Origin of the sequence: Actinomyces gerencseriae DSM 6844, assembly GCF_000429265.1 — a bacterium.
In the GTDB taxonomy this organism is placed as follows: Bacteria; Actinomycetota; Actinomycetes; order Actinomycetales; family Actinomycetaceae; genus Actinomyces; species Actinomyces gerencseriae.
Genome location: NZ_AUBN01000011.1, coordinates 57,672 through 115,342, shown reverse-complemented (window position 1 = coordinate 115,342; position 57,671 = coordinate 57,672). Strand labels below are relative to the sequence as shown.

The following is a 57,671-nucleotide window of genomic DNA, read 5'->3' as shown; positions in this document are numbered from 1 at the left end:
GGCCTCCCATGAGACGATCAGCTGTCCCTCGCCGATCTGCTCGCCCATGCGCGCGCCGATGGCGTGGAAGCCGACGACGGGCCCGTCCTTGAGCGAGACGAGCTTGACGAATCCCTGCGCGCCCAGGATCTGGCTCCTGGCATTGCCCGCCACATTGAACTCGGCCGTTGTGACGTTCTCGGCCCCATGGGTCTCGATGGCCTCGGCCTCGCTGAGCCCCACGGAGGCGATCTCGGGCTCGCAGAAGGTCACCCTCGGGACCCGGGCGTCGTCGACTGGTCGAGGGTCGAGACCGGCGATCCTCTCGGCCACCACGATGCCCTGGGCGAATCCGCGATGCGCGAGCTGGAGGCCCGGGACGATGTCTCCCACCGCCCAGACGCCCCGGACACTGGTGCGACCGTACTCGTCGGTCAGGACGAAACCGCGATCCATTGCGACTCCGGCCTCCTCGTAGCCGAGATTCGCGGTGGCCGGGCCGCGCCCCACGGCGATGAGGAGGACCTCGGCGTCGAAGGCCCTGCCATCAGTGGTGCGAACGGATACTCCGGCGGCGGTGCGCTCGACCGACTCGAACATGGTGCCGGTCCTGACAACGATCCTGCGCTTGCGGAAGGCCCGCTCGAGTTGCTTGGAGATGGCCTCGTCCTCATTCGGAACCAGGCGGGGCAGCCCCTCGATGACGGTGACCTGCGAACCCAGGGAGGCCCAGGCGGAGGCGAACTCGACTCCGATGACCCCGCCGCCCAGAATGATGGCCGAGGCCGGCACGTGGTCGAGCTCGAGAGCCTGATCGCTGGTCATGACCGGCCCGGAGATCCTCTGTCCCATGGTCTTGGACGACGAGCCGGAGGCGAGGACGACGTTCCTGCCCCTGTACCGCCTGCCATCCACCTCGACTGTATCCTCGGCGATCAACCGGCCCCAGCCCCTGACGGCCTCGATGCCCCGGGAGGAGACAAGACCCTGCAGGCCCTTGTGCATCCTCGAGATCACGCCGTCCTTGTACTTCTGGACTGCGGGCATGTCGATGCCCTGGAACACCGCCCTGACCCCGACGGCGGCGGCCTCGCGCACGGCCTCGGCTGTCTCTGCCGAGTGCAGAATCGCCTTAGTGGGCACGCAACCGCGATGGAGGCAGGTGCCGCCGATCTTGTCCGCCTCGATGAGGGCGACGCTCAGGCCCAGCTGAGCGCCGCGCAGCGCGGCGGCGTAGCCGCCCGAGCCGGCGCCCAGGATGACCAGGTCGTACACGGTGTCTGTCACGAAAACTCCTCGCTGATGTTGTCCGCATGCGCGGAGCGGCTCGGCACGTTGGTCATTGTTGCACCTGGTCGCGATCCGTAGGTGCTGAAATCGCATGCGTGGGGGACTTGAGTCCTGTAGGGCCGGTGAGTCCCATCACCCGACGGGGCATCCGGACTACGGCCCCGCGTGCATCGGCACGGCGGGCGTCGCGCCCCGGGACGGGTCGTCGCTATCGGCCCTCCGACGGCGCGGGGCGTCGCTCGTCGGCTATGCGACGACCGCCCGACGGTCGGGGACGCGACCGCGGTTGCGGAGAAGGCCCAGAATTGTGGCGAGGCCGACTCCGGTGCCGCCGGTGGGCGTCGCGCCCCAGGGCGAGTTCTCGTTGTAGGCCGGGCCGGCGATGTCGAGATGGGCCCATGGCACATCCCCCACGAACTCGCGCAGGAAGAGCCCGGCCACGAGCATGCCCCCGGCACGGCTGCCGACGGCGGCGTTCCGAAGCGCGGCGACGGGCGTCTCCAGGGCGCTGCGCAGGTGCTCGGGCAGCGGCATGGGCCAGAACGCCTCGCCGACTCCGGCGGCGCAGGCGACGACCTCATCGCGCACCGGGGGAGTGCCCATGACCCCTGCCACCCGGTCGCCCAGTGCGGTGATCTGCGCCCCGGTGAGGGTGGCGACGTCGATCACGCAGTCGGGCCCGTCCTCGATGGCGCGTGCCAGGGCGTCGGCCATCACCAGGCGCCCCTCCGCGTCGGTGTTGGTGATCTCCACGGTGGTGCCGTCGTACATCGTCACGATGTCGCCGGGGCGCTGGGCGTCGGCCATGGGCATGTTCTCGGCCAGGGCCAGCCAGGCGTCCACCCGGACTCCCAGCTGCAGGCGCGCCGCCGCCACGACCGCGCCGAGCACAGTGGCGGCGCCGGCCATGTCCGACTTCATCTCCGGCATGGAGGTCGCCGGCTTGAGGGACAGGCCTCCGGAGTCGAAGGTGATGCCCTTGCCGATCAGCGCGATGCGCTGCGCCGACCGGTCCGGCACCCAGGAGACGCGCACGAGGGAGGGCGGGTGCACGGAGCCTTGACCGACGCCGATGATGCCGCCGAAGCCGCGCTCGCGCAGGAGCGCCTCCTGAAGGACTTCGACCTCCAGCCCCGCCTCGTCGGCGATGGCCCGCGCTCGCTCGGCGAAGACCCCGGGGGTCAACCGATTGGGCGGCTCATTGACGAGATCGCGCACGAGCGTCGTCGCCTCGGACAGGACGCTCGCGCGCGTCATGGCGGCATCCCCCTCCTCGGATCCCGCCAGGGTGGTGGCCACGACGATGCGCTCCAGCGGTGGCGTCGGGGCGGGTACGCGCCCCGACCAGGCGTAGGCGCCGACGAGCGCGCCCTCGGCCACCGCGACCAGGTCGTCGGGCCGGTCGGCCGGAAGGAGGAACGCGGCCGAGCCCGACCCGGACAGCGTGCGCGCAGCGCATCCGGCGGCCCGCTTGAGGGTCCCTGCTCGGGTGGCCCCGAGCGCGGTGGCATCCCCCGGCCCGGGGTCGGTGCCGGTTCCGACGACCAGGACGCAGTCGGCGGTCATGCCCGGGCCCAGGGCGCCGGAGGGCACCCGCGCGACCTCGTCGAGCTCTCCGGTGAAGCCGACGGCGGACAGGGCCGTGGCGAGGGCCCCGACGTCGAGGTCCTCGGTGATGATGCCGTCCGTCAGAAGCGAGGGGGCCCCGTCGATGCGCGCGGCCGCCAGCACGAGCACCTCGACATTCGCGCGGGCGGGGCGGGAGGACATCAGCTCAAGAGTGGTCACAGCCTCCGATGGTAATGTGCCGGAAGTTGTTCGGTGTTGTTCTGCCCGGGCCGTCCGTCATGGCTGCGGCCCCGTGAGGAGTTTCCGCGATGTCTGCACCAGCGGACGACCGCCCCCCGGTCCGCGGCGTTGAGGACCGGCGTCGTCCCGCCCACGGGTGGGGGCGCCTCCTCGTGGTCGTCTTCGCCGCCTTCGGGCTGGTCGTGCTGGTTCCGTCCACGGTCTCATTGGTGCGTCAGCCGACTGCCGCTCCGGTCGTCGGGTCGATCAATGTCGTCGCCGGCCTGCTGTTCGTCCTCCTGGCCGTGTGCGTGGCGCACAACGGGCGCCGCATGCGGATCATCGGCTGGATGAGCCTGTCAGCTCTGCTGACCGGTGCGGTGCTCATCGGCGTACTGACGTGGACTGATGCCGCGGAGGGGCTGGAGTCCAGTGTATGGGCCGGTGGCGGCTGCCGTCTCGGCTACCTGCCGCTCCTGCTCCCGATCGTGGCGGCGGGTTGGATGTGGATGAGCAACCCGCGTCGCATCGTGGTCAACGCCGAGCGGATGGATGAGCTGGGCGCCACGCTCGCCGAACGGGCCAGGACGGCGCAACCGGGGCGCGAATCACGTCGTGGTGGGAGCAGCGGGAACCACGGCGGTGGACACGGCCATGGTCGTGAACGGGTCGTGAACGGGTATGGAGGCCACAACGAGGAGTCGTAGGAGGACGGCGGCGGGATGACGGACGGCGAGGAGCCGAAGAGCCGGTGAACGGCGCACCTCATCGGTATCGGTGCCGTCGCCGTCGTCGTCATCCCTTGTCGCCCTCCGGGCGTCGCTCCAGTCGTCGTCCGTCATCTCCGCCATGACCGCCCCTGCGGTTCGCGGAATGGTGGGACCGCCTCCAGCGCTCCTGGACGCGGGCACCGACGGACGTGGGCGCCTGAGGGTCCTCGATGCTCATGCCGCGGCGGCGCAGCTCCTCGGTGTAGATGGTCGAGCGAGTGAGGAACCGTCCCGTCACGGTGGACAGCGCGACCGCGAGCATGAGGGGAGTCAGCAGGTTGTACTGCCCGGTCATCTCGATGATGAGGATGACGCCGGTGAGCGGCGCGCGGGCGGCGCCCGAGAACACGGCGCCCATCCCCAGTACTCCGAAGACGGCGGCGGCCTCCGGACGCTCGGGAGTGATGAGCGTGCCGAAGCACGCCCCGAGCGTGCCCCCGATGAACAGAGAGGGGGCGAAGACGCCTCCGGGCATGCCCACTGCCAGGGTCGCCGATGTCGCGATGATCTTGGCCAGAACCAGGCCGGCCAGCGCCGCGGCGGTGTAGCGCCCGTCCAGGGCGCGACCGAGTATCGCCGAGGACTCGCCGTACATCTCGGGCACCACCAGCAGGATGCCTCCGACCAGCAGGCCTCCCGCGGCCGGTCGCGCCCAGTCGGGGATGCGAAGCCGGTCGGCCCCGGTGGTGGCGGCGTCGGCGCTCAGGTACCGGGCGCGCGAGAAGCCGACGCCGATCAGTCCACCCAGCACGCCGAGAACGGAGACCCACCCGAGCTGGGCGTCGCCGGTGAGGTTCAGAGTGGGCAGGGACAGCGACAGCGAGGTGCCCAGCACATGGTGCGAGAGCACCGTTGAGGATACGCAGGCGAGCACCACGAAGGTGAAGGCATCGACGGTGAAGTCGACCAGGACCACCTCCATCGCGAAGAAGGCTCCCGCGAGCGGGGCGTTGAAGGCCGCGGCGATGCCCGCGGCCGTTCCGGCGGCCGCCAGCAGCCGCACCGCCCGTCGGGGGAGACCCAGGCGACGGCCGAACAGGCTCGCAGTGCTCGCCCCGAGCTCGGCGATCGGGCCCTCGGGACCCACCGAGCCGCCGCCGCCGATCGTCAGCGCCGCCGAGACCACCGCGGCCGCGGCCGGGCCCGGGGCCATGGCGCCATCGGAGCGCCGGGACGACCACAGGACGCCCGCCACTCCGTGTCCCGTCGGCGTGCCTCCCAACCTCGTCATGAGAGGGCCGATCATGAGTCCCGAGAGCACGGGGGCGACCAGGAGGAACCATCTGCCCAACGCGGACAGCGCGCCGGTGCCGGCCCCCAGGGAGAGCGTGTAGTCCTGGGCACCGGTCAGAGCACCGGTCCACGCGTCGATGGCCATGCGGAACAGGATGGCGCCCGCTCCCGACACGAGACCGACCCCGACCGCCAGCGTGAACAGGCCGCTGCGGTGGTGGCGCAGCAGCTCCAGGAGAGCGTCGCGAAGTCGCTCGCGCGCGGATCGCATCGTCATGGGAGTGTCATGGGGGAGGGGTGCGTCGCCGCGGTCGGGCCTTTCCGCGGCGAAGGAGAGCAGCGAGTGAGGATCAGCGGGTCAGGTTCTCCACGTGCACCACGACCGGGTCCTCCTCCGGGGACTCCAGGCCCCACACCTGGGTGTAGAAGCTCAGCTCCGCGCGGAGTGCCCGGTGGATGTTCGATGCCAGGCGCAGCCCGTGGCCCTCGCCGTGGAAGACCTCGAGCGCCACTGGCAGGCCCTTGGCCCTGACGGCCTCGTACATGGCGGTCGCCTGGTCCGCGGGCACGATCGGGTCCTCGCTGCCCTGCAGGAGCAGCAGGGGGGCGTGGATGTCGTCGATGTGGTGCAGCGGCGAGCGGTCGGCGAGCACCGGAGCGTCGGCGTCGTCGGCGCCCACGAGCGTGCCGATGTAACGGGACTCGAACTTGTGGGTGGTGCGGGTCAGTCGGGCCAGGTCCGCCACGCCGTACAGGGAGGTTCCGGCGCTGAAGACGGTCGAGCGGGTGAGTGCCGCCAGGACGGTGAAGCCTCCGGCGGAGGCGCCGCGCACCGCGACGCGAGCGGGGTCGACCTTGCCGGAGGCGGCGAGGAACTCGGCTCCGGCGATGACGTCATCGGCGTCGTAGACGCCCCAGTGGCCGTTGAGCGTGTGCCGGTAACTGGTGCCGTAGCCGGTTGAGCCCCGGTAGTTGACGTCCAGGTATGCGAAGCCCCGGCTCGTCCAGTACTGGATGTTCAGGTCGTAGCCGGGGCGGGCCGCCGCAGTCGGACCGCCATGAACGTTGACGATGAGCGGGGGCAGCTCGTCGTCGGGGCCGGTGTGCGACGCGGATGACGGCGGGTAGAAGAAGCCGTGCGCGGTGGCGTCCGCGGTGGTCGGCCACGCCAAGGGCGTGGGCAGGGAGATCCCGATGGCCTCGGCCGCGAACTCGCCCGAGTCGCGCAGGACCTCGACATCGCCGTCGCGCACCTCGATGATCGCGGGCAGCTCCATCTCGTTGTTCGCCAGCATGACGACCCGCCCCGCGGACGAGGCGACGTTGCCCAACGGCTGCCAGCCGATGTTCCACTCCTCCAGCTCCCCGTTGGACAGCCTGATCGTGCCGAGGTGCCATACGCCGTCGCGCGCCCAGGAGGCGATGAGGTGCTCGCCGTCGAGGACATCGTAGTGGTGCGGGCCCAGCATCCAGGCCGGCGAGGTGAAGGTCGCCTCGACGGGATGCAGCGGGCGGGTGCGCAGCCCGGTCGACCAGCCCTCGCGGTTGGTGCCGCGGCGCGGGAACCCCTCGGTGCGGTACAGGTTGGAGAATCCCGAGGCGTTGGAGATGTGCACCAGCTCGCACTCCTCCGTCCACCGGGGCTCGGACGCGGCGTTGCCATCGCCGTCGATGATCGCCTGCTCGCCGATGCCGCCGTCGGGCAGGAGATCCCCCACGTGCAGGGTCGTGCTCTCCCACGGCATGCTCGGGTGGTTCCAGGTGATCCAGGCCAGGCGCTCGCCATCGGGGGACAGGGTCGGCGAGGTCACGAAGTCCGTCCCGGCGACGATCGTGGTCACCGGAGTGTCCTCGCGCGCGGCGGAGCCGTCCAGCGGGATGGCCACCAGCGAGTTGACGGCCTCGCCGTCGCCCCGGTGATCCTCGCGCACCGCGTAGACCAGGCCTCGCGCGGTGTCGATCTCGAGGTCCCCGTGGCGCACGTCGCCGTAGATCGTCAGCGGTACCAGACCGCGCATCCGATGGGCGACGTCATAGCGGTACAGGCGCCCGTCCCCGGCGTGGGAGACGACGATGATCCCGGAGTCGACCGCGTAGGCGCGCCCGCCGTACTCGTGCACACGGGTGTGCACGTCGACGAGCTCGTCGGAGGGCGTCAGGGGGAGGATCTCCCCGACCGAGCCATCCCCGCCGCGGCGCAGCAGGACGTTGCGGCCGGCCTGCGAGGCGCGCTGCTCCACCCAGTAGGTGTCCGCGCCGTCCACGCGCACTTGCGACAGCCGCACCGTCCGCGTGGTGATGGTGCCGGGCGTGATGGTAGAGGGCCAGGTCCCGAACGGAGCCGTGGTGCTCATGGTTCCTCCTGAGTGCGGTACGGCTGGGCGCGGCGCGGGGCGCCGCGCCCCCAACCCTACGTGCTCGCCCCGGTCCGCAGCGACACGGTCGAGTCGGGCGCTCAGCGCCTATGCTGAGACGCCATCGGATATCACCATGCACGTGTACGTGCACGCACGCGCGCATCGTGCACGGCCGGCCCGCGGCATCGCCTGGGCGCGGACCGGGGCGCGGGCGCACGGCGGAATGCACGGGACGCGGCAGGACCAGGACGAGGAGCGGGAGGAACGCGCTGATGAGTAGAGAGACAGTGCCGTCAGTGCCGTCAGTGCCGTCAGTGCCGTCATCAGTGCGGGCCGCGCCGGTAGCGTCCGCGGACGCCGGTGCGGCCGGTGCGGCGCCGCCCCGCACGCCGCTGCTGTCCTCGATCGCGCGGCCCGGCGACCTGGGCCGGCTCACCAGCGAGGAGCTCGTGGCGCTCGCGGCGGAGATCCGGCGCTACCTCGTCGCCTCGGTCGCCCGCACCGGAGGCCACCTGGGACCCAACCTCGGCGTCGTCGAGCTGACGATCGCCCTGCACCGGACCTTCTGGTCGCCGCGGGACGCCATCGTCTTCGACACCGGCCACCAGGCCTATGTTCACAAGCTGCTCACCGGTCGTCAGGACTTCACCCACCTGCGTGAGCGAGGCGGGCTGTCGGGCTACCCGTCACGGACCGAGTCCGTCCACGACGTCGTGGAGAACTCCCACGCCTCCACCTCGCTCTCCTGGGCGGACGGCATCGCCCGCGCCAACCACCTTCAGGGCCACGACGAGCGTCACGTCGTCGCCGTGATCGGCGACGGCGCCATGACCGGGGGCATGGCCTGGGAGGCGCTGAACAACATCGCCGACTCCGCCGACAAGCACCTGGTCATCGTCGTCAACGACAACGGCCGCTCCTACGCCCCCACCATCGGCGGGCTGGCCCACCACCTCGACGCGCTGCGCACCAACCCCGGCTACGAGCGCGTCCTGTCCGGGGTCAAGCGGACCCTGCTGTCCCAGGGGGCGCCCGGTCGGGCCGCCTTCGACGCCCTGCACGGTCTCAAGCGGGGGCTCAAGGACGTCCTGGTCCCCTCGGCGTTCTTCGAGGACCTGGGGGTCAAGTACACCGGTCCGGTCGACGGCCACGACATCACCGCCATCGAGTTCGCCCTCACCCGGGCCCGCGAGTACGCCGAGCCGGTCATCGTCCACGTCATCACCGAGAAGGGGCGGGGGTACACCCCTGCCGAGGAGGACAACGCAGACCGCTTCCACGCCGTCGGGCGCATCCACCCCGAGACGGGCCTGCCGGTGGTGCCCTCGCGGTTCGGCTGGACGGCCGTCGTCGCCGAGGAGCTGGTGGAGCTGGCCCGCGGTGATGAGCGGATCGTCGGCATCACCGCGGCCATGCAGCAGCCGGTCGGCCTGCAGCCGCTCGCCGATGCCCTGCCCGAGCGCGTCATCGACGTCGGCATCGCCGAGCAGCACGCGCTCACCTTCTCCGCCGGGCTCGCCTTCGCCGGGATGCACCCGGTGATCGCCCTGTACGCCACCTTCCTCAACCGCGCCTTCGACCAGGTCCTCATGGACGTCGGCCTGCACCGGGCCGGTGTCACGATCCTGCTGGACCGTGCCGGCATCACCGGCACGGACGGAGCCAGCCACAATGGCATGTGGGACATGGCGCTGTTGGCTCACGTCCCGGGCCTGCACCTGGCGGCGCCCCGGGACGAGGCGACGCTGCGCCAGGCACTGGACGTGGCGATCGGCGCCGACGACGTCTCGACCGTGGTGCGCTACCCCAAGGGGTCCCTGCCCGCCCCCCTGCCCGCCGCGCGTACCGTGGGGGAGGAGGACGGGGCGTTCTGCGCGGTGGACGTCCTGCTGGACACGGCCGACGTCCCCGTCGGGACCGCGGGCACCGGGGAGGGGGCCGGAGCGCTGCTGCTGGTCGGAGTGGGCGCCATGGCCGCCGCGACTCTCGACGCCGGCCGGTGCCTGGCGGCCGAGGGGCTGGCGGTGCGGGTGGTCTCCCCGCGCTGGCCGGTGCCCGTGCCCGCGGCGCTGGTCGAGATGGTGCGCGAGAGCCGGGGGGCGCTCGTGGTGGAGGACGGGCTCGTCGAGGGCGGGGTCGGCTCCCAGCTGCGCGACGCCGCCGAGGACGCGGCACTGGCCGACGGTACCGGGGCCGTTCCACGGGTGATGCGCCTGGGCGTGCCGCGCCGTTTCCCGCCCACGGCGGACCGCGAGGAGCTGCTGGCCGAGTTCGGCATGGACCCGGAGGGGATCTCCGCGGCGGCACGGCGACTTGCGGGAGGGCCGAGGGGCTGAACCGTTCGGGCCGGTGGGGCCGCCGGCACCGGAAGGCGGGGAGACCAATAGGACTCGGGGCGGTCAAGGTCCTGAACGGCCCGGCTCGTCGGCCACATCCTCACCACCAGGATCGTGATCGACGGTGAAGCGGGCCCGGTGAACCCGCTGGAGGCCGCGCCGTCGCGCGTCGCCTTGGGCCACCAGATCATCTCATCCGCCGGGGTGCGGCGCTCGTGAAAGGGGCGGGCCGCCCCCCTCCCGAGCCGGCCCGATGGGTCCCGCAATCGTGGGACGCCTGTCCTATTGCTGTGATGGCCGACATTTATGCAGGAGTTGAAAAGTGTGTGAGCAAGCCACTAATGCTGGCACACAACGCAAGGAATCACCTGACATTGCATTGGGACTTTAGTCCCTGTTTGATGGCGCGTGACCGACGCTTGTGAGTGATCCCACCGGCCTTGTGGGTGGGCGGCTCCCGCTGTCGTCGGGGACCGGCCTACTCTGGGAGCGACGGCGCAACGATGTACCGCCACGCCTCACAAGGGCGCACTCGATCGGGTGGCCTCCCGCCACCCACCTACAGGAGGGTACGGATGACCACTGAGGTCACAGCATCCGCCACAGCGGAGGACAGCACCAGCCGCGACGCGTGGGAGGGCTTCGCCACGGGCCCGTGGACCGAGGACGTTGATGTCCGAGACTTCATCCAGCGCAACTACACCCCCTACGACGGGGACGCCTCGTTCCTCGCCGGGGCCACCGACAAGACGCTGAGCCTGTGGGAGACTCTCGAGGAGAAGTACCTCAAGGAGGAGCGCAAGGTCCGCATCCTCGACGTCGATACCGATACTCCCTCGGACATCGACGCCTTCGAGCCCGGCTATATTTCCGAGGTCGACGACGTCATCGTCGGTCTCCAGACCGACTCGCCGCTCAAGCGCGCCATGATGCCCAATGGCGGATGGCGCATGGTCGCTCAGGCGATCAAGGAGGCCGGCAAGGAGGTCAACCCCGACGTCCAGAAGATCTTCACCAGGTACCGCAAGACCCACAACGACGCGGTCTTCGACATCTACACCCCGCGCATCCGCGCCGCCCGTTCGAGCCACATCATCACCGGCCTGCCCGATGCCTACGGCCGCGGCCGCATCATCGGCGACTACCGGCGCGTCGCCCTCTACGGCGTCGACCGCCTCGTCGAGGAGAAGCAGAAGGCCAAGGACTCCGTTGCGGACAGGCCCTTCTCCGAGCACTGGGCGCGCTTCCGCGAGGAGCACTCCGAGCAGATCAAGGCTCTCAAGAAGCTCAAGAACATGGCCGCGTCCTACGGCTTCGACATCTCCGGCCCCGCGCGCAACGCCCACGAGGCGGTCCAGTGGACGTACTTCGCCTACCTGGCCTCGGTGAAGTCCCAGGACGGCGCCGCGATGAGCATCGGCCGTCTCTCGGCCTTCCTCGACATCTACTTCGAGCGCGACCTGCGCGAGGGCGTCATCAACGAGTCCCGTGCTCAGGAGCTCATCGACAACATCGTCATGAAGCTGCGCATCACCCGCTTCCTGCGCACCACCGACTACGACCAGATCTTCTCCGGCGACCCGTACTGGGCCACCTGGTCGGACGCCGGCTTCGGTGAGGACGGCCGGTCCCTCGTCACGAAGACGTCCTTCCGTCTTCTCCAGACGCTGCGCAATCTCGGCCCCGCTCCCGAGCCGAACATCACGATCTTCTGGAGCGAGGACCTGCCGAAGGGCTACAAGGACTTCTGCGCCCTGATCTCGATCACGACCTCCTCCATCCAGTACGAGGCCGACGAGCAGATCCGCGAGCACTGGGGGGACGACGCCGCCATCGCCTGCTGCGTGTCCCCGATGCGCGTGGGCAAGCAGATGCAGTTCTTCGGCGCTCGCGTCAACGCTGCCAAGGGTCTGCTCTACGCCATCAACGGCGGCCGCGATGAGATGACTGGCAAGCAGGTTGTCACCGGTCTGCCCGGTGTCGAGGGCGATGGCCCGCTCGATTTCGACGACGTCTGGGACAGGTACGAGAAGATGCTCGACTGGGTCGTCGCCACCTACGTCGAGGCTCTCAACATCATTCACTACTGCCATGACCGTTACGCCTACGAGGCGATCGAGATGGCGCTGCACGACTCCGAGATTGTGCGCACCATGGGCTGCGGCATCGCGGGGCTGTCCATCGTCGCCGACTCCCTGAGCGCCATCAAGTACGCGAAGGTCACCCCGGTGCGCGATGAGACCGGTCTCGTCGTCGATTACATCACCGAGGGCGACTTCCCGATCTACGGCAACGACGACGATCGCGCCGACGACATCGCCGCCACTGTGGTCCACACGATCATGTCGAAGATCAAGGAGCAGCCCTTCTACCGCGACGCGATTCCGACGCAGTCCGTCCTGACGATCACCTCGAACGTCGTCTACGGCAAGGCCACGGGCTCCTTCCCCTCGGGCCACGAGAAGGGCACACCCTTCTCCCCGGGCGCCAACCCGGAGAACGGCATGGACACGCACGGCATGGTCGCCTCCATGCTCTCCGTCGGCAAGCTCGACTACAACGACGCCCTCGACGGCATCTCGCTGACCAACACGATCACCCCGCAGGGGCTGGGGCGCACGCTCGACGAGCGCGTGGCCAACCTCGTGGGCGTTCTCGACGCCGGCTTCGTGCCGGACGACTGCGCCGAGATCTGACGATCGGCGGTCCTCCACCGACTCTCTGTCGAACACATCTCTCATCACCAGAAAGGGGCCGATCATGGCCACATACGAAGAGCGCCTCGCGTCGATGAAGGCGCAGCGTCAGGACAACGGCGGCGTCAAGGGCCTGTACCACGCCAACATCAACGTCCTGGACCGCAACACCCTTGAGGATGCGATGGAGCACCCGGAGAACTACCCGAACCTCACGGTTCGCGTGTCCGGCTACGCCGTCAACTTCGTCAAGCTCACGCGCGAGCAGCAGCTGGACGTCCTCAACCGCACCTTCCACGCCGGCGCCTGACCGGGATGGTGCTGGACTCAGATGACTGAGACCATCACCCCTGTGGCGTCGGGCGGCCGGGACCAGGACTTCCTGGCCCCGGCCGCCCGCCTGCGAGGGGCCGGGATCGGTGGGCTCGAGGAGCTGACCGACGTACAGCGCTCGGAGCGTCTCGCCCGAATGCGCGATGGATCGCTCGGCTCCATTCACTCCTGGGAGCTCGTCACCGCGGTGGACGGGCCGGGCACGCGGATGACCATCTTCCTCAACGGTTGCCCGTTGAGGTGCCTGTACTGCCACAATCCCGATACCTTCCTCATGAAGGACGGGGAGCCCGTGACGGCGGATGAGCTGCTGCGCCGCATGAAGCGCTACCGCAGTGTGTTCCGGGCCTCGGGCGGGGGCATCACCCTGTCCGGCGGCGAGGTCCTCATGCAACCGGCCTTCGCCGCTCGGCTGCTGGCGGGTGCCAAGGCCATGGGCATTCATACCTGCATCGATACCTCGGGCTACCTGGGCGTCAAGTGCACCGACGAGATGATGGACAATATCGACCTGGTCCTTCTCGACGTCAAGAGCGGTAATGAGGAGACGTACAAGAGGACCACGGGTCGCGAGCTCGCGCCCACGATCGCCTTCGGGGATCGGCTGGCGGCCAGGGGCGTCGAGATGTGGGTGCGTTTCGTCCTCGTCCCGGACCTGACGGACGATCCCGCCAACGTGGAGGATGTCGCCCGCATTGTCGAGCGCTGGCGCAGCGCGGTCACCCGCGTGGAGGTCCTGCCCTTCCATCAGATGGGTGCCGACAAGTGGAGCGCTCTGGGCCTCACCTACCATCTGCGCGACACCCTGCCCCCTGACCCCGAGCTCGTCGAGTCGACGAGGGAGATCTTCCGCTCCCACGGGTTCACCGTCCACTAGGCCAGAGCGGCCGTGAGCGCCTCGCTGAGAGCCGCACTCACCTGGTCGATCTGCCAGGGGCGCGCCTCCAGCGCCGCCAGCCGCTCGGCCATCGCCCCGGTCGCGGTGTCGATCGGAGCACCGGACTCATGGACCCGACCGAGGTCCCAGGCGAGGTGGCGCTGGGAGTCCGGAGCCAGAAGCAGTTCCTGAGGCAGGCGCAGCTCGTTGGCGCGCGAGCGGACCGTTGCGCGCACGACTTCGAGCGTCCGCGCCGCCTCGGCGTGGTGACGCCCCCACGAGCGCGGCTGGGGAAGCTCGCCGTCGGGCAGAGGGGCGTGGAGAGGCGGGAGCTGACTGTCCGGCAGACTCATCGCGCGATCGACCGCCTTCCACCACCGCTCCTGGTGCTGGCGCGCCTGACGGGAGGAGAACTCCTTGAGCGCGGTGAGCTTGCGGCGCGACGTCGGCCGGGCCACCGCAGCCGCTATCAACGCGCGGTGCGACAGGACCTTGGACGGCGTGCGGTCCAGGTCGGCGGCCAGTTCCTCGCGCGCGATCCACAGTTCGCGGAGCACGGCCAGCGACCGTCGACTCCGTACCGCCCGGCCGGCCCGCGGTGTCCTCCTCCATGGATCGACCTTGGCGGGCCGCGGCGGCCGGGTTCGCTCGAACTCGAACTCCTGGGCCGCCCACTCGGACTTTCCCGCCGCCATGAGCTCGGTGCTCAGGGCCTCACGCAGATCGGCGAGCAGCTCGACGTCGAGCGCTGCATAGATCAGCCAGGAGACGGGCAGGGGGCGGATCGACCAGTCCGCGGCGGCGTGGTCCTTGGCGAGCCTCAGCCCCAGGGTCTCCTCCGTGACGGCGCCGAGGCCGATGCGATCCCGACCGAGGAGCCTGGCGGCCAGCTCGGTATCGAACAGCGCACTCGGTACCAGTCCGAGGTCGGCGAGGCACGGCAGATCCTGGTCGGCGGCGTGCAGGATCCACTCCGGGCCGTCGAGCGCACGCGCCAACGGATCCAGGTCTCCTGTTGCGAGGGGGTCGATGAGGATGGTGCCGCTGCCCGCGCGACGCAACTGGATGAGGTAAGCACTCTGCCCGTAGCGGAAGCCCGAGGCCCGCTCGGCGTCGATGGAGACAGGACCCTTGCCGGAGGCCAGAGCCCGTGCGGCGTCCTGAAGCGCCTCGGGCGAGTCGGTCACAGGGGGCAGGCCGTCCCGCGGCGACGTATAGGCCACGACGTCGGCGGGTGCGACCGGGGAGTCGGTGGTCCCGGGCACGGGGACCGGACGAGGGGGGCGACGGCTCACCGTCACCGCACCACACTCGCCAGCTCTATGGGCGTGGCGATCTCGGGCTCGTGGCCGGCGGCGACGTGGATCAGCTCGTACCACGCCTCCAGGTGCGGTGTGAGGTCCGGGGAGGCCGGACTCCAGGAGGCGCGGATCTCTGCATGCGCGCAGGCGTCGTTGAGCTCGAGTCCGCCGAAGGTCTCGGAGAGGACTCGGGTCACCGTTCCGACGAGCGCCCGGTATCCCGCGCCGGCGCCGTCCAGAGCATCGGTGAGCCAGGACCATGCTGCGGATCCGAGCAGGGGATCGGTACCGACCTCCTCGTCGAGGCGGGAGCGCACCATGACGACGAGTCGGAAGTCCCCGTCCCAGGCCTCCTGCCCGGCGGGATCGTGCAGGACGACGAACTTTCCGGAGGCTATGGGGACGTCGGAGTGCGTCTCGACCGTCTCGGCGGACAGCGCCGCCGAGTAGGGGGCCAGTCGTCGTGGCGCGGGCACCTCCTCCAGGACGAGGCCTCGTGGTCTGGACGCGTGGCGCATGGATAGCAGCGCCTCGGCAAAACGGTCGGGAACAGCGGACTTGGGGTCGTGCGGGGAACCCGTAGGGGAAGATTCGGTCACCTCGCCAGGCTACCGGCGCGGACCGGTGATATCCGCTGCCACGCCGACAAGGTGATTATCCATGCTGCAGACACGATTCGGACGCGCTCCGATGATTCGTGACCGATGGTTTATCGTTGCCGGGTCTCGGATGCGCTCGCTCGGGGCGTCGGAAGGAGAGCAGCATGCGCCGGACCGCGCCGATGATCGACTCCCGCGGCACGATGCGTCGCATCACATGGGAGGCATTCGCTCGGATCGCACGACGGGCGGCGCTGACCCTTCCCATCGAGCAGACCGCTGCGTGGGACTTCTTCGATGCGGCGATGGGCGGGCGCGAGCCGTGGGGGCGCGTCGTCTACGAGGGTCCCGATGGCGCTCCTCGGGCACTGCTTTCCCTCACGCGGATGAGCGTGCGCGGAATCCCCTACTTATGGGCTCGGCACGCTCCGGTCTGGCTCGGCGGCGCTCCCACTCGGCGCGAGGAGGCGGATCTGCGCAGTCTTCTCCTTGACGGAGTGCGGTTCCACGACCCGTCAGTGGTCTTCGTGCGCGTCCACTTCCGTCACGAGGCCGACGGGCTTCACGAGCTGCTGCAGACCATGACCTACGACCGTACGATCGTCCTGGACCTGGATCGCGACGACGATGAGGCGGTGCTGGCCTCCTTCAAGTCGCGCGGGCGACGCGATGTCCGCAAGGCGCTGCGCAATGAGGACCTCACCTACCACGACGAGACCCCGAGGGCCCAGGAGGTCTTCGCCGAGCTCTACGAGATCCTGGAGGAGACCGGCGACCGCGACGGCTTCCGCGCGGCGCCCGAGGACCTCTACCGCACCATGCTGCGCACTCTCGGGCCCGAGCACGCGCGACTGTACGTCGCACGTGCTCGTGGTCAGCAGGCTCTCGTATGGTCCCTGGTCACCGTCTGGGGCGACCGCGCGCTGCGTTACTACGCCGGCTCCTCGGCCGAGGGGCGTCGCATGCGGGCCGCCGATGCCCTGGTGTACAAGGAGGCCTGTTGGCTGAGGGCCGAGGGCGTGCGGGCCTACGACCTCATGGGCATCGACTCCGCGCGCGTCCCCGAGCTCGCCGGTGTCCGGGAGTTCAAGAGCAAGTTCGACGCTCGCGGTCCCGTCGAGGTGCCGGGCGCATGGGATCTGCCCGTCCGCCCGCACGCGTACGCGGTCCTCGCGCGGGTCCTCGGCCTCAAGCACGACACGGGTCGGGTGCTCGCGGCTGCGCGCGATCGCATCGATCGATGATCGGCGGCTGAGCGGTCGATGACCGGCCGGCGCCGGAGTCGAGGGGCGAAGGGGCCCGGAAGGGATGAGTACGGCCCGGTGGTCCGTGGTGTTACACGGGCCGTATGAGGGCGATGGTGTCCGCCGAGCGCAGGAGCTCGCCCCCGGCGGGCCTCCCCAACCAGCTCAGGGCGAGATCCAGCTCATCGGTGTTCGGCACCAGGCCCGCGAGATCGGTGCGACGACGACCGTCGGCCCGTGTGAGATCGATCGCGACGATCAGTTCGGGGTCGTCACGACCGGGCCTCGCGGGAACGGTGAGGATGATGACGTCCCCGGTGTCCCGCAACTCGGGCCACAGGGCCCGTTCGCCGAGGCGGAGTCTGCGCCGCAGGGCGATAAGATCGCGGTACCAGGCGAGCATGCGGGCGCGGGCCGGCTGCAGAGGCTCGGCCCAGTCCAGGACCGAGGCCTCCACGGTGGAGGGGTCCTGCGGATCGGGCACCTCCTCCGCACTCCAGCCGAAGGAGGCGAACTCGTCACGGCGCCCCTGCGTGACGGCCTGCGCCAGGTCGGCCTCCGCGTGATCGGTGAAGAACTGGAACGGGCGGCGGGTGCCCCACTCCTCACCCATGAACAGCATCGGAGTGAACGGCGACAGAAGGATGAGCGCGGCCTCCGCCGCCACGAGATCGTCGGTCAGCGAGGCGCTCGGGCGGTCGCCGGCGGCGCGGTTGCCGATCTGATCGTGGTCTGAGTCGAAGACGACGAAGCGCCTCGGATCCGTTCCGGCCGGGACGGGCGCGCCCCAGGTGCGATTGCGGAACGAGGACCAGCCCCCGTCGTGGAGGAAGGCGCGCTCGTAGACGTGCTTCAGAGCCTCCGGCGCTGCGAAGTCCGCGTAGTAGCCCTGGGTCTCCCCGGTGATCCGCGCGTGCAGCGCGTGATGGACGTCGTCCGTCCACTGAGCGGTCATGCCGAGGCTGGGAATGCGGAACGGGGGCTCGGCGCGCGTGGGCGTGACCACCCCGGGGTCGTTGAGATCCGATTCCGCCACGAGCGACAGGGGGCGGCCGAGCCGCTCCGAGAGGACCCCGACGGCGTCGGAGAGCTCGGCCAGCAGGTGCCGATGAGGGGCGGCGGCGTGGCCGGCGTCGTCACGGATCTCGTGGATGGCGTCCAGGCGCAGTGCATCGACGTGGAAGTCCGTCAGCCAGCGCAGGGCGGAGTCGATGACGAAGGCGCGCACCTGCTCGCAGCCGGGCTGGTCGTAGTTGACTGCGGATCCCCACGGTGTCTCGTGTGCCTCGGTGAAGTACGGGCCGAAGCGCCCCAGGTAGTTCCCGGAGGGTCCCAGATGGTTGTAGACGACGTCGAGGCACACGCCGATGCCCGCGGCGTGCGCGGCATCGACGAAGCGGGCCAGCGCCTCGGGGCCGCCGTAGGGCTCGTGGACGGCCCACAGATCGACGCCGTCGTAGCCCCAGCCCGCCCGGCCGGGGAAGCCCGCGACCGGCATGAGCTCGACGATGTCCACCCCGAGCCCGGCGAGGTGGCGGAGGCGCTGCGCAGCGGCGTCAAGGGTTCCCTCCGACGTGAAGGTGCCGATGTGGAGCTCGTAGATCACCGCGCCGAGGAGATCGCGTCCCCGCCAGTCGTCGTCCGTCCAGCGCAGGGCCGATGCGTCGAAGACGCGCGAGGGTCCGTGGACGCCGTGCGGCTGCCGGGCGCTGCGCGGGTCGGGCAGGTCATCGAGGCCGTCGTCCAGCCGGTAGGCGTAGTCGGTTCCAGCCGGCAGGGGACGGGGACTCTCCCACCAGCCGTCGTCCCGCGCCTTCATGGGGATCACCTCGTGGTCGGCGGGCAGATGAAGGGAGACTGCGGAGGCCTGCGGCGCCCATACCGGCACGAGTGGGCCGACCGGCAGGGCGGGGGACCTCCAGTCCCGGCGAGTACTCATGAGGCGTCTCCTCGGTCGGTGTCTTCCCGGTCGCGGGCCAGCACCACGACGGGAAGGTCTGCGAGCACGTCGGCCAGGCGCTGAGCTCCACCGTCGATGGGGCGCCCCGTCAGGATATCGGTCCAGGGGCAGTCGGGAAGGACCACGCTCTCCTCGCGCCAGCCGCCCAGCCGCCGCAGTCGGCGACCCAGCCGGCGCACGATCACGATGACATCGGGCTCCTCGTCGAGCAGTCGGGCGTAGGCGAAGGCGTGGGACGTCGTCACCGGCACCGTGCGGTAGCCGGAGCGCGGGCCGACGAACGTCTCCGGTCGCTCGGAGCGCAAATGGGCGAGTCGGTGGGTCAGCCGCAGCTTCTCCTGGTCCAGCGTGCGCGTCGATCCGCCTGCGGAGACCTGGGAGAGCAGCTCGCGCAGGCCCCCCTCGCCCTCATAGGCCACAGGTCTGCGGTTGTCGGGGTCGACCAGGCTCGTGCGCGTGAGCTCGGTGCCCTGGTACACGTCCGCCACGCCGAGCCAGGTCAGCGACATGGCCTTGTTCGCCAGAATGATGGCCGACACGTCTCGGGACGTCAGCGCGGCGAAGGCGTTCAACTCGTCGACCGAGGTCGGGTCGGTGAGCAGGTGCGTCGCATAGTCGATCAGGGCCTGCTCGCGATCGGCGTCGGGAGCGGCCCACGTGGTCCAGCCCTTCTGCTCGCGCGAGGCCTTGATGAGGTAGGCGGCCAGGCGCTCGCCCGTCATCGGATCGTCGGAGTCCGGAGCCCATGTGCCCCACAGGGTCTGCCACAGGAGGTTCTCGGAGCGTCCGTCGAGATCGGTGGGGCGCGCGTCCTCGGTGGCGGCCCGCAGCCGGTGGACCAGATCGCTCCACTCCTCCGCGTAGGAGGCCAGCACGTCGAGACGGGCGCGCACGTCCTCCCCGCGCTTGGTGTCGTGGGTGGTGGTGGTCACCATGGTGCACGGCCACACGTCCTGGACCCGGTCGGCCCAGGCATGGGCCTCGTCCGCTCCCAGGGCGAATCCGCTCGGGTTGCCGCCCACCTCGGTCAGGCTGGTCAGATGGGTCCACCGGTAGAAGGCCGTGTCCTCGACGCCCTTGGCGGTCACCGCCCCGCAGACCTGCTGGAAGCGGATGACGGCCTCGGCGCGCAGCGGCGATGCCGTCAGCCCCTCCGAGCCGACCGGCTCGCCGAGCAGGAGCGCGACGACCATGTCGAGGGTCTCGCCCTGATCGGCCTCGAGGCGGTAGCGGGCGCGCTCGGCGTCGGCGTGCAGCACCGCCGCCTGGTCGGGGTCGGCGGTCTGCCCGGGACGGACGTAGGCGCGGTAGCGCTGCGCGGCGACGAGCAGCTCGACGAGGCAGGCGCGCAGGTCGTGCAGGGTGTGGTCGCGCAGACGCACGTCCTGGACGGTGAGCTCGTCCAGCACTCGCGCCAGGCGGTTGACCTCCGCTGCCAGCGAGCCGTTGATGACCTCGCGCTTGGCCTGCTCGACCACGCCCTCGTAGTCGATGGGTCCCTGTCCCGTCAGCTCGTGCATGAGGGCGCCGAGGCGCGCGGCGCCTCCCGGGTCGACCTGCAGCTGGTCGATGCGCCAGGAGGCGTCGTACCCCGTGGTGCCGGCGACGTGCCAGCCCACCGGCAGGGGCTCGTCGGGGGCGAGGATCTTCTCGGCGGCGATCCAGGCCCCGCCGGTGGCCTCGCTGAGGTGGTTGAGATAGCCGGCGGGATCCGCCAGGCCGTCGGGGTGATCGACTCGCAGGGCATCGACCGCTCCCGTGCGCAGCAGATCGAGGACGAGCTCGTGGGAGCCGGCGAACACCTCGGGATCCTCCACGCGGATCGCGGCGAGGGTTCCGACGTCGAAGAAGCGCCGGTAGTTCGTCTCCGCGTCGCCGATCTTCCAGTAGGCGAGCCGATAGTGCTGGCGGTCGATGAGCACGTGCATCGGCAGGGACTGGGTTCCCTCGGCGACGGGGAAGACATGGTTGAAGTAGCGCAGCACCCACTGCTCGCCGCGCTCGGGCTCGGTGGGCACGACCATGCGGTCCAGCACGAGCTGCTCGTCGGCGAGCACCTTGCCGATGCGCGCGCCGAGTACCGGCATGAGGATGGGCGCATCGACGGGCACGTCGAACCAGGAGGCGTAGGGGGAGTCCGGGCCGTCGCGCAGGACGGACCACAGAGGCAGGTTGTGCCACGCGGGTGCGGGCACGGCCATGTGATTGGGCACGATGTCCAGGACCAGGCCCATGCCCGCCGCATGGACGTCGGCGGCGAGGCGCTCGAGCCCCGGGCGCCCGCCTATGACTTCACTGATACGTGTGTGGTCGACGACGTCGTAGCCGTGCGTCGATCCCGGGGCGGCGGCGAGCACGGGGGACAGGTAGATATCGGTGACGCCCAGGTCCTGCAGGTAGGGCACCAGATCGCGGGCGTCGTCGAAGGTGAGGGCGCTCCCCATCTGGAGCCGGTAGGTCGTTACGGGGGTCCGGCGCCCGTCCGCGGGCACGTGCCCGGACCATGGGGCGTATCCCTCGGGGGCGGGCGTCGTCTCGGGGGCCGTCGTGCTGTCCTGCTGATGCGATTCGGTCATCGTGTCCTTTCCCTTCCCTCGGCAGGTGCCGGTCAGGCTGCGGCCGTGTCCGCGGCCGACGTCAGGAACAGCATGGAGCGGGCCTCGACGACGACCTGGTCACCGGCGCTGAGTGAGTCGTGGGACTCGCTGTCCACGGCCGGGGCGGTATCGAGGGCCACCGCCCAGCGCTCGCTGTGACCGAGGTCCGGCAGCGTGAAGGTGATGTCCTCCTCGCTGGCGTTGATCAGCACGAGGAAGGAGTCGTCAGTGACGCGATGCCCCTGCTCATCGGGCTCGGCGATGGCCTCGCCGTTGAGGAAGACCATCATGGCGCGGGCGTACCACGCGCTCCAGTCCTGGTCGATCATGCGTTCGCCGGAAGGCCGCAGCCACTCGATCTCGCCCAGCTCGGACTCGCCTCCGTGCGAGGCGGCCCCCGAGAAGAATCGCCGTCGGCGCAGCACGGGGTGGTTGCGGCGCAACTGCACCATGGCCTGTGTGAAGGCCAGAAGCTCGCGGTCCTCCTCGTCCAGGTCCCAGTCTATCCAGGTGAGCTCGTTGTCCTGGCAGTAGGCGTTGTTGTTGCCCTGCTGGGTGCGTCCCATCTCGTCGCCGTGGCAGATCATGGGCACGCCCTGGCTGAACAGGATGGTGGCCAGGAAGTTGCGGGTCTGGCGCTTGCGCAGCGAGATCACCCCGGGGTCGTCGGTGGGCCCCTCGGCCCCGCAGTTCCACGAGCGGTTGTCATTGGCGCCGTCCCGGTTGTCCTCCAGGTTGGCCTCGTTGTGCTTGGCGTTGTAGGACACCAGGTCGTGCATCGTGAAGCCGTCGTGGGCGGTGACGAAGTTGATGCTGGCCACCGGGGTGCGCCCTGCGTGCTGATAGAGGTCGGAGGAGCCGGTGATGCGGGAGGCGAACTCGCCCAGCGTGCTGGGCTCGCCGCGCCAGAAGTCGCGCACGGTGTCCCGATAGGTGCCGTTCCACTCGCTCCACAGGGGGGGGAAGCCGCCGACGTTGTAGCCGCCCTCGCCCACGTCCCAGGGCTCGGCGATGAGCTTGGTCTGCGACAGGATCGGGTCCTGATGGATGATGTCGAAGAACGCGGAGAGCTTGTCGACCTCGTGGAACTGGCGGGCCAGGGTCGAGGCGAGATCGAAGCGGAAGCCGTCCACGTGCATCTCGGTGACCCAGTAGCGCAGGGAGTCCATGATGAGCTGGAGGACCGCCGGTGAGCGCATGAGCAGGGAGTTGCCGGTGCCCGTGGTGTCGAAGTAGTGGGCCTGGTCGCCGTCGACGAGCCGGTAGTAGGCGATGTTGTCCAGGCCGCGGAAGGAGAGCGTCGGACCCAGGTGGTTGCCCTCTGCGGTGTGGTTGTAGACGACGTCGAGGACGACCTCGATGTCGGCCTCGTGGAAGGCCTTGACCATCGACTTGAACTCCTGGACCTGCTGGCCGCCCGCGCTGTAGGCGGCGTAGCCGTTGTGCGGGGCGAAGAAGCCGATCGTGTTGTACCCCCAGTAGTTCGACAGGCCCTTGTCCTGCAGGTAGGTGTCGTTGACGAACTGGTGGACGGGCATGAGCTCGATGGCGGTGATGCCGAGCTCCCTGAGGTGGTCGATGACGGCGGGCTGGGCGAGGCCCGCGTACGTGCCGCGCAGCTCGGCGGGCACGAGCGGGTTGAGCCTGGTCATGCCCTTGACGTGGGCCTCGTAGATGATCGTGTTGTGGTAGTCGTGCCCCGGGGGGCGGTCGTGCCCCCAGTCAAAGTACGGGGAGATGACGACCGAGCGCATGGTGGCGCCGGCGGAGTCCTCCTCATTGCGCACCGAGACGTCGTTGAAGTCGTAGGAGTACAGGGACTGCGAGGCCCTCACGTGCCCGGAGATCGCCTTGGCGTACGGGTCCAGCAGCAGCTTGGAGGCGTCGCAGCGCAGGCCGTTCGCCGGGTCGTAGGGGCCGTGGACGCGGTAGCCGTAGCACTGGCCGGGACGGACCGTGGGAAGGTAGGCGTGCCACACGTCCGCATCCACCTCCGTCAGCCCGACTCGGGTCTCGGCGCCGGCGTCGTCGAAGAGGCACAGCTCGACCTCGTCGGCGACGGAGGAGAACACTGCGAAGTTGGTTCCCGAGCCGTCGTAGGTCGCGCCCAGCGGGTAGGGCCGCCCCGGCCAGGTGGTGGGCGACATGATGGCGGGAGCGGGGGCGACGGCCCCGCGCTCCGGCGCTCGCTCCGAGTGACGTTGCGCGGTGGCGTCGGAGGGGTCGGTGTCGGTGGTCGGGGCTCCCGGGCGGTCGGGTGCGGTGGGCGGAGTGTCAGACGGCATAGGGACACTTTGCCACGTGCGCGGCGTCCGGCGCCGCAGCATGACGAGCTCATGATGAGTCCGGCCCGCGGCGACGGCGCCGAGACCGATTTGGCGCGCCGCCCGTGCTCTGCTACCTTTCCATCCGCATCGATCATCGGCCCGCCGCCGGTGACGGCGCGCGGATGTGGCTCAGTTGGTAGAGCATCACCTTGCCAAGGTGAGGGTCGCGGGTTCGAGTCCCGTCATCCGCTCGGGCGATTGGCGCAGCGGTAGCGCGCTTCCCTGACACGGAAGAGGTCACTGGTTCGATCCCAGTATCGCCCACGCACTCGCCGGGCCCGGAACGTCAGCGCTCCGGGCCCCCGTCGTGATCACTCGTCGTGCGGGCCCCTGCTGGTAGGTTGATCGCGGCGAGCGCCCCGATGACCTCCGGCACGCCGTCTGGGGCCATCCACAGCTGTTCACAGCCCGTTCATACTCGTCCACCCATGTCGCCCGTAGCTGCCGCGGTCCGTACCCGGGCCCGGCCGGACCTAGGAGAACACGTGGTCTCTTCCGCGCGCAGACCCTCGCGCCCCGATCTGCTTCCCGTGGTGATCGGCGGAGACATCGGAGGCTACGCGCTGGCCCGCCAGCTTCACGACGCCACCGGGCAGCGGGTGACCCTCCTGTCGCCCAGCCCGATCGAGGCGATCTCCCTGTCGAGCTACATCGATGTCGTCCACCAGGACTCCCGGGACGAGCCCGGCATGGTCGCCCTCCTGCGGAAGCTCGTCGCGGGTCGGGCCGAGCGCAGCGCCGTGGTCATCGGCAACCGGGACTCGACCGCCCGGTTCCTCATCGCTCATCGTGCCGAGCTCGAGCCGGAGTACGTCGTGCCCTTCCCGAGCGCCGAGGCGATGAGCGCCCTGAGCGACAAGGTGGCCTTCGCCGCGGCCTGCGCCGGGCAGGGGCTGCGCACACCGCGTCAGGCCGTCGTGGACTGCTCCGGTCTCGCGGACGCCGACCCCGAGATCGACATCCCCCTACCCCTGGTCGGCAAGGCCGCCGTCGGTGCGGACTGGGACGCCGTCGAGTTCCCCGGCCAGCGCAAGATCTACTTCCTGGATACGCCCGCGGATCTCTCCGCGCTGTGGTCCGATCTGCGCGGCGCCGGGTATCGGTCCACCTTCCTCATCCAGGAGCGGATCCCGGGCGAGGACGACGCCATGCGCTCGGTGACCGCCTACATGGCATCCGACGGGCGGATGACGATGATCGGCTCGGCGCGGGTGCTTCTGGAGGACCACACGCCCACGCTCATCGGCAATCCTGTGGCCATGATCACCGAGCCCTTCCCCGAGCTGTGGGAGGGCGCGGAGAGGCTGCTGGCGTCCGCGGGGTACCGGGGCTTCGCGAACTTCGACGTCAAGATCGATCCGCGGGGAGGGGACCCGGTCTACTTCGAGCTCAATCCCCGCATCGGACGGAACTCCTTCTACATGAGCGCCGCGGGGGTCAATCCCATGGTCGTCATGATCCGCGACCTGGTCGATGGGAGCCCGGGACCGCGCCGGGAGGCGAGGGGGGAGGCTCTCTACAGCCTCCTGCCGCGCCATCTCGTGCTCCACCAGGTCGATGACCCCCTTCTGAGGCGGCGCGTCCTGCGACTCGCGGCACGCGCGGTCGACCCCCTGCTCGATCCCTCGGAGCGCTCCTGGCGCCGTCGTCTGCTCGTGAGCGCGCAGAAGCTCAACCACGACCGGAAGTTCCACCGGTACCACCCACGACCGCTGCGCCTGCGGCTGCGCTGAGCAGCCCGCCCGCTCCGGTCGCTCTGGCATACTCCTCGTCGGGCACTTCCGTCCCGGGAGGGCCCGTACCCGCTCGTACCCCGCTGACCCGCGGTGGATCGACGCGTCTCGTCTCGTCCGGCAGGAGGAGCACGAGGCCTCTCGACCCCTATACCCTTGGCACGGCCGTCGCACAACCGACCTGGAGGTTCCATGACCCACGCGTCCCGCACAACCTCGCGCTCCGAGAGCCTCCGTCCCATCTCCGCACGGGATATGCGTCTGGCCATCGGCTGCACCCCCGCGCCCATCGAGCAGCTGGAGACCTGGGAGGCCTACGAGGCCAGTCAGGGGCACCCCCTGTTCGGGCGCTACGTCTACGAGGCCGAGGGCAAGCCCGTGGCCGTCGTCGCCCTCTACCGCTACGAGATCGCGGGACGGCGCTTCCTGTGGGCCAAGCACGGGCCCGTCTGGCTCAAGGAGCAGAGCCCCGAGCGCGAGGCGCATCTGCGCGCCCTCCTGGTGCGGGAGATCAGGATGAAGGACTCCCGTGTCGTGTTCGTGCGCATGCATGCCCGATACGGGGCGCCCGACACCCGTGAACTGCTGTCGACCATCACCTACGACCGGACCTTCGTCATCGACCTGCGACCGCGCACCCCGGACGCCATCGCCGCCGCCATGCCCAAGGACGGCCGCCGCGGTGTCAAGCGCGCCGCCCGGGTCGCGGCCGAGGCCGGGTGCGTCCTGGCGGAGGAGACCGGGCTGAGTCGGCAGGCCTTCGACGAGGTCTACGCGGTCATGGTCACCACGGCCGAGCGCGATGGCTTCCGGCCGCACCCCTGCCAGGTCTACTGGGACATGCTGCGCACCCTGGGCCCGGAGCACGCCAGGCTCTTCGTCCTGCGTCGCGACGGTGCGCCGCACTGCTGGGACCTCGTCACCGTCTCCGGCAGGGCCACCGTCGCCTACTACGGGGCGTCCTCGGACGAGTCGCGGGCATTCCGAGGCGCGGAGGCCCTCGACTGGTTCGTCGCCTGCACCATGGCCGCCGAGGGCAAGGACTCCTTCGACCTCATGGGCGCGGACTCCCCCCGGGTGCCCGAGCTCTACGGGGTCGGCCGCTACAAGAAGCGCTTCGCCCATCACGCCACCGAGGTCGACGGCGCCTGGGACGTTCCGATCCGCAAGGCCGTCTACGCGGCCCTGGTCCGCGCCCGTCGCGCGCGTCATCTGCTGCGGGACCGCCTGGGCGTCTAGGCGCCGTCCGCCGACGAGTAGACTCCTCATCGTCAGCGGGTGCGCCAGTCCAGCACCAGCGCAAGCCCGGTCCGCAACCCACCAGGAGCAGTCCCGTGCCATCCCAGCCCACCATCGACATCGCTCTCGACGGCGCCGTGCGCAGCATCGGGGCGGGCACCACGGGGACCGCGCTCTTCGAGCGGAATCGCGAGATCGTCGCCATGAGGGTGGACGGCGAGCCGTGGGACCTGAGCCGGGTCATTCCCGCCGGCGCGAGTGTCGAGCCCATCATGATCGACTCCGAGGACGGCCTGAACATCCTGCGCCACAGCGCCACCCACGTCATGGCGCAGGCCGTCCAGGAGATGTTCCCGGACGTCAACCTCGGCATCGGCCCGTTCATCACCGACGGCTTCTACTACGACTTCGGAGCCATCGACGCCGTCACCCCCGAGATGCTGCGCGAGATCGAGAAGCGCATGAAGCGGATCGTCAAGGAGGGGCAGCGCTTCGTGCGCCGCGACATCACCGAGGCCGAGGGGCGCGAGGAGCTGGCGGACCAGCCCTACAAGCTCGAGCTCATCACCACCAAGGGCGCGGGCGCCGAGGGCGCCTCGGTCGAGGTCGGTGCCGGGGGGCTGACCATGTACGACAACGTCCGGCGCGACGGGAGCGTCGCCTGGACCGACCTGTGCCGTGGCCCCCACCTGCCCTCGACCCGGCTGATCGGGCAGGGCTTCGCACTGACCAAGTCCTCATCGGCCTACTGGAAGGGCGACCAGTCCGGCGACTCCCTCCAGCGCATCTACGGCACCGCCTGGGCCAGCAAGGATGACCTCAAGGCCTACCAGACCCGTCTGGCCGAGGCCGCCAGGCGCGACCACCGCAGGCTCGGCGCCGAGCTCGACCTCTACTCCTTCCCCGAGGAGATCGGCCCCGGCCTGGTGGTCTTCCACCCCAAGGGCGCCATGCTGCGCCACCAGATCGAGCAGTACGTCGTCGATCGCCACATGGACTACGGCTTCGACTTCGTCCACACCCCCGAGATCTCCAAGGGCGGGCTCTTCCACACCTCGGGTCACCTGCCCTACTACGCCGACACCATGTTCCCGCCGATGCTCGCCGACGAGGAGCGTGACGGACAGGGCAACATCACCAAGGCGGGCCAGGAGTACTACCTCAAGGCCATGAACTGCCCGATGCACAACCTCATCTTCCGCTCCCGGGGCCGCTCCTACCGCGAGCTGCCGCTGCGCTTCTTCGAGATGGGGCACGACTACCGCTACGAGAAGTCCGGCGTCGTCCACGGGCTGACCCGCATGCGCGGCTTCACCCAGGACGACTCGCACACCTACTGCACCCCTGAGCAGGCCGGTGAGGAGATCCGCGCCCAGATCGACTTCTTCCTGTCGATCCTCAAGGCCTTCGGGCTGACCGACTTCCACCTCGAGCTGTCCACCCGCGACGAGGACGGCGCCAAGAAGGACAAGTTCATCGGCTCCGAGGCCGACTGGGCCGCCGCCACGCGGGCCCTCCAGGACGCCTGCGACGCCTCCGGGCTTCAGGTCGTCCCGGATCCCGGCGGCGCGGCCTTCTACGGCCCCAAGGTCTCGGTGCAGGTCAAGGACGCCATCGGCCGCACCTGGCAGATGTCCACCATCCAGTACGACTTCAACCAGCCCGAGCGCTTCGACCTGGAGTACACGGCCGCCGACGGCACCCACCAGCGCCCCATCATGATCCACTCGGCCAAGCTGGGCAGCGTGGAGCGCTTCATCGGGGTGCTCACCGAGCACTACGCCGGCGCCTTCCCCGCCTGGCTCTCCCCGGTGCAGGTCCGGCTCATCCCCGTGGCCGAGGCCTTCGACGCCTACGTCGACGATGTCGCCGCCCGGCTGCGCGCCCAAGGGGTGCGCGTCGAGGTGGACCACTCCGACGACCGCTTCGGCAAGAAGATCCGCAACGCCTCGAAGGACAAGATCCCCTTCACCCTCATCGCCGGCGGGGAGGACGCCGAGGCCGGTGCCGTCTCCTTCCGGTTCCGCGACGGCGAGCAGTCCAACGGCGTGCCGGTGGCCGAGGCCGTGGAACACATCACCCGCATCATCGAAACGCGTGTCAACGACCCCGTGGAGGAGAGGATCGCCCGTGGACGAGCACGATGAGCTCCTCGATCCCGGGGGCGTCGTCCCCGGGATCGGCGGTGGCACGGATGCGGATGCCGCAGCCGTCGGGCCGATTGCGCCTCCGGATCGCCCGGGGGATCGCGAGGGCCTTGGAGATCTTGAGGGTCTTGAGGGCACTGTCGTCGATGGCGTGCGCATCGAAGCGCCCTTCCAGCACGCCGACGCCCCCGACCCCTTCGGGCGGCTGTGGACTCCCCACCGCATGGTCTACATCGGCGGCCGGGACAAGCCCGAGGACTCCTCTCCCGGCCAGTGCCCCTTCTGCGCGGCGCCCCGGCGGGAGGATCGACGGGCGCTGATCGTCCATCGCGGCGAGAGCGCCTATGTGCTCATGAACCTCTACCCGTACAACACCGGCCACCTCCTGGTGTGCCCCTATCGTCACATCTCGGACTGGACCGAGGCCTCGGACGTCGAGCGCGCGGAGATCGGGAGGCTGACGGCCCGCGCCATGGAGGTCGTCCGCTCGGTGTCCCATCCCCACGGCTTCAACCTGGGCATGAATCAGGGCGAGGTCGCGGGGGCCGGTATCGCCGCGCATCTCCATCAGCACATCGTTCCGCGCTGGACCGGCGACGCCAACTTCATGCCCATCGTCGGTAAGACGAAGCCCGTTCCCCAGCTCCTGGGCGACCAGCGAGACCGGCTCGCCGCCGCCTGGGGATCCGCTCCCGCGACTCGCCGGCGACCTGCGGCACTCCCCGACGAAGACGACCCCGACGAATCTGTAAGGAATCCATGCTCGGACAGCACGGCCGAGGCCTGACCAGGGCACTGCTCACCCGCCCGGCGCTCGCCATGGCGCGAGCCGGGATCACCCCCAACATGCTCACCGTGGCCGGTACGGTCGCGTCGGTGGGCGCGGCCGTGGCGACTCTGCCCCGGGGCCACTTCATCGCGGGACCGCCTCTGCTGGCGGTCGTCCTCGTAGGAGACTCCTTCGACGGCGTTCTCGCCCGCGCAACGGGGCGCACGTCCGTGTTCGGGGCCTTCCTCGACTCCACGCTCGATCGTCTCGCCGACGGTGCCGTCTTCGCCTCCCTGGCCGCCTGGGCGGCCCTGACCATGACGTCGGACAGCGTCGCCCTGCGCACCGTCACGGTCGTTCTCGCCCTGGTGTGCGTCGTGCTGGCCGCGACGGTGCCCTACGCCCGCGCCCGTGCCGAATCCATCGGCGCCACCGCCTCGGTCGGGATCGCGGAGCGCACGGACCGCCTGGTGGTCGCCCTGGTGGCGACCTTCGCAGTCGGTCTCGGGGCGCCCCAGTGGGTGCTGTCCGCAGCACTCGGCTATGTGGCCCTGGCCTCCTTCATCACTGTGCTCCAGCGCATTGTCGCGGTTCGTCATCAGATGACGGACCGCGCGGCCGCCGGAGCGGACAGCGGCGCCGAACCGGGGGCGGACGCGTGAGCCCGGCCGTCAACGACCTGTACCGATTCGCCTGGCGGCACGTGCACGCGCTGCCGACGCCGGTGGGCTACGGGCTGTTCCGCGCCGGGGCCGATGTCGCGTGGGCACTGCACCGCCTGCACGCGGGAGCCGCCGGAATCGGGCAGCTCGAGAGGAACCTGATGCGCGTCCTGCCCGCGTCCGCCGGCCCGGCGCAGATGCGTCGGGCCTCGCGGAGGGCGATGCGCTCCTACATGCGCTACTTCTACGAGGCCTTCGCCCTGACCGGCATGAGCGAGGAGCAGATCCTCGCGCGTGTGCGCGCCGACCTGTCCCCGCGGTTGCGCACCGATCTGCAGCGGGATTCGATCGTGCTGGCCCTGGGCCACATGGGCAACTGGGACCTGGTCGGCGCCTGGGCGTGCCGACGGCTGTCGACCGTGCTGACCGTGGCGGAGCGTCTCGAGCCGGCGGACCTGTTCGACCAGTTCGTCGCCTTCCGCGAGCGACTCGGCATGAGGATCATCGGCCAGGGGCGCGGTGAGAAGGTCTTCGATCGACTCGTCGCCGCCGCCCGTGACGGGGGCCCCTACGTCATCCCGCTGCTGGCCGACCGGGACCTGTCGGCCTCCGGCGTGGACGTGGACCTGTGCGGACACACCGCTCGCTTCGCCGCCGGGCCCGCGGCTCTGGCGGAGCGTCTGGACCTGCCCCTGTACACCGGCACGATGCACTACGAGAGGCTCTCGGTCGAGCGTCGCCGGGCGGCGGGATCGCCGTGGGGGCTGGTGCTGACCCTGCGCGAGGTGCCGCGTCCTCCGGGACTGAGCGGCCGTGAGCTGATCGTGGCTCATACCCGCGCCTGGGCGGCCGTCATGGGACCGATGCTCGCCGAGCACGCCGTCGATTGGCACATGCTCCAGGCCGTCTTCGACGCGGATCTCGACCACGAGCGTCTTGCACGCGGCCACGCGGCGCAGGAGGGGCGCGAATGAGGATCGGCATCGTGTGCCCGTACTCGTTGGACGCGCCCGGCGGGGTGCAGGCCCATGTCATGGACCTGGCCGCGGAGCTGCGCGGCCGTCGCCACGATGTGCGGGTGCTGGCGCCCGCCGGGGCCGACGCCGACCTGCCCGAGTGGGTCACCTCGGCGGGCGACTCGATCGCCATCCCATACAACGGTTCGATCGCCCGTCTCAACTTCGGCGCGGCCGTGGCGCGTCGGGCCCGTCGCTGGCTGGACGCCTACGACTTCGATCTGCTTCACATCCACGAGCCGATCACCCCCAGCGTCGGCATGCTCGCCCTTCAGGCCGCCACCTGCCCCGTTGTGGGCACCTTCCACGCCGCCCTGGATCGTTCCCTGGCGCGCGAGCTGCTCTCCCCGGCCACCGTGCCGCTCATGGAGCGGATCACCGCGCGCATAGCCGTCTCCGAGGAGGCGCGCCGCACCCTCATCCAGTACCACGGCGGTGACGCCGTGGTGATCCCCAACGGCGTCTACGTCGCCCCCTTCGCCGCCGCCGCCAAGGACGATCCGCGCTTCGTCGGCACGCCCGAGGCGCCCACCATCTCCTTCCTCGGGCGCCTGGACGAGCCCCGCAAGGGACTGCAGGTGCTGGCCGCGGCCGTTCCCGCCGTCCTGGAGCGCGTCCCCGGGGCCCGGTTCCTCATCGCCGGTCGCGGGGAGGCCGGGGCCCAGCGCACCGCCCTGGCCCGGTACGGCGATGCCGTGGAGTTCCTCGGCGGAGTCTCGGACGCGGACAAGGCGGCTATGCTCGCCTCGGCCTCGTGCTACGTTGCGCCCCAGACCGGAGGGGAGTCCTTCGGGATCGTTCTGGTGGAGGCCATGGCCGCGGGCACCCGGGTCGTCGCCTCGGACCTGGCGGCCTTCTCCGACGTCCTCGGCGGAGGCGCCTACGGTGCGCTGTTCCGCAACGGGGACGAAGCGGACCTGGCCCGCGCGGTGGTGGAGACGCTCACCGATGCGCCCGCCGCAAACGCCCGGCGCGAGGCCGCGGTCGTCGCCGTCGGGCACTACGACTGGGCGGCTGTCACCGACTCCGTGCTCGACGTCTACGACATGGCGTTGTCGACCGCTCACACCCGAGTGACCGTCGCGCCGGGCTCGCGCACCATCGTGGGGCGTCTGCGCGACGCCCTGGAGGACTGAGCCGTGCCCGACGCCCCGCTGATCGTTCTCGCCGCGGCTCTCGTGCTCCTGGCTCTGGGGTGGTACCTCTACGCCATAGCGCTGAGAGTGGATCGGCTTCACCGGCAGGTCCTCGGCTCACGAGCCACTCTCGAGGCCCAGCTGGTTCACCGCGGCCAGGCCGCCGTCGACCTCGCGGCCGCCGGCGCTCTCGATCCGGCGTCCGCCGTTCTGCTGTCCCGCGCCGCGCACGACGTCCTGGACTGCGAGGGCCCGGTCGTCGAGGACGGTCTGGACCCCGACGCCGTCACCGTTCCCGGGCAGCGGAGCCGTGCGCTGGTCGAGTCCGACCTGTCGCGAGTCATCCGGGCGGTGCTGAACGTGCAGGCGCGCGTGGCCCTGACCGCACGGCCCCTGGCGGCGGAGGCGCTGACGCGTCTCGACAAGGCCTGTTACCGCCTCGTTCTCGCCAGGCGGTTCCACAACACGCACGTGGCCGAGGCGCGGCGTCTGCGCTCCGGCGTCCTCGTGCGCCTGCTGCACCTGGCCGGCCGCGCGCCCATGCCTCAGACCTTCGACATCGACGACGACGCCGCCCCCGTGACGGGTTCCGTCACCTCCGCGGCAGACGATCCCACGAACGGAGGCTCCGCGTGAGTACGCCTGTGACCCCCTCGAACGGCTGGGCCCCGCGTCCCGGCTACCGGCGCTCGGCCTACCCGGCGATCGGTGCGAGCGCGTCGTCTCCGGCCGATTGGACCCCGCAGGCCGCCTGGAAGAGCGGCTGGCACCGCCTCGTCACCATCGTGCTCGCCACGCTCGGAGGCCTGGGACTGGTCGGCATGATCATCTTCATCACCGTGTCCGCAAGGCAGCCGTCGCGACTGCAGGTCTCGGTGCTGCTCGCCCTCGTCCCCCTGATGATCGTCCTGGCGGCGGTCTGGTGGATCGGCAGATGGGAGCCCGAGCCCCCGAGCGTCCTGGCCGCCGCCTTCCTGTGGGGGGCCGGCGTGGCCACGGTGGGCTCGCTGGTCATCACCACCTCGGCCTCCCTCCTGGTGGCCTCCTCCACCGGCAACCGATCAGGGACGGAGCTCTTCTCCGCGGTCGTCGTGGCGCCCATCGTCGAGGAGTCCACCAAGGCCCTGGGCGTGCTCATCGTCTTCCTGCTGCGGCGCCGCGCCTTCAGCGGGCCGGTGGACGGCATCGTCTACGCCTGCGTCGTCGCCGGGGGCTTCGCCTTCGCGGAGAACATCCTGTACTTCGTCAGGGCCGACGACTACCTCGTCGTCACCTTCATCATGCGCGGCCTCTTCTCGCCATTCGCTCATGTGACCTTCACCGCCTGCACGGGCCTCGCCATCGGTGCGAGCGCGCGCATGCGCTCCTCGCTCGCCTGGATCTGGATGACACCGCTGGGCTTGGTGCCGGCGATCATGCTGCACGCCTTCTGGAACGGGGTCGTGAGCCAGATGTTCATCCTCTACTTCCTCGTCGAGGTGCCCCTGTTCATCACCTGGATCGGGATCGTCATCTGGTTGCGGTGGAGTGAGCGCATGACCATGCGCGCGCGCCTGTACGACTATCACCGGGCCGGGTGGTACAGCCCCGCCGAGATCACCATGCTCACCACCAACTCGGGGCGCTCGGCGGCCAGGCGGTGGGCCAGGGGACGGGGGCCGCGGGCATCCGATGCCATGAAGGTCTTCCTGACGTCGTCCTCGGCGCTGGCGCAGCTGCGCCAGCGGGCGATCGACGGACACGCCGAGGTCGATTTCGCTGTGCGGGAGGCCTCTCTGCTGGATGCCGTGTCGTCATCGCGCCGTGTCTTCACCGGCCGGATCGGATCATGACGGCGGGCGCGGGCGGTGCAGCGGCGGCCCCGGACCCGACCGATGGCGGCAGGGATCCCCGCCGCGTCCCGGAGAACTGGCGCGAGCTCGTTGATCCGAGTGAGTGGGCGCTGAACCACGAGGGTCTGCCCTTCCGTCGCGCCGCTCGTGTTATCGTCCTGCGCGACGTCCCGGCTCCGGCGGTGCTGCTGGTGATCGGGCACGACTTCGCCGATGCGGAGCGCTCCTGGGCCTTCACCCCTGGAGGCGGCACGATGCCGGGTGAGAGCTCGAAGCAGGCGGCGCTGCGCGAGCTGGCCGAGGAGACCGGCGTGCACCTGACCGCGGCCGACCTGGAGGGGCCCGTCATCGAACGGACCGCGCGCTTCGCCTTCAATCTCGTCACCTGTCGCCAGGATGAGCTGTTCTACCTCGCCCGTCTCGATGCCCGGGCGGCCGCGCGCGCCGACGCCTCCCGCGGTGAGGACGGGCAGATGGACCGCAGCGGGTGGACCGCCGTCGAGCGCGACGTGCTCGACTCGCTGCGATGGTGGCCCCTGGACGAGCTCGACGCCGCCGTCGGCGCGGGGATGATCGTCTATCCCGGCTCCCTGCCCGTGCTCGCCCGGGCACTGCTGCGCGGCTGGAATGGGACGCTGCTCACGATCCGCGAGGAGGACTGAGGAGGAGGACGAGTAGGCTGAATGGGCGCGGTCCGCGGCGGCGTTAGGATGTCCGCGGTTCTTCGTGGGCCGTCTCGGCCCACGGCTGCAGCGTGGCGTCCCGGCGCGGGGCGCGTACCCGGATCGACACCCAGGAGAACACATGTCGGGACACTCCAAGTGGGCCACCACCAAGCACAAGAAGGCCGCCATCGATGCCAAGCGCGGCAAGCTCTTCGCCCGTCTCATCAAGAACATCGAGGTGGCGGCGCGCACCGGCGGCGGGGACCCCACCGGTAACCCCACCCTGTTCGACGCTATTCAGAAGGCCAAGAAGAACTCCGTCCCCGCGGACAACATCACCCGCGCCGTCAAGCGCGGCAGCGGTGAGGAGGCCGGCGGCGCCGACTGGCAGACCATCATGTACGAGGGCTACGGACCCGCCGGGGTCGCCTTCCTCGTCGAGTGCCTCACGGACAACCGCAATCGCGCCGCCTCCGATGTCCGCGTCGCCTTCACCCGCACCGGAGGCAGCCTGGCCGATCCCGGTTCGGTCGCCTACAACTTCTCCCGCAAGGGCGTCGTCGAGATCGCCAAGGCCGACGGCGTCGATGAGGACTCCATCCTCATGGCCGTGCTGGACGCCGGCGCCGAGGAGGTCGTCGAGGGCCCGGAGTCCTTCGAGGTCATCAGCGATCCCTCGGACCTGCTCGCGGTGCGCAGCGCCGTGACCGAGGCGGGTATGGAGTACGACTCCGCCGAGTCCCAGTTCGTCGCCGGCACCAAGGTGGAGGTCGATCTCGACGGCGCGCGGAGGGTCCTGCGGCTCGTCGACGCCCTGGAGGACCTCGACGACGTCCAGAACGTCTTCACCTCGGTGGACATCGCCCCCGAGGTCGCCGCCCGCCTCGACGACGAGTGAGCCCGTCCTGAGCCCCGTGGGCCGCCCCGCCTCCGCACGCGCCACCGTCGCTCAGCAGCGAGTGCTCGGGGTCGATCCCGGGCTCACCCGCTGCGGGCTCGCCTGCGTCGACATCGATGCTCGTCGCCGGGCCGGACTCGTGCAGGCGGGAGTCGTGCGCACACCGCCGTCGCAGAGCCCCGAGCTGCGACTGCTCGCGATCGCGGAGTCGCTCGAGGACTGGATCGCCCGGCTCGGCCCGACCGCCGTGTCCGTCGAGCGCGTCTTCGCCCAGGACAACCTGCGGTCGGTCATCGGCGTCGCCCAGGTGATGGGGGTGGTCATGGTGGCCGCTGCCCGGGCCGGCCTCGAGGTCGCCCAGCACACCCCCAGTGAGGCCAAGGCGGCGGTCACCGGCTCGGGGACGGCCGGCAAGTCGCAGGTGCAGACGATGGTCCAGCGGATCCTGGGACTCGCCGAGCCGCCCAGGCCCGCCGACGCCGCCGACGCCGTCGCCCAGGCCATCTGCCACGGATGGCGCGGTGGCGGCACGGGCGTGGACGGCTCCACCGAGATGGTCTCGGCGGGCGGCTCGGTGAGGGCCTCGGCGCGCACCCCCGCCCAGCAGCGGTGGGCGGCCGCGCAGGCCGCGGCCCGGCGCACGGGCGCCGTTGACCCCCGCTACCGGCGATGACGCCGCGCGCCCAGGCGCGGCCGACGGATCGCCCGCCTGCTGCTAACCTGTGAACAGGTGTTCGACTCGTTGCCGCACCCCATCTCCGCCGCCTCTCCATCACCTCTACGTCACCTCTACGTCAAGGAGCTCGTCCCCATGATCGCCTCACTGCGCGGAACCGTCCTGGAGGTCTCGCTGACCGGGGCGGTCATCGAGGTCGGCGGTCTCGGCATGGCCTTCCAGGCGACGCCCACCACCCTGGCCGGGCTGCGCGCGGGTGAGGAGGGACTCGTCCGCACCGAGCTCATCGTCCGTGAGGACTCCCTGACCCTGTTCGGCTTCGCGGACGCCGACGAGCGCCACTGCTTCCGGGTGCTGCTGGGGGCCAAGGGCGTGGGCGCCAAGCTGGCATTGGCCGTGCTCGCGGTCCACACCCCCGATGCCCTGCGCCGGGCGATCGCGAGCCGTGACGTCGCCGCGCTCACGCGCGTGCCCGGCCTGGGCCCCAAGGGGGCGCAGCGCGTCATCATCGACGTCGGCGACAAGCTCGGTGCGCCGGCCGGCGAGGAACCGACGCCCGCCGCGGCCCCGACGCCGGGTGCGGCGCCGCCGAACTCGGATGTCGTCGCCGCCCTGGTCCAGCTCGGTTGGAACGAGGCGATCGCCAGCCGGACCGTGGCCGCCGTCGAGTCGGACGGCTCGGCGGAGGGATCCGAGCCGAGCGTGCCCGAGCTGCTGCGCGCGTCGCTGCGCCGGCTGGGAGGCGGGGGCCGTGGCTGAGGCGTGTCCCGCATCGGGGTCGGAACCCTCGAATCGGCTGGTGGCGGGTGGTGCGGACGACACCGAGCGCGCCGCCGAGGCCGCCCTGCGTCCCAAGCGCCTGGAGGACTTCGTGGGGCAGAAGGTCGTGCGAGGCCAGCTCTCGGTGGTTCTGCGCGCCGCTCTGGCGCGCGGCACCACTCCCGATCACGTCCTGCTATCGGGGCCCCCCGGCCTGGGGAAGACGACTCTGGCCATGATCATCGCCGCCGAGGTCGGAGGCTCCCTGCGTCTGACGTCCGGTCCCGCCATCCAGCATGCCGGGGACCTGGCGGCCATCCTGTCCTCCCTGGAGGAGGGCGACGTCCTGTTCATCGACGAGATCCACCGCCTGGCCCGCACCGCTGAGGAGATGCTCTACCTGGCCATGGAGGACTACCGGGTCGATATCGTCGTGGGCAAGGGCCCGGGCGCGACCTCCATCCCGTTGACCCTTCCCGTCTTCACCGTGGTCGGCGCGACGACTCGCGCGGGGCTGCTCCCCGCGCCGCTGCGCGACCGCTTCGGCTTCACCGGCCACCTGGAGTACTACGACTCGGACGACCTGGCCCGCATCGTCTCCCGCTCCGCCGGCTTGCTCGGTGTGACGATCGACACCGATGCGGCCGAGGAGTTGGCGCGCCGCTCCCGCGGAACGCCCCGTGTCGCCAATCGCCTGCTGCGCCGCGTTCAGGACTGGGCGGAGATCCGCGGCACGCCGGGCCACCTCGACCTGGAGGCCGCCCGCGGCGCGTTGAGGGTCTTCGAAGTGGACGCCCTGGGCCTGGACCGGCTGGATCGCTCAGTGCTCCGGGCCCTGTGCTCCCGCTTCTCGGGCAGCCCTGTGGGACTGACGACGCTGGCGGTCAGCGTGGGGGAGGAGCCCGAGACCATCGAGACCGTGGCCGAGCCGTACCTCTTCCGCGAGGGACTGATCGTGCGCACGCCCCGGGGGCGCATGGCCACGCCGGCCGCCTACGAGCACATGGGCATGAGCGCTCCGACGGGCCCCGATGACGATCGCGGGGTCCTGTTCACCTGATCGGCTCACCCGGTCGGGCCGGGCGGCGCGTCGATCGGGCCGCGCATCCCGTATGGTGACGCTGTCCCGTGATCGTAGCGGTCATGTCTCACACCCGACCGTGTCGGCCGGTGGCCTAGACTCTGCACGGTCGTTCCTCTTGGCAAGAGGATCTCTCGAAACAAACGAAAGTCACCTCCATGGATCCTCGAATGCTCTTCATGCTCGCCTTCATGCTGCTCCTGTTCTGGGGCGTGTCGCGCTTGTCGCGCTCGCAGCAGAGGAAGATGCAGGCCGAGCAGGAGCGTCGCACCGACGAGGCGCTCGTGCCCGGAAACTGGGTGCGCACACGCGCCGGCTTCTACGGCACCGTGGTCGAGGTCAGCGGCGACGTCGTGACGCTCGCCACACCGCTGGGCGACGAGTCGCTGTGGGCCAGGTCCGCGATCGTCGACGCGGAGGAGCCGCCCTTCGCGACCGAGTCCGACGACTCCGGGGAGGATGCCGTCACCGAGGCGGCCGACGCGCCCGACGGCTCGTCCGCCGCCGAGTCGGGTCCCCGGGAGGGGAGCGAGGCCGGCGATGAGACCGATGAGAAGGGCGTCGAGGCGGCCGATGCTGAAGAGGGTCCCCGCACAGGGGCCTCTCAGGCCTGAACGCATCGCACCAGACGTACCTGAGCGGCATGAGCCGCGTCACATCCTGATCCTGAGGAAGGGACCGCGTGTCCACCAAGCAGACGAAGCATCCGGGGCGTCGCCTCCTGGTGCTGCTTCTCATCATCGTGATCGGCTTCGCCGGGCTCTACGCCGGTTCCGCCACCGGCCGCACGTCCATGATTCCGGGACTGGCGCTGGACCTGGAGGGCGGCACCCAGATCATCTTGACGCCCACGACGTCCGACGGTTCCGAGATCACCGACGAGGACGTCAACCAGGCCATCGAGATCATTCGCCAGCGCGTGGACGCCTCCGGCGTCGCCGAGGCGCAGATCTCGCGACAGGGCGGGCAGAACATCGTGGTCTCGCTGCCGGGGACCCCCAGCCAGGACACGCTCGAGCTGGTGCGCACCTCCGCAGTGCTCTACTTCCGCCCGGTCATCAGGATCCTCCCGGGCAGTGCGAGTGAGCTCGCGGAGGCCCAGAATCAGCGCACCGCCCAGTCCTCCGGCGCCTCGCCGACTCCGAGCGACTCCGAGGGCGAGGCGTCCACCCAGGGCGGGGCCGAGCAGAGCGAGACCCCCGCCGACAACGGGGCGGAGCCCTCTCAAGCGCCGGCCGAGGACGGGGCCGAGCCGGCTGCCGAGCCGAGCGAGGCGCCCGCCGACGGTGCCACTGAGGCCCCCGGCGACCAGCCGACCTCCGTCACCCCCGAGCAGGTGGCCACGACCGTCGCGGACGTCAATCGCGACGGGACCATCAGTGAGGATCCGCTGCCGGCGACCTCGGAGGACAACTCGTCGGACTCGTGGATCAGCGAGAAGATGATCTACGACGCCTACATGACGGACTGCAAGGCGCAGGACAACCTGACCGGTGAGACGCAGGATCCGACCAGGGCCGTCATCTCCTGCGACAAGAACGGGACGGGCCGGGCCTACATCCTCGGCCCCGCGGACATCGCCGGCACCGATATCGCCAACGCCGCCTCCGGCCTGGAGACCACCAGCCAGGGCACGACGACCAACAAGTGGGTCGTGTCCCTCGAGTTCGACGCCGAGGGCACCGAGCAGTTCTCCGCGGTCTCGGAGCGTCTCATCGCCTACCGCGACAAGGCGGCGGCCGCGGGCGGCCAGGCCAACGGGCAGTCCACGGACTCGCAGAAGGCCCAGTTCGCCATCGTGCTGGACGGGTTGACCATCATGTCCTCGGGATTCAACAACGACGTCACCGGCGCCATCACCGATGGCCGTGTCCAGATCACCGGCGACTTCACTCAGGCGCAGGCCAACACCTTGGCCAATCAGCTGTCCTTCGGGTCGCTTCCCCTGAGCTTCACCGTCCAGTCCGAGCAGCAGATCTCCGCGACCCTGGGCACCGAGCAGCTGCGCAACGGCCTGATCGCCGGGCTCATCGGTTTCATCCTCATCATCCTCTACCTGGCCTGGCAGTACCGCGGGCTGAGCGTGGTCGCCGTGGCATCCCTCGTCATCGCGGCGGCGGTCACCTATCTGGCGATCGCGCTGCTGAGCTGGTCGATGGGGTACCGCCTGTCACTGGCGGGCGTGGCGGGACTCATCATCTCCATCGGCATCACGATGGACTCCTTCATCATCTACTTCGAGCGCGTGCGCGACGAGGTCCGCAGCGGCCGCACCCTGGTGGCCGCGGTGGACGAGGGCTGGAAGCACGCTCGACAGACGATCATCGTCTCCGACACCGTCAACCTGGTGGCCGCCATCGTGCTGTACTTCCTGGCCGTGGGTGGTGTTCAGGGCTTCGCCTTCACCCTGGGCGTGACCACCGTGGTCGACCTGGCCGTCATCGTCCTGTTCACCCATCCCATGATGGTCTGGATCCTGCGATTCGCGTTCTTCGGCGAGGGGCATCGGCTGTCGGGCCTGGATCCCGAGCACCTCGGGGCGCGCTCGCTGGCGGCCTATGGGAAGGGCCGTCAGGCCGCCATCGACTCCGTCGTCGGCACGCTGGCCCGGCGCAAGGCGGAGGCCCGCAGAAAGGCGGACGGCCGTGATGGGAGCGCCCGCCGGGCCGTCGACGACCGCGCGGATGCGCGAGACGGTGACGGTGCCGACGATGCCGTCGCCTTCGACTCCGCCATCGGAAAGGACGGTGAGACGAAGTGACCTCCCTCGCCGCGCTGGGCAACGATCTCTACTCGGGCAGGACCTCCCTGCCGTTCATCGCCAGACGACGCGTCTGGTACACCATCGCCGTCGTCGTCATCGCCGTCTCCGCCATCCTCGTGGTCAGGCCCGGACTCAACCCCGGTATCGACTTCAAGGGCGGTTCGGAGATCACCATCACCGGTGTCGCCGATCCGTCGGAGAGCCTCGCCAACGACGTCCTGGCCGACAGGGGGCTGTCCTCGGGCTCGAGCGTGACGACCATGGGCGCGTCCTCCGTCCGGATCCAGGCCAATGAGCTGGACAAGGACCAGCTCGACCCCCTGGCCTCCGCGCTGGCGTCCGCCTACGACGTGGACGCGGATCACGTGTCGGCGACCACCATCGGCCCGACCTGGTCCGCGGACGTGACCAGCAAGGCGGCGCGCGGCCTGGTGCTCTTCTTCCTGCTCGTGGGCGGCCTCATCTGGATCTACTTCCGCACGTGGAAGATGGCGGTGGCGGCTCTGCTCGCCCTGGGCCACGACATCATCGTCACCGTGGGCGTCTACGCCGCCTCGGGCTTCGAAGTCACTCCCGCCACCATTATCGGCGTGCTGACCATTCTGGGATACTCCCTGTACGACACGGTGGTCGTCTTCGACAAGATCCGTGAGAACACCTCCCACTACGAGGCGCAGACGCGCTCGACCTACGCCGAGCTGGCCAATCTCGCGGTCAACCAGACCTTCATCCGATCGATCAACACCTCGGTGGTCGGGGTGCTGCCCGTCGCCTCCCTCCTCGTCGTCGGCGCCTTCATCCTGGGCGCCGGTACCCTGAGGGACATCGCACTGACCCTCTTCATCGGCATGATCGCGGGCACGCTGTCCTCGATCTTCCTGGCCACACCGCTCCTGGTGGACCTGCGCAGCCGTGAGAGGAAGATCGTTGAGCAGGCGGAGCGCGTCGCCGCCGCGCGCGCCGAGCGCGTCGGCCAGGCGGATGACGACGAGGAGGCCCTGGCGGCCATCGCCGCCGCGCCGACGGCCGCCCCGCTCGTTCCCGGGCACCACCTGGGCGTGTCCGCGCAGCCGAAGAGGAAGAAGAGGCGCTCATGACGATCCCCTCCGCCCTGCCGTCCGAGTTGACCCGGCTCGTCCTGGACAACCTTCGTGAGGTGCCGGACTTCCCCCAGCCCGGAGTCCTGTTCCGGGACATCACGCCGTTGCTCGCCGATGGTCGGGCCTTCGCCACCTTCATCGAGGGCCTGGCGGTTCATTACGCCGGTCGGGTGGACGCCGTGGCCGGCTTGGAGTCGCGCGGCTTCATCCTCGCCGCGCCCCTGGCCGTGCGCCTGGGCACCGGTATGCTCACGGTCCGCAAGGGGGGGAAGCTGCCCGGGCCGGTCATCGGCGTCGACTACGCGTTGGAGTACGGCACTGCTCGAATGGAGGTTCGGCCGGACACGGTGGTGCCCGGCCAACGCGTCCTGGTCATCGATGACGTCCTGGCCACCGGCGGTACCGCCGCCGCCTCGATCGAGCTGCTCGAGCGGGCCGGGGCCCGCGTCGAGGCCATCTGCATGGTCCTGGAGCTCGCCGGGCTCGGTGGCCGCGAGAAGCTCCCGGGACGGGCGATCGACTCCGTCGTCACCTTCACCACCGCCTGAGGAGGCCGCACGCCGGACTCCGTCGCCTCCGGGCCGGGGCGGAGAAGCCGAGCCGCGTTCGACGGCCGGTTCACGGCGTCGCCCGGACCTCTCACGGGCCGCGAGACCGGGCCGCGTCAGGACGCGACCCGGTCTCGCGGCTATGATCCGGTCATGACGGAGACCAGGAGCAGCGACGCCGGCGGGCAGACCGTCGTCCCGGGGTCGCGCGTGCGCAGCCGTCTGGCATGGTTCGGATCACGGGGGCATTCGACGCCTGCGGCCATCGAGCCCCTCATGCGGGCCCTGCGCGCCAATCATCCCAAGGCCGATACGAGTCTCATCGTGCGCGCCTACGAGGTGGCGGAGAAGGCGCATGCCGGTCAGAGGCGCAAGTCCGGCGAGCCGTACATCACCCACCCGGTCGCGGTGGCGACCATCCTGGCCGAGCTCGGGATGACCCCGCAGACCCTCGCCGCCGCCCTGCTGCACGACACCGTGGAGGATACCGACTACTCCCTGGAACGACTGCGCGGCGACTTCGGCGACGAGATCGCCCTGCTCGTCGATGGCGTCACCAAGCTCGACAAGCTCCAGTACGGGGACGCCGCTCAGGCGGAGACGGTTCGCAAGATGATCGTCGCCATGTCCAAGGACATCCGCGTGATCGTCATCAAGCTCGGCGACCGCCTGCACAACGCCCGCACGTGGAAATACGTCTCAGCGGACAATGCCGCCCGCAAGGCCAGGGAGACCCTGGAGATCTACGCCCCGCTCGCGCACCGGCTGGGCATGAATGCCATCAAGTGGGAGCTGGAGGACCGCTCCTTCAAGGCGCTCTACCCGGGCGTGTACGACGAGATCGAGCACATGGTCGCCGAGCGGGCCCCCGCCCGGGAGGAGTACCTGCGCCAGGTTCGCCTCCAGATCGAGGAGGATCTGCGCGTCAGCAAGATCAAGGGAGTCGTCACCGGCCGTCCGAAGCACTATTACTCGATCTATCAGAAGATGATCGTGCGGGGCAAGGAGTTCGACGACATCTACGACTTGGTGGCGGTGCGCGTCATTGTGGACTCCGTCCAGGACTGCTACGCCGTCCTGGGCTCCTTGCACTCCCGATGGACGCCCATGAGCGGGCGCTTCAAGGACTACATCGCGGTGCCCAAGTTCAACCTCTACCAGTCCCTGCACACGACCGTCGTCGGTCCGGGCGGCAAGCCGGTGGAGATCCAGATCCGCACGGCGGAGATGCACCGCATGGCGGAGTACGGCGTGGCCGCTCACTGGAAGTACAAGGAGGATCCGAATGCCACGGGGCCCACGCCGTTGGGCGGCGCCCCCGGGGACTCCGACGCGGGAGAGATGGGATGGCTGCGCCAGCTCGTCGACTGGCAGAAGGAGACGCAGGATCCCACCGAGTTCCTGGACTCGCTGCGCTACGAGATGGCCGGCACCCAGGTCTACGTCTTCACTCCCAAGGGCGATGTCCTGGCGCTGTCCAGTGCCTCCACGCCGGTCGACTTCGCCTACGCCGTGCACACGGAGGTCGGGCACCGCACCGTGGGGGCGCGTGTCAACGGCCGTCTCGTGCCGCTGGACACGAGACTCGAGAACGGCGACACCGTCGAGGTCTTCACCTCCAAGGCGCAGGGCGCCGGTCCCAGCCGGGACTGGCTGACGTTCGTGGGCTCGACCCGCGCGCGCAACAAGATCCGCTCGTGGTTCTCCAAGGAGCGCCGCGAGGAGGCGATCGAGGCGGGCAAGAACGCGATCGCCCGGGCCATGCGCAAGAAGGACCTGCCGATCCAACGACTCATGAGTCATGACTCGCTCATGGACGTGGCCCAGACGCTCGACAAGGGCGATATCGACGGCCTGTACGCGGCTGTCGGCGAGGGGCACGTCTCCGCCCAGCATGTCGTCGAGACCCTCGTGAACGCCATGGGCGGGGAGGCGGGCGCGGAGGAGACCCTCGCGGAGGGCGTCCTGCCGACCAAGGCCACCACGGGGCACCACCGAACCAGGACGGCCGACACCGGCGTCATCGTGGACGGCATGGATGAGGGCGATGTCTACGTCAAGCTCGCCCGATGCTGCACCCCCATGCCCGGAGATCCGATCATCGGTTTCATCACCCGCGGCTCGGGCATCTCGGTGCACCGGAGCGACTGCCAGAATGTCGATCAGCTCAAGCACGAGCCCGAGCGCATCCTGTCGGTGCACTGGGCGGAGCACGCCCAGAGCGCCTACCTCGTCCAGGTCGAGGTCGAGGCCCTGGACCGCGGGGGGCTGCTGGCGGACATCACCCGGGTCCTGGCCGATAACCATGTCAACCTCATGAGCGCCACCATCGGCACGTCGCGCGACCGTGTTGTCACGGCCCGCTTCGTCGTCGAGCTGGCCGAGGCGGGCCATCTGGACTACACGCTGTCGTCTCTGCGGCGCATCGACGGCGTTTTCGAGGCACGTCGCACGACCTCCACCACGCGCCGTCATCACGTCTGAGCCTCGACGGGGCGGGGCCGCCTCCCCGGCGGGTGGTGCGGCGGCATGATGGCGTCGATGATGCGGGTGGCCCGGGGCCGTCCGCGCCGTGCCGCGCCCTGGCAGGTCAGAAGCGCGATGTTGAGACGGTTGCGGCTCAGCCCGGCGTCGCGAGCCCGGATCACCGCCTCCACCGCGCGTGCGGGCGGCGCGGTTCTGGCCACATCGACCACTGCTCGGGCGAGTGCGGAGCAGGGCACGCCCCCGACGGCCTCGACCTCTTCGGGCGGTATCGCCATGCGTGAGTAGGAGATCGCCCGGGTCCAGCCGCGACGGCCCGGGTGGGCCACGTGAATGGTGGGGGGAGGCTCTCCGCCCAGGTGCACCCACATGGCCGACTCCGTGATGATGATGCCGCCGTCGGGCACGGCGGCGGCCAGCGCCCGGGCGCGCGCACCGGCGGTGCGCACCAGGTCGCGAGGCATCGTGATGGCGCCTATGCATGTCAGGATCCGCTCGTCGAGTCCACGGCAGCGCAGCGCTGCCAGTTCCTGGGGCCGTAGGGGACCCAGCGCGGGATCGAAGACGTGGGGCCGGAAACGGGCGAGCACCGCTCGCGCGCTCACGTCGCATGAGGATCCTGGCGGGCAGGAGGCGCGACTCGGTGCGGAGGTCGTGGACGGCGCGGGGAGCACGGGGAGGACGGGCATGATCCCATGGTGGGGCGGTTCGTTCGCATTGCGCCAGGGATTCGGGGGCTTGTGGATAAGGTCGGCATGCCCCCGACGAGCGCAGGGGCGGGCACCCGGGCATCGTCTCCGCAGGGGCTCTTGCGCGGATGCGCGAGCAGACGCCCTGGGGCCGGACGTCTCGCGTCGGCCTCAGGGCGTCGCGTCGCCGGTCTCATCGGGGGAGACCGGTGGAATGCGCGTCAGGCGCGGGCGGAGCGGCGCACCTGCTCGAGCCAGGCGCGCCGGGCGGTCAGCGCGGCCTCGGCCTCGGCGACCTTCTTCGCGTCGCCGGCGGACGCGGCTGCCGCGAGGTCCTTCTCCAGCTCGGCGATCGAGCTCTCGAGCTGGCCGGCCAGTCCCTCGGCGCGGGCCTTGGTCTCCGGGTCGGTGCGACGCCACTCGGCGTTCTCCGCCTCGCGGATGGCGTCCTCGACCGCGCGCATGCGGCCCTCGATGCGTCGCAGGGCCGAGCGCGGGACACGACCCGCTTCCTCCCAGGCGTCCTGGATGGGGCGCAGGGCCCTCTTGGCGGACCTGACGTCCTTGACCGGCAGGAGCGCCTCGGCCTTGACGAGGAGGGCCTCCTTGACCTTGAGGTTCTCGGCGTACTCGGCGTCGGCGGCTGCGTCCTTGGCACGGCGCGCGTCGAAGAACACCTGCTGAGCCGCGCGGAACCGGGCCCACAGGGCATCGTCCTCCTTGCGGGATGCGCGGCCCGCCTTCTTCCACTCCTCCAGCAATCCCCGGTACTTGGCGGAGGTCCCCGCCCAATCGGTCGAGCCGGAGAGCTCCTCGGCTCGCTTGATGAGCGCCTCCTTGGCGGCCTTGACCTGCGCCTGCTTGGCGTCGAGCTCGCTGAAGAACTGGCGGCGATGGCGGTCGAAGGCGGTGCGCGCGTGACTGAAGCGCTTCCACAGCCCGTCCTCGGTGGGACGGTCCAGGCGCGGGCCGCGGCGCTGGGCCTCCTTCCACCGCTCCAACAGCTCGCGCAACTCGGCGCCCGAGCTCTTCCACTGGGTTCGGGCGGGATCCTGGGCGCTGATGGCCTCGGCGCGCTCGACGATGGCGGTGCGATCCTTCAGGGCCTGCTCCTTCGCGGCGGCGCGCTCGGCCGCGACTGCCGCGCGGCGCTCGGCGGCGACGGTTCTGAGGGCGGCGAATCGGGCGCGCAGACCGTCCAGATCGCCGACGGCGGCAGGTTCCGCCAGGGACTGCTCGATCGACTTCAGCGTCGAGTCGATCTCCCGGACGCTGAGCTGCGGCAGGCGGGTCGCGAACAGGTCGACCGTGGCCTTGAGATCCAGGAAGCGTCGCACGTAGAAGGCCATGGCCTCGGCGACGGGCGCATCGGGGAACTGCCCGACCTCGCGCTCGGTGCCGTTGTCCTGGACGTAGACCCTGCCCTCGCCGTCGACACGGCCCCACTTGGCGGCGTCCATGGCCTCCTCGGGGTCGATCTCGGGATCGGCGGGCACGCTCACCGCCTTCGGCGGAGCGGATGGCGAATCCTGCCCGTGGCTCTGCTTCGGGTCACTCCCCGCCTCCGGGGGCTGCGAGCCGGAGGGCTGGGGGGCGACCCCCTCCGCCCCGGTGGGGGCCTGGGCGGTGGAGTCAGTGGAGTCAGGGGACTCGGCCGAATCAGCCTCAACCGATTCGACGGAATCAGCATGGGGACGAGGGACGGCCGCTTCATCCGCGTGTGCGGACCCGCTGTTGTCGACGGCGGTCGAATCGGCCGACTCAGTCGTGTCGGAACCGGCCCCGGCGCCCGCTTCGACAGCGTGCTCACGAGGCGGCTCGGCGTCGACGGTGGTCGCAGCCATGGCGGAGGGGGACTCCTTCGCGGACGTGGTGGTGGAATCCAGGGCGGTCTCGGGCTGCGTGTTCTCAGTCACGTGTGCTCCTTTATGAATTGACGGGGTGGATCCGGAGGAGCCTCCGGCCATTTCCGTTCGCGCCCGGCGGTGCCGGGAGTGTCTTACTGCGGGATGGCAGCAATAACCACCACTCTACGTGCTCGGCGCGGTGCGCGGGACCGCTCGGCATCGGCTCGCGGACGATGATGCAGCCGGAGAGCGTCGGCGAGGGCCGGGGAGGAACCGCGGTGGGCGCACCCGATCGCCCCTCGACGCGCTCCGCTGCTACGGTCGCGGGTGACCTCGTCCCCGACTCCGGCACGCTCAGGGCCCCTGCCGTCGCTCCCGTTCCCGACGTCCTGGCCCGCACCGGCGACGTCGGCGACTACCTCGATGCCGTTACCGCGCCCCTGCGATCCATGACCGCGCGCTTCGAGACGATCACCGCACGACTGGCCTCGCGCCCCGACGACAACGCTCTCACCCGCGATTACGACGAGCTCCTCGCCGCCATGACCGCGGCAGATGCATGGAACCTGGACATCCGCATCGCCTCGGTGCTCGCCGGTCTCGCTCGGGCTCGGAGGCCTTGCCTAGGCCCCGGCGCGCTCGCGCGAGCCGGCGTCCCTGTCGCCCGGCCAGCGCGGCCGCCTCGCTCTGGCCGCTGCTCTGATCGCCCGCCCCGCCGCGCTCGTCCTGGATGAGCCGACCAATCACCTGGACGACGGGGCGATCGCCTTCCTCTCCGAGACCCTCCACGGTTGGGAGGGACCCGTCCTGCTGGCCAGTCATGACCGCGCCTTCATCGACGACATCGCCACCTGCGTCCTCGACCTCGACACCGCCCCCTGGCAGGCGCTCCTGACCTCCTCCGGTGGCGGACGGGTGCCCGGCGTCCAACGCTGCGCCGGCGCCTACACCGACTACCTGGAGGACAAGGCCCGCGCTCGTGCCTCCCACGAGCGCATCCACGCCTCCCAGCAGGAGGACAAGCGGTCCCTGAGGGCGCACCGGCGCGAGTCCGAGACCATCGGCCACTACGGCACCGCCCGCCACCACGGCGCCCGCACCGAGATCAGGGCCTCCAGGAAGTTCTACGCCGACCGCGCCTCCTCGGCCTCCACCCGACGGCGCCGCAACGACGACCGCCGCCTGGAGGCCCTGGCCTCCGTCGAGGTGCGCAGGCCCCGCTCCTACCGCCTGCGCATCGACCCGCCGCCGGTCGCCGCCCGCGACGGCCTGGCGCTCACAGCGCGCGCCGCCACCGTCCCCGGGCGCCTGGCCCCGGTGACCCTCGACCTGCGCGCCGGCGAGCACCTGCTGGTGACCGGCCCCAACGGCTGCGGCAAGACGACCCTGCTGCGCTGGGCCGCCACCGGCGCAGCGCCCACCACCGACTCCAGCGGGGCGCTGGCCACGTCCGGTCGTGTCGCCGTCGTGCCCCAGCGGCTGCCGCGCCCGGGCGACCCCGGCCTGGACGGAGCGACGTGGGAGTCGGGCATCGGCCCCATCGGCTCCGGCGTCCTGCACCCCGCCCACTGGTCCCGGTGCGTGGGCGAGCTGTCGGCGGGCAACCAGCGCCGCGTCCAGCTCGCCGCGGCGATCGCCGCCGAGCCCGAGATCCTCATTATCGACGAGCCCACCAACTACCTCGACCTCGACACCACGGAGGCGCTGGAGGCGGCGCTGGCGACCTGGAACGGCACGCTGCTCGTGGCCAGCCACGATCGCTGGCTCGTCGCCCACTGGAGCGGGCCCCGGTTGCGCCTGACGAGTGCGCCGCAGGATCACCGGCCGATGACCCGAGCCGATGAGCCGCGGATGCAACCTCGCCGCGGCGATGTTCATGAGACCCGGACGCGCATAGGCTGCCCCCATGATCCTCGAGCGCACAATCGCCCCCGTCTTCGCCGCGAACTGCTACGTCCTGGCGCCCGGGCCGGGCAGCCCCGCGCTGGTCGTGGATCCCGGAGCGGGTGCGGTGCGCGGTGCACTGGCCCTGCTGCGATCGAATCGACTGAGGCTGGGGGCGGTCCTGCTCACTCACGGCCACGCCGATCACGTCTGGGACACCGCCGCCCTCATCGAGGAGGCCCATGACGGGGGGCTACTGGCCGTCGAGGATCCGGCCGATGCTGCAGCATCCGTACCGGTCTACATCCCCGGGCCCGACCACTACCGTCTCGAGGACCCGGACGCGACCACGGGCATCCGCGCGAACGGCATGACCTTCACCGATATGGCCGGAACCCCCTGGCGCAGGCCGAGTGATAGTCGCGTCGTCCCCGCGGAGGCCTTCAACCGCGCAATCGAGTTGGTTCCCGGTGTCCCCGTCCGGGCGATCGCCGCACCGGGCCACTCGGAGGGGTCGACGCTCTTCTTCCTCGACGCCTCCTTGACGGACAACGCGCTGCTGCACGAGGCGGAGGCCGTCGAGGACGACCCGTCCGTGGCCGAGGAGGAGCACGACTACCTGGTCGCCCTGGACGGCGACGTCATCTTCAAGGGCTCGGTGGGACGCACCGACCTGCCCGGCGGGGACCAGGTCCAGATGTGGGCCACGCTGCGCTTCCTCGCCTCGGCCGTGAATCCCGAGACGGTGCTGCTGCCCGGGCACGGCGCCGCCACCACCATGGCCCACGAGCATCACGGCAACCCCTATCTGGCCGAGGCCAGGGTGCGCGGCGGGGACCGGCACGTGTGAGCGGTCGGGGAGGCGGGCGGAGCACGATGGGGGAGCAGGGTCGATCGCCGTGAGAGGATGACGCCCATGGCGCACTCCGCACAGGCACGACCGGCTCTCTCCTCCCTCTCCGGCTTCCCCGAATGGCTCCCGGCGGGCCGCGTGGTCGAGCAGCACTTCATCGACACCCTGCGCCGCACCTTCGAGCTTCACGGCTTCAGCGGCGTCGAGACTCGCGCCGTCGAGCCGTTGGGCGAGTTGACCAAGAAGGGCGAGACCTCCAAGGAGGTCTACCTCCTGTCCCGACTGCAGGCCGAGCCCGCGCAGGCATCCGCCGAGGCCGATGCCGCCGACCCCTCCAGGCAGCTGGGCCTGCACTTCGACCTCACGGTCCCCTTCGCCCGCTACGTCCTGGACAACGCGGGCATTCTCCACTTCCCCTTCAAGCGCTACCAGATCCAGAAGGTCTGGCGCGGCGAGCGCCCACAGGAGGGCCGCTTCCGCGAGTTCTACCAGGTGGACATCGACGTCGTCGGCGATGGCGCGCTTCCGCTGCATCATGACGTTGAGATCCCCCTGATCATGCACGAGGCCCTGTCCGCCCTCCCGATCCCGTCGGTCACCATCCACGTGTCCAACCGCAAGGTCGCCCAGGGCTTCTATCAGTGCATGGGGATCGAGGACGACCGACTCGTCGATGTTCTACGTGTGGTCGACAAGATCGACAAGATCGGTGCCGACGATGTCGCCGCCGCGCTCGTCGAGACCGTTGGCGTCACGCGCGCCCAGGCCGAGGCCGCCCTGCGCCTGGCCGCCATCACCGGTACGGATCCCGATGAGCTGCGCGACTCCGTCGCGGCCGCCCTGGGCGCTCGTCAGCCGAACGGGCTCCTGCGGGCGGGGCTGGATGAGCTGAGTGCACTGCTGCGGGCCGCCGCCCGACGTCGTCCGGGCGCCATCGTGGCCGACCTGAAGATCGCCCGCGGTCTGGACTACTACACCGGCACCGTCTACGAGTCCTTCATGGCCGGCCACGAGGACCTCGGAAGCGTGTGCTCGGGCGGCCGTTACGATTCCCTCGCCTCCAATGGCAAGCGCACTTTCCCGGGGGTGGGCATCTCCATCGGGCTGTCGCGCCTGCTGGCCCGCGTCGCGGACGCCGGGCTGGTCGAGGTGAGTCGGGCGGTGCCCACCGCCGTGCTCGTGGCCGTGGCCGATGAGGAGCACCGCGCCGTCTCCGACTCCGTGGCCGATGCTCTGCGGGGGCGCGGCATCGCCGCCGATGTCGCCCCCACGGCCGCCAAGTTCGGAAAGCAGATCAGATTCGCCGACAGGCGCGGCATCCCCTTCGTCTGGTTCCCCGGTGCGGACGGGGTCCCCGACTCGGTGAAGGACATACGCTCCGGCGAGCAGGTCGATGCCGATGCCGCCACGTGGAGGCCGGCGGACGAGGCGGACCTCGCCCCACGACTCCTGATTCCCGTCGAGGGCTCCTTCGACTCTCGCGGATGAGGGCGATGAGAGCGCGGAGCGCGTCGACTGCCGGTCGGAGCCGGTGACTGCGAGGGGGCGACGACGTCCTCGGCGGCGGGCACCGACCGACGTGCGTCGACTCGCGGGGTCAGGCCCCGGTCACCAGCGATCCGAGCGACGCGAGGAGCGATCGTTGCGCTGGAAGCCTCCGCGCTGGCCGCTGTCACGACGGTCCCCTCCGTACGTGCGGCCCTCCCGGCGGTCATTGCCGCCTCGGCGGTCGTCCCCGCGGCTGCGGTCCTCCCACCGACCACTGCGACGGTCGTCGCGCCACTTGCTGTGCTGGCCGTGCTGGCCGCGGTCCTCCCACTGGCCGCCGCGACGGTCGCGCTGGCCGTGCTGGCCGCGTCCCTCCCAGCGGTCGCCCCGACCGCGGTCGTCCCGGTGGTCGTCGCGGCGGCGGTCGCGCCAGTCCTCGCGTCGGCCCGTGCGGTGCGAGGCCGCGTCGCCGTACCGGGAGTCGCCGCCATTCCACCCGTGGCCCGGGCCCTGATCGGGACGGATGCGCAGCTCGCGGCCGCCGAAGGTCGCCTGGCCCATGGCGGCCAGCTGCTCCTCGCTCAGCGGGGCGTGGATCTCAACCAGGGAGAAGGACTGGAGGATGTCGATCTTGCCGATGTCGGAACCGGGGATCCCGCCCTCGTTGGCGAGCGCGCCCACGATCGCACCGGGCAGGACCCGGTCGCGGTGTCCGACCTCGATGCGGTAGACGGTGCCAGTGCCGTCCTCGTGCCGGCGCCGGCCGCGCCCGCCGCCGGGCCGGGCCTCGAAGCGGTTGCCGCCGCGGCCGCGGCGATCCTCTCGGTCGCGTCCGCCCTCGAAGGAGGCGGATACGAAGGTGCCCTCGGCGTCGAGGCGCTCCTCGCGGCGTCCGCGCCGCTGCGGTCGGCCATCGTCGTCGCGTCGGCGCGGACCGTCATCGCCCACGGCCAGGGCGAGCAGGGTGGAGGCGAGCTCCGTGGCGTCGATGCCCAGCTCCTCGGTCCTGAGCTCGACCAGATCCCGGTACATGGACAGGCGACCGCGCCCATGACGGACGGCGGCCCTGTCCAGAAGCCTGCGGGCCCGGTGGGAGGAGACGTCGGCGGGGGAGGGCAGGGTGATCTCCTCCAGCTTCGTTCCCGTCAACCGCTCGATCTGGCGGAGCTTGCGCTTCTCCTTGGGCGTCAGGAAGGTGACGGCCTCTCCGTGGCGGCCCGCGCGGCCGGTGCGGCCGATGCGGTGCACGTACGCCTCGGCCTCACGGGGAACGTCGAAGTTGACCACCAGGCCAATGCGGTCCACGTCCAGACCGCGGGCGGCGACGTCGGTGGCTACGAGGACATCGAGAGTGCCGGTGCGCAGGCGTTCGACGAGGCGTTCGCGCTCGCGCTGGGCGACGTCCCCGGAGATGGCGGCCGCCTGGATCCCGCGGCCCGCCAGCTCGATGGCGACGTCCTCCGCGGTGGACTTGGTGCGCACGAAGACGATGGCGGCCTCGGCCTCGGTCACGGCCAGGACGCGGGAGACGGCGCCGATCTTGTGGCGGAAGGGCACGACCGCGTAGGCCTGGTGGACGGTGTCGACCGTGGAGGCCTGGGGGGAGACCTCGATCTGGACCGGATCCGTGAGGTGCTGACGGGCCACGGCCTGGATGGCCGGCGGCATGGTCGCGGAGAACAGGGAGGTGCGCCGCTGCTCGGGCAGGGAGCCCGCGATGGTCTCGACGTCCTCCGCGAAGCCCATGCGGAGCATCTCGTCGGCCTCGTCGAGCACGAAGTACCTCACGTCCTCCAGGACGAGTGCCCCCTTCTCGATGAGGTCGATCACGCGCCCCGGGGTGCCGACGACGACCTGGGCGCCGTCCCTGAGGGCGCCGATCTGCGGACCGTAGGGGGCGCCGCCGTAGACGGCGACGACGTCGAGACCGCGTGAACGGTGCGCCATGTCGGTGATGGCGTCCGCGCTCTGGAGGGCGAGCTCACGAGTGGGGGCCAGGACCAGGGCCTGGACGACGGGCTCGCGGGCATCGACGGCGTCCAGCAGGGGCAGGCCGAAGGCGGCGGTCTTGCCCGTGCCGGTCTGGGCGACGCCCACGACGTCGCGGCCCGACAGGAGCACCGGGATGGCCTCGCGCTGAATGTCGGTGGGAGTCCTGTAGCCCATGTCGGTGACGGCCCTGAGCAGGTCCGCGGGCAGGCCGAGGTCGTCGAAGGTGATCTCCTCGGGCGCCTCGGCGTCCGTCTCGGCGCCCCCGGTCGCTCCTGCGGCGTTCTCATCGCCGGAAGCAGCATCGTCGGTGTCGATGAAGGGCGCGTGGCCGTCGACGTCGTCCTCCTCGGTGTCCGCATCGCCGTCGTCGGAGTCGTCCTCCTCCTCGTCCTCGGGATCGGCCTCGGGCGGGGCGAGGTCGACGTCGTCGTCCTCGCCCTCGTGCTCGACGTCCTCGGGGTCCTCGGGGGAGTCCGAGGAGGCCGGGGTCGCGAAGTAGTCCGGAGTGGCGGCGGAGGAGGCCTCCGCCGCATGGGGCGCGGCGACGCTCTCGGCGGGGGCCGCGAGCTCGGCGTCGAAGAGCGTGTCGAGATCCGGTGGGACGCCCATCCCGTCGGAGGACGCAGAAGGGCCAGTGCTGGTGGCAGTCATGAAGATCTTCCCGTATCCGGCCTGCAGTGGGGCCTGTTGCGGAGTGTGGGGGAGGGCGGCTTGCCCTCCGCTCTTGCCGCACCGCACCCACCACACTCGCCCTGCACCACGACCTGTCCTCACGGAGGACGACGGTCACCGATTGGGCTTCACGCACAGACTCACGGGCTGACCGGCTGCACGTGCACGCGCGCTCACCGGCCCCGAACGGGGTTCGCAATGCGGATCGCTCCTTGGAGGAGTCTACGGGCCGGCGCCGTTGAACGGGAGCGCGCGCACGGCGTGACGCAGCACGTCACACGTGAGGACCGTCTCGTCGCGGGAGAGGATCGTCGACGCGGAGTCTCACCGACCCAGTAGGTGCAGGATCCGGCGGCGCAGCTCCTGGAATCGCGAGGACGCCGGGTCCCGCCCCGCATCCTGCGGCACAGCGATGTCCTCGACGACGTGCGCGGGCCGCTCGGACAGGACGACGACGCGTCCCGACAGGCGCAGGGCCTCATCGACGTCGTGCGTCACCAGGAGGGCGGTGAACTGCTGCGAGAGCCACAGGCGCCTGATCTCCTCCTGCAGGGTCAGCCGGGTCAGGGCGTCCAGCTTGCCGAACGGCTCGTCGAGGAGGAACAGGCGGGGGCGGTTCACCAGAGCCCTGGCCAACGACGCCCGTTGCGCCATCCCACCCGACAGAGTCGCGGGATAGGCCTCGGCGAAGTCCCGCAGACCCACGATCTCGAGGGCGGCGGTGATGCGGCGCTCGTCGGCGGCGAGTCGTCCGCGCGCCTGAGGCCCCAGCCCGACATTCTCCCGGACAGTGCGCCAGGGCAGCAGAGTGGCGTCCTGGAAGGCGAGCGCTCGTTCCGGCGCGGGCCCGGTCACGGGCTGCTCATCGACCTCCACGACGCCGGAGCCCGGTGCCTCGAGGCCTGCGAGCAGACGCAGGATCGTCGACTTGCCGCAGCCCGACTGTCCCACGAGGGCCACGAACTCGCCCGGTGCGATGCTCAGATCGATCGTGTCGAGCACCTGCAGCTCGGAGGACTTGGCGGCCTCCGCCTCGTGACGGGCGCGGGCGGCCGGGGACACCATGCGCATCAGGGAGGGGACCCATCCGCGATCGAGGTCGTGGGACAGCGGGTAACGATGCGAGACGCCGCCGAGGTGCACGCGGGCGCCGCGGGGGCGCTGCGAGTGCGGGCGCGGTGGGGCGCCGTCATCATCCGCGGTGGTCCTCGGCTCAGTCATGTCAGCGGATGCTCCTCTCATGAGCGGGCTCACCACCTGACGAGATTCTGCTGCCAGGCCAGCAGCGAGGAGCGCAGCTTGAACAGCAGGACCATCAGGGCGCGGCAGAAGAGGACGAGGACGATGAGCCCCACGTACATCCTCCGGTAGTCGGCCCACCCCTTGACCCAGTTGATGTACCACGCCAGGCCCCGATCGACGCCGACGAGCTCGGCCGTCATGAGAGCGGCCAGGCTCGTGCCCAGCCCGGTGAACAGACCCGTGAGCATGTCGGGCAGAGCCGAGGGGATCGCCACGCGCAGGACGAGGAAGCCGTCGTTCGCGCCCAGCGTGCGGGCCACGTCGATGAAGGACCGGGGAACCGAGCGCGCACCCGCGCGGGTCATCGTCGCCATGGGGAACCAGGCGCCGAATGCGACGATGAACGCCGCTGACAGGTACGTGGACGGCAGAACGAGCACCGCCAGGGGCAGCAGGGCGCTGGCCGGTACCGGCCCGACGGTCTGCAGCAGGGGGTGCAACCAGTAGTCGGCCCGTGGCGACCATCCCATGAGCAGTCCGGTGATGAAGCCCGCGACCGAGCCGATCACGTAGCCGGTGAGGAGCAGCAGCCCGGAGGACATCAGGCACGTGGCCAGGAGGGTCCAGTCGTCCGCGAACGCCGCGATGAGCACCTCCGGTGCCACGAAGTAGGGTGGGCCGAGCAGGCCGGACTTCACGGTCGACAGCTGCCAGAGGAGGAACCAGCCTCCGCCGAAGGCGATCCACGGCAGGCGGTGCGCGAGAGCGCGCGCAGCGGCGCTCGGCCGCCGCGCCTCGGCGAGCGCGAGCCAGCCCACGAGCCCGGCGAGGAGGAACGCGATGATGACGACCAGCGGTGCGATCGGGGCCGTCCGGGCCCCGACGGCGTCGGGCAGCAGGACAACCGCGGCGAGATGAGCGGTCCACAGGACGACGGCGGCGGTGCCCCACAGGCGCAGTGTTCGGCGGGTGCTCATCGGGTGATGCCCAGATCGGCGTAGACCGCGTCGGCCAGCTCGGCCGCGCCGGCTTCGGCTGAGATGAATCCGGTGCCCTTGAAGTCCTTGATGCCGCTCTCGACGGCGGTCCGGAACTCGACGGCCGAGGCCCTCCACCCGTAGGTCTCGAGGATGTCCTCGATGACCTTCTGGTCGGCGGCGACGTACTCGTTGTCGACCTCGATCCTGGCGATCTCCCGACGGTGGGACTCGTCCTGCGCCAGGTAGTCCGAGCCCTTGAACCACGCCTCCGTCAGCGCCTTGGCCTGCTCGGGCCGCTTGGCGACGAAGTCTCCGTTGAGGGCGACCGAGCAGCAGAAGGGCTCCGCGTCATTGGAGGCCAGAAGCCTCGCCGTACCGTTCAGCACCGGCAGGAGCGGAGCCGGGTCCGAGCCCATAACGGCATCGACGTCGCCGTTCGTCAGACGTGTGCCCAGGGAGTCCTCGTCAATGGTCACCCAGGCGATGTCGCCGCTCTCGGGATCCACATCGAGTCCGGCGTCGGACAGGCCGATGGCGAAGTAGGCGAAGGCCGAGCTGGACAGGGAGGGCACGCCGATCCTCCTGCCCCTGAGGTCGGCCAGCCGAGTGATGGGCGAATCGTTGTTGACGACGAGCCTCAGGCAGCCGGAGTGGAATCCGCCGGTGAGCCTGGCATTGATGCCGTTGTAGATGGGTTCGAGCCAGGAGAAGAAGATCCCGGGCGCTCCGATGTACTTGCCCGCACTGACCGCGTCCTTGGTGTCCTCGGTGCGCTGGGTTCGGGCCAGCGTCACCTTGAGCCCGGCGTCGTCGAAGTAGCCCTGATGG

General features: G+C 70.5%; 41 protein-coding genes, 2 tRNA genes and 2 pseudogenes (2 of these 45 cut by a window edge). 30 read left to right on the top strand and 15 right to left on the bottom strand.

Annotated elements, in window-relative coordinates; translation table 11 throughout:
* Positions 1-1,266: the 5' portion of a dihydrolipoyl dehydrogenase gene (gene lpdA, locus G448_RS0105695; RefSeq protein WP_026407217.1), read on the bottom strand. The gene continues 108 nt to the left of window position 1, outside the view; 1,266 of the gene's 1,374 nt are visible here — the first part of the coding sequence; its start codon is at positions 1,264-1,266; its stop codon lies beyond the left edge, outside the window.
* A gap of 249 nt (positions 1,267-1,515) precedes the next feature.
* A complete protein-coding gene (locus G448_RS0105690; protein ID WP_026407216.1) occupies positions 1,516-3,057 on the bottom strand; it encodes a leucyl aminopeptidase in 1,542 nt (513 codons plus the stop codon).
* 89 nt (positions 3,058-3,146) lie between these two features.
* Between G448_RS0105690 and G448_RS15240 the strand changes: the two genes are divergently transcribed.
* Entirely contained in the window at positions 3,147-3,764 is a 618-nt protein-coding gene (locus G448_RS15240; protein WP_245572199.1) for a hypothetical protein, read from the top strand.
* A gap of 202 nt (positions 3,765-3,966) precedes the next feature.
* Here the strand turns inward: G448_RS15240 and G448_RS15235 are convergent.
* Both G448_RS15235 and G448_RS0105675 read right to left on the bottom strand, forming a co-directional pair.
* Positions 3,967-5,337, bottom strand: a pseudogene (locus G448_RS15235) (chloride channel protein); the annotation flags it as partial.
* Positions 5,338-5,410: 73 nt separating this feature from the next.
* Positions 5,411-7,414 (bottom strand): alpha/beta hydrolase family protein, encoded by a 2,004-nt coding sequence (locus G448_RS0105675; protein WP_026407215.1) that lies wholly within the window; start codon positions 7,412-7,414, stop codon positions 5,411-5,413.
* A gap of 275 nt (positions 7,415-7,689) precedes the next feature.
* Between G448_RS0105675 and dxs the strand changes: the two genes are divergently transcribed.
* From dxs to pflA, 4 genes are all read left to right on the top strand, one after another.
* Positions 7,690-9,753, top strand: coding sequence for a 1-deoxy-D-xylulose-5-phosphate synthase (gene dxs, locus G448_RS0105665; protein ID WP_084436355.1), 2,064 nt, complete (start codon positions 7,690-7,692; stop codon positions 9,751-9,753).
* Positions 9,754-10,328: 575 nt separating this feature from the next.
* Entirely contained in the window at positions 10,329-12,449 is a 2,121-nt protein-coding gene (gene pflB, locus G448_RS0105655; RefSeq protein WP_026407213.1) for a formate C-acetyltransferase, read from the top strand.
* Positions 12,450-12,513: 64 nt separating this feature from the next.
* A complete protein-coding gene (grcA2, locus tag G448_RS0105650) occupies positions 12,514-12,759 on the top strand; it encodes an autonomous glycyl radical cofactor GrcA2 (RefSeq protein ID WP_008734270.1) in 246 nt (81 codons plus the stop codon).
* Positions 12,760-12,780: 21 nt separating this feature from the next.
* Positions 12,781-13,659, top strand: coding sequence for a pyruvate formate-lyase-activating protein (pflA, locus tag G448_RS0105645; protein WP_026407212.1), 879 nt, complete (start codon positions 12,781-12,783; stop codon positions 13,657-13,659).
* Here the strand turns inward: pflA and G448_RS0105640 are convergent.
* Together G448_RS0105640 and G448_RS0105635 are read right to left on the bottom strand one after the other, a co-directional pair.
* Positions 13,656-14,924 (bottom strand): HRDC domain-containing protein, encoded by a 1,269-nt coding sequence (locus G448_RS0105640; RefSeq protein WP_245572198.1) that lies wholly within the window; start codon positions 14,922-14,924, stop codon positions 13,656-13,658. The two genes, pflA and G448_RS0105640, sit on opposite strands and share 4 nt — an antisense overlap.
* A gap of 32 nt (positions 14,925-14,956) precedes the next feature.
* Positions 14,957-15,559, bottom strand: a complete 603-nt coding sequence (locus tag G448_RS0105635) for a DUF3000 domain-containing protein (protein ID WP_026407210.1) — start codon at positions 15,557-15,559, stop codon at positions 14,957-14,959.
* Positions 15,560-15,723: 164 nt separating this feature from the next.
* Between G448_RS0105635 and G448_RS15230 the strand changes: the two genes are divergently transcribed.
* A complete protein-coding gene (locus G448_RS15230) occupies positions 15,724-16,803 on the top strand; it encodes a lipid II:glycine glycyltransferase FemX (protein WP_051268654.1) in 1,080 nt (359 codons plus the stop codon).
* Positions 16,804-16,894: 91 nt separating this feature from the next.
* Here G448_RS15230 and treZ read toward each other — a convergent pair whose 3' ends face one another.
* From treZ to glgX, 3 genes are read right to left on the bottom strand one after another with little or no spacing between them, the layout of a single operon-like run.
* A complete protein-coding gene (gene treZ / locus G448_RS0105625; protein ID WP_026407209.1) occupies positions 16,895-18,742 on the bottom strand; it encodes a malto-oligosyltrehalose trehalohydrolase in 1,848 nt (615 codons plus the stop codon).
* Positions 18,739-21,339: a malto-oligosyltrehalose synthase gene (gene treY, locus G448_RS0105620; protein ID WP_026407208.1), complete on the bottom strand. Its 2,601-nt coding sequence runs from the start codon at positions 21,337-21,339 to the stop codon at positions 18,739-18,741. Before treY ends, treZ begins: the two co-directional genes overlap by 4 nt.
* Before the next feature lie 32 nt (positions 21,340-21,371).
* The gene (glgX, locus tag G448_RS0105615; RefSeq protein ID WP_245572203.1) at positions 21,372-23,507 is read right to left on the bottom strand and encodes a glycogen debranching protein GlgX; all 2,136 of its coding nucleotides are present in this window, start codon (positions 23,505-23,507) and stop codon (positions 21,372-21,374) included.
* A 298-nt stretch (positions 23,508-23,805) separates the two neighbouring features.
* On the opposite strand from glgX, the gene G448_RS0105610 reads away from it, so the two are divergent.
* From G448_RS0105610 to G448_RS0105510, 21 genes are all read left to right on the top strand, one after another.
* Positions 23,806-23,878 (top strand) — tRNA-Gly (locus G448_RS0105610).
* 1 nt (position 23,879) lies between these two features.
* Positions 23,880-23,951 (top strand) — tRNA-Val (locus G448_RS0105605).
* Between the two features lie 221 nt (positions 23,952-24,172).
* Positions 24,173-25,420, top strand: coding sequence for a carboxylate--amine ligase (locus G448_RS0105600; protein ID WP_034494505.1), 1,248 nt, complete (start codon positions 24,173-24,175; stop codon positions 25,418-25,420).
* 192 nt (positions 25,421-25,612) lie between these two features.
* On the top strand, positions 25,613-26,659 hold the full coding sequence (locus G448_RS0105595; RefSeq protein ID WP_026407205.1) for a lipid II:glycine glycyltransferase FemX: 1,047 nt from the start codon (positions 25,613-25,615) through the stop codon (positions 26,657-26,659).
* A 95-nt stretch (positions 26,660-26,754) separates the two neighbouring features.
* Positions 26,755-28,806, top strand: coding sequence for a threonine--tRNA ligase (gene thrS / locus G448_RS0105590; RefSeq protein ID WP_026407204.1), 2,052 nt, complete (start codon positions 26,755-26,757; stop codon positions 28,804-28,806).
* A gap of 151 nt (positions 28,807-28,957) precedes the next feature.
* Positions 28,958-29,593 carry an HIT family protein gene (locus tag G448_RS15225; protein ID WP_245572202.1) on the top strand — a complete coding sequence of 212 codons (636 nt, stop codon included), beginning with the start codon at positions 28,958-28,960 and terminating at the stop codon, positions 29,591-29,593.
* The gene (gene pgsA / locus G448_RS0105580; RefSeq protein ID WP_026407203.1) at positions 29,566-30,237 is read left to right on the top strand and encodes a phosphatidylinositol phosphate synthase; all 672 of its coding nucleotides are present in this window, start codon (positions 29,566-29,568) and stop codon (positions 30,235-30,237) included. Before G448_RS15225 ends, pgsA begins: the two co-directional genes overlap by 28 nt.
* Positions 30,234-31,211, top strand: coding sequence for a phosphatidylinositol mannoside acyltransferase (locus tag G448_RS0105575; RefSeq protein ID WP_026407202.1), 978 nt, complete (start codon positions 30,234-30,236; stop codon positions 31,209-31,211). Before pgsA ends, G448_RS0105575 begins: the two co-directional genes overlap by 4 nt.
* Positions 31,208-32,389: a glycosyltransferase family 4 protein gene (locus G448_RS0105570; protein WP_026407201.1), complete on the top strand. Its 1,182-nt coding sequence runs from the start codon at positions 31,208-31,210 to the stop codon at positions 32,387-32,389. The genes G448_RS0105575 and G448_RS0105570 overlap by 4 nt, the downstream gene beginning before the upstream one ends.
* A 3-nt stretch (positions 32,390-32,392) precedes the next feature.
* The gene (locus G448_RS0105565; protein WP_026407200.1) at positions 32,393-33,025 is read left to right on the top strand and encodes a hypothetical protein; all 633 of its coding nucleotides are present in this window, start codon (positions 32,393-32,395) and stop codon (positions 33,023-33,025) included.
* Positions 33,022-34,221, top strand: a complete 1,200-nt coding sequence (locus G448_RS0105560; RefSeq protein WP_026407199.1) for a PrsW family intramembrane metalloprotease — start codon at positions 33,022-33,024, stop codon at positions 34,219-34,221. Before G448_RS0105565 ends, G448_RS0105560 begins: the two co-directional genes overlap by 4 nt.
* Positions 34,218-34,883, top strand: a complete 666-nt coding sequence (locus G448_RS15220) for an NUDIX hydrolase (protein ID WP_051268652.1) — start codon at positions 34,218-34,220, stop codon at positions 34,881-34,883. Before G448_RS0105560 ends, G448_RS15220 begins: the two co-directional genes overlap by 4 nt.
* A 142-nt stretch (positions 34,884-35,025) precedes the next feature.
* Complete coding sequence (locus tag G448_RS0105550) at positions 35,026-35,784, top strand: YebC/PmpR family DNA-binding transcriptional regulator (protein ID WP_026407198.1); 759 nt, start codon at positions 35,026-35,028, stop codon at positions 35,782-35,784.
* Between the two features lie 61 nt (positions 35,785-35,845).
* Complete coding sequence (gene ruvC / locus G448_RS0105545) at positions 35,846-36,457, top strand: crossover junction endodeoxyribonuclease RuvC (RefSeq protein ID WP_026407197.1); 612 nt, start codon at positions 35,846-35,848, stop codon at positions 36,455-36,457.
* 138 nt (positions 36,458-36,595) lie between these two features.
* Complete coding sequence (ruvA, locus tag G448_RS0105540; RefSeq protein WP_026407196.1) at positions 36,596-37,219, top strand: Holliday junction branch migration protein RuvA; 624 nt, start codon at positions 36,596-36,598, stop codon at positions 37,217-37,219.
* Positions 37,212-38,279 (top strand): Holliday junction branch migration DNA helicase RuvB, encoded by a 1,068-nt coding sequence (gene ruvB, locus G448_RS0105535; RefSeq protein WP_026407195.1) that lies wholly within the window; start codon positions 37,212-37,214, stop codon positions 38,277-38,279. Before ruvA ends, ruvB begins: the two co-directional genes overlap by 8 nt.
* Positions 38,280-38,458: 179 nt before the next feature.
* Positions 38,459-38,914, top strand: coding sequence for a preprotein translocase subunit YajC (locus G448_RS15215; protein ID WP_084436353.1), 456 nt, complete (start codon positions 38,459-38,461; stop codon positions 38,912-38,914).
* Between the two features lie 68 nt (positions 38,915-38,982).
* Entirely contained in the window at positions 38,983-41,061 is a 2,079-nt protein-coding gene (gene secD, locus G448_RS0105525; RefSeq protein ID WP_026407193.1) for a protein translocase subunit SecD, read from the top strand.
* Positions 41,058-42,161 carry a protein translocase subunit SecF gene (gene secF / locus G448_RS0105520; protein ID WP_026407192.1) on the top strand — a complete coding sequence of 368 codons (1,104 nt, stop codon included), beginning with the start codon at positions 41,058-41,060 and terminating at the stop codon, positions 42,159-42,161. Before secD ends, secF begins: the two co-directional genes overlap by 4 nt.
* A complete protein-coding gene (locus tag G448_RS0105515; RefSeq protein WP_026407191.1) occupies positions 42,158-42,712 on the top strand; it encodes an adenine phosphoribosyltransferase in 555 nt (184 codons plus the stop codon). The genes secF and G448_RS0105515 overlap by 4 nt, the downstream gene beginning before the upstream one ends.
* A 153-nt stretch (positions 42,713-42,865) precedes the next feature.
* Positions 42,866-45,196, top strand: coding sequence for a RelA/SpoT family protein (locus G448_RS0105510; RefSeq protein ID WP_026407190.1), 2,331 nt, complete (start codon positions 42,866-42,868; stop codon positions 45,194-45,196).
* Here the strand turns inward: G448_RS0105510 and G448_RS15210 are convergent.
* Positions 45,187-45,801, bottom strand: a complete 615-nt coding sequence (locus tag G448_RS15210) for a hypothetical protein (protein ID WP_245572197.1) — start codon at positions 45,799-45,801, stop codon at positions 45,187-45,189. The two genes, G448_RS0105510 and G448_RS15210, sit on opposite strands and share 10 nt — an antisense overlap.
* Before the next feature lie 305 nt (positions 45,802-46,106).
* Positions 46,107-47,801, bottom strand: a complete 1,695-nt coding sequence (locus tag G448_RS0105500; protein WP_026407189.1) for a DUF349 domain-containing protein — start codon at positions 47,799-47,801, stop codon at positions 46,107-46,109.
* A gap of 588 nt (positions 47,802-48,389) precedes the next feature.
* Here G448_RS0105500 and G448_RS15205 point away from each other — a divergent pair.
* From G448_RS15205 to hisS, 3 genes and pseudogenes are all read left to right on the top strand, one after another.
* Positions 48,390-49,349 (top strand): annotated as a pseudogene (locus G448_RS15205) (ATP-binding cassette domain-containing protein); the annotation flags it as partial.
* A gap of 289 nt (positions 49,350-49,638) precedes the next feature.
* The gene (locus G448_RS0105490) at positions 49,639-50,466 is read left to right on the top strand and encodes an MBL fold metallo-hydrolase (protein WP_026407188.1); all 828 of its coding nucleotides are present in this window, start codon (positions 49,639-49,641) and stop codon (positions 50,464-50,466) included.
* A 66-nt stretch (positions 50,467-50,532) separates the two neighbouring features.
* Positions 50,533-51,957: a histidine--tRNA ligase gene (hisS, locus tag G448_RS0105485; protein WP_026407187.1), complete on the top strand. Its 1,425-nt coding sequence runs from the start codon at positions 50,533-50,535 to the stop codon at positions 51,955-51,957.
* 120 nt (positions 51,958-52,077) lie between these two features.
* On the opposite strand, the gene G448_RS0105480 is transcribed toward hisS, so the two are convergent.
* The 4 genes from G448_RS0105480 to G448_RS0105465 all read right to left on the bottom strand — a co-directional run.
* A complete protein-coding gene (locus G448_RS0105480; RefSeq protein WP_026407186.1) occupies positions 52,078-54,600 on the bottom strand; it encodes a DEAD/DEAH box helicase in 2,523 nt (840 codons plus the stop codon).
* 345 nt (positions 54,601-54,945) lie between these two features.
* The gene (locus tag G448_RS0105475) at positions 54,946-55,842 is read right to left on the bottom strand and encodes an ABC transporter ATP-binding protein (RefSeq protein ID WP_026407185.1); all 897 of its coding nucleotides are present in this window, start codon (positions 55,840-55,842) and stop codon (positions 54,946-54,948) included.
* Positions 55,843-55,871: 29 nt separating this feature from the next.
* The gene (locus G448_RS0105470; RefSeq protein WP_026407184.1) at positions 55,872-56,840 is read right to left on the bottom strand and encodes an ABC transporter permease; all 969 of its coding nucleotides are present in this window, start codon (positions 56,838-56,840) and stop codon (positions 55,872-55,874) included.
* Positions 56,837-57,671: the 3' portion of an ABC transporter substrate-binding protein gene (locus G448_RS0105465; RefSeq protein ID WP_026407183.1), read on the bottom strand. It continues 353 nt past the right edge of the window; 835 of the gene's 1,188 nt are visible here — the last part of the coding sequence; the start codon falls outside the window, past its right edge; it ends in the stop codon at positions 56,837-56,839. The genes G448_RS0105470 and G448_RS0105465 overlap by 4 nt, the downstream gene beginning before the upstream one ends.

Coding starts and splice junctions, on each gene's coding strand:
- G448_RS15240 (WP_245572199.1), top strand. CDS start 3,147: ATGTCTGCACCAGCGGACGACCGCCCCCCGGTCCGCGGCGTTGAGGAC.
- G448_RS0105675 (WP_026407215.1), bottom strand. CDS start 7,414: ATGAGCACCACGGCTCCGTTCGGGACCTGGCCCTCTACCATCACGCCC.
- dxs (WP_084436355.1), top strand. CDS start 7,690: ATGAGTAGAGAGACAGTGCCGTCAGTGCCGTCAGTGCCGTCAGTGCCG.
- pflB (WP_026407213.1), top strand. CDS start 10,329: ATGACCACTGAGGTCACAGCATCCGCCACAGCGGAGGACAGCACCAGC.
- grcA2 (WP_008734270.1), top strand. CDS start 12,514: ATGGCCACATACGAAGAGCGCCTCGCGTCGATGAAGGCGCAGCGTCAG.
- pflA (WP_026407212.1), top strand. CDS start 12,781: ATGACTGAGACCATCACCCCTGTGGCGTCGGGCGGCCGGGACCAGGAC.
- G448_RS15230 (WP_051268654.1), top strand. CDS start 15,724: ATGCGCCGGACCGCGCCGATGATCGACTCCCGCGGCACGATGCGTCGC.
- treZ (WP_026407209.1), bottom strand. CDS start 18,742: ATGAGTACTCGCCGGGACTGGAGGTCCCCCGCCCTGCCGGTCGGCCCA.
- treY (WP_026407208.1), bottom strand. CDS start 21,339: ATGACCGAATCGCATCAGCAGGACAGCACGACGGCCCCCGAGACGACG.
- glgX (WP_245572203.1), bottom strand. CDS start 23,507: ATGTCGCCCACCACCTGGCCGGGGCGGCCCTACCCGCTGGGCGCGACC.
- G448_RS0105595 (WP_026407205.1), top strand. CDS start 25,613: ATGACCCACGCGTCCCGCACAACCTCGCGCTCCGAGAGCCTCCGTCCC.
- pgsA (WP_026407203.1), top strand. CDS start 29,566: ATGCTCGGACAGCACGGCCGAGGCCTGACCAGGGCACTGCTCACCCGC.
- G448_RS0105570 (WP_026407201.1), top strand. CDS start 31,208: ATGAGGATCGGCATCGTGTGCCCGTACTCGTTGGACGCGCCCGGCGGG.
- G448_RS15220 (WP_051268652.1), top strand. CDS start 34,218: ATGACGGCGGGCGCGGGCGGTGCAGCGGCGGCCCCGGACCCGACCGAT.
- G448_RS0105550 (WP_026407198.1), top strand. CDS start 35,026: ATGTCGGGACACTCCAAGTGGGCCACCACCAAGCACAAGAAGGCCGCC.
- ruvA (WP_026407196.1), top strand. CDS start 36,596: ATGATCGCCTCACTGCGCGGAACCGTCCTGGAGGTCTCGCTGACCGGG.
- G448_RS15215 (WP_084436353.1), top strand. CDS start 38,459: ATGGATCCTCGAATGCTCTTCATGCTCGCCTTCATGCTGCTCCTGTTC.
- G448_RS0105515 (WP_026407191.1), top strand. CDS start 42,158: ATGACGATCCCCTCCGCCCTGCCGTCCGAGTTGACCCGGCTCGTCCTG.
- G448_RS0105510 (WP_026407190.1), top strand. CDS start 42,866: ATGACGGAGACCAGGAGCAGCGACGCCGGCGGGCAGACCGTCGTCCCG.
- G448_RS0105490 (WP_026407188.1), top strand. CDS start 49,639: ATGATCCTCGAGCGCACAATCGCCCCCGTCTTCGCCGCGAACTGCTAC.
- hisS (WP_026407187.1), top strand. CDS start 50,533: ATGGCGCACTCCGCACAGGCACGACCGGCTCTCTCCTCCCTCTCCGGC.
- G448_RS0105480 (WP_026407186.1), bottom strand. CDS start 54,600: ATGACTGCCACCAGCACTGGCCCTTCTGCGTCCTCCGACGGGATGGGC.
- G448_RS0105475 (WP_026407185.1), bottom strand. CDS start 55,842: ATGACTGAGCCGAGGACCACCGCGGATGATGACGGCGCCCCACCGCGC.
- G448_RS0105470 (WP_026407184.1), bottom strand. CDS start 56,840: ATGAGCACCCGCCGAACACTGCGCCTGTGGGGCACCGCCGCCGTCGTC.